This is a genomic window from Corynebacterium sp. HMSC068H04 (genome assembly GCF_001811255.1).
GTDB lineage: Bacteria > Actinomycetota > Actinomycetes > Mycobacteriales > Mycobacteriaceae > Corynebacterium > Corynebacterium hesseae.
Window position 1 is genome coordinate 1 of sequence record NZ_KV804020.1, and the last position, 54,455, is coordinate 54,455.

Genomic DNA, 54,455 nt, shown 5'->3' on the forward strand with positions numbered 1-54,455 from the left:
ACTTCGGACGCAATGGGAAAGCGGCATACGCGCCCTAGACGAAAGAAGAACTCACACGACGTGGCCACCCAGACGGGTGACCAGCCACATTCGACACCCACATCGACAACGAATGGAACCCCAGCTTAGGCATAAGAAAAGGCTGGGCCGGACGCTCCTAAATCCACACGAAATGTCCCTTAAGCCCTTTGATCATATTTCAGAACACTACCGGGTTTGCCCAACCCACGGAGTAGAAAATGAGAAAAGCCGCCCGAAGGCGGCTAAGTTTTGGTGCGCCCGGAGGGATTCGAACCCCCAACCTTCTGATCCGTAGTCAGATGCTCTATCCGTTGAGCTACGGGCGCAGTCCGTTGGTTTGCAGTGCTTGACGCCGGAGCGTGTGCGCTCTGCTGTGCAACGAGGAATAACTATACCCACACGCTAGAAATCTGACAAATCCCGATGTCAATGCATGTTTTCTACCCAAGAAATGGGCATAGCAATTCACCCCGTGTTCACCTTAAGGAGGGACTAGACGAGGGTGGCCACTTCGGCGTCGGAAAACACGGCGTCACGAAAAGCCTGCAGAGTGGACTCGTGGTCGAAGTCGACGCCGATGAGCACGAGCTCGGTGCCGGGCGTAACCCCATTGGCCGCCCACAGGGAGGCCGGCATGATCTGTAAGTTAGGGCCGGCCTGCTGCCAGGCGTGGGCCACGCGCAGATCGGTATCAACCCAGCAATAGCCCTTCGAACGCACCAGTCCGGTGCTGGCACGAAGGGCCTTCAGCAGACGCTCGCGGTTGAAGGGACGGTCAGCGCGGAAGACCACGGAGGAGATGCCATATTCCTCGGTTTCCGGCGTGTGTGGGTTGGCCAGCTCCTCCGCTTAGCCGTGGTAGGTCGCGGCGGTGGCGGTGTCATAGAGGTGGGCGTCAAGAACCAGCGTGGGATCAATAACACCGTTAGTGACAGGCACGACGCGGGCGCGGGGGTTCATGGCACGCACGGTGGCGATGACGCGCTCAGTTTCGGCGGCCTCCACCAGGTCGGTCTTGGTGATGAGGATGAGATCGGCGAACTCGACTTGGTCCACGAGCAAATCGGCAATGGTCCGGTCATCCTCAGGCGTGGCCTCAATGTTCTCGGAGACCAAGCTGCGGCCGCGGCGAAGATTAGTCAGGAATGTAGAGGCGTCCACGAGGGAGACCATGGTGTCGATAGGGGCGACGTCGGCAAGCGTGGTGCCGTCCCCGAACTCCCACTCGAAAGTGGCGGCAACGGGCATGGGCTCAGAAATGCCGGTGGACTCGATGACAATCTGGTCGAAGCGGCCGGAACGAGCCAGCTTGCCGACGGACTCAATCAAGTCCTCGCGCAACGTGCAACAAATGCAGCCGTTGGAGAGTTCAACGAAGCGGTCTTCGCCGCGTTCAAGATGGCCCTCGCCGGCGACGAGGGCGGCATCGATGTTGACTTCGGAGAAGTCATTGACAACAACCGCCAGCTTGCGCCCCTCACGGTTAGCAAGCAGGTGGTTGAGAAGGGTGGTCTTTCCGCTGCCTAAGAATCCGGACAGCACGGTAACGGGTGTAGCCATCCCGTAATGATAACGTTTTTCATTAATTGAGGGCTACAGGACCAACCCAAAGACCGGAACGGCAAGCAGGTAGACGGTGATGGTGATGAGCACGCAGCCAATCAGGTTGAGGCCGATACCGCCCTTGATCATGTCGCCGATCTTGACGTAGCCGGAGCCGTAGGCAATCGCGTTCGGCGGGGTCGCCACCGGCAGCATGAAGGCACAGGTTGCGGCCAGCGCCACCGGGATGGTGAGCAGCAGGACGTTGATGTCGCCATTCTGGGTAAGGCCGATACCCACGGCCACGCCGCCCATAATCGGCAGGAAGGTCGCCGCAGTTGCGGTGTTCGAGGTGATCTCCGTCAGGAAGAGCACGAGCAGGGCCACCGAAGCGATGAGCAGGATGATGGGCAGGCTGCCCAACCCCTTGGCCATCTCACCAATCCACAGAGACAAACCGGACTTGTTGAACATCGAAGACAGGGACAGGCCACCACCGAAGAGCAGGAGCACATCCCACGGCATTTCGCTCGCAGTCTTCCAATCCAGCAGACGCACGCCAGTCTTCGTGTCGGCCGGGATGGTAAACAGCAGCAAACCAGCGGCAATGCCCACGATTGCGTCGTCGTAGTTGGATTCCTTGCTCACAAAGAAGGGAATGATCACCCAGGCCAAGGCGGCACCGAGGAAGATGATGCCCGTCATGACCTGCGGGCCGGTCCATGGGCCAAGCTTTTCAATCTCGGAATCAATGAGCTCGCGGCCGCCTGGAATCTTGTCCATCTCCGGCTTGAACACGGTAATCAGCATGAACCAGGCAATGAACAGGAAGATGAATGCCAGCGGCATGCCCACCATCATCCACTTGCCAAAGCCGAGGACGATGCCGTGAGTTTCCTTCATGTAGCCCATCAGCAGGGTATTCGGCGGGGTGCCGATGAGGGTGCCGAGCGAGCCAATCGACGCCGCGTACGCAATACCCAGCATGAGCGCGGTGGCGAACTTCTTCTGGTTAGCCATGCCACCGACGGCGTCGGCAGTCAGCGAAAGCACGGAAATACCAATCGGCAGCATGACCACTGCGGTAGCGGTGTTGGACACCCACATGGACAAAAAGCCGGTGGCCAGCATGAAGCCGAGGATCAGCTGCTTGGGCGAGGTACCGACGACCTTGACCACGAATAGCGCCATGCGGCGGTGCAAGTTCCAGCGCTGCAGGGCCAGGGCGATGAGGAAGCCGCCCATGAACAAGAAAATGGTGGACGAGGCATAGGGCGCACCAACATCCTTGATGCTGCCCACACCTGCCAGCGGGAAGATGACCAGCGGCAAAAGCGCGGTGGCGGCCAGCGGGATGGCCTCCGTCATCCACCACACACCCATGAGAATGGTCACGGCCGCTACGGCGCGCAGCGCGCTCTGAGTGTATTCCGTGTCATCCTTAGCACCGGGTGATTGCAGCACGGTATCGACGGCGTTGCTCGGGAAAATAAACCACACGAGAGCAGCCAAAACGAGCCCGAGGATAAGGCCAATAGCCATGCGACGCCATTCGCGCGTATCAACGCCGTGGTCGTCTTCGCCCTCCGTGTGCGATGTTGAGACGTGAGTGTGCGGGGTAGTCATCTGCCCCCTCCTTTTCCTGGTTAACCAGCCCCCATTCAGCCGCGAGAGAGTTATTAGGATCGCCGAATGGGCCTACAGCTTCAGGTTATCGAGGTCACAGACCGCCAACAAACACTTTCCGGTTATTACCCCCACTCAGGCCGCAGATTCACCCCTGTTCGCAAAATCTTCTGCAGATTAGCTGCAAAGAATGCTCACCAATGTGTGGGCAGTCTTCACTCAGTTCCCTTCCTCCGCAGATCCCCAGACCTCGATCCCGCAACCTGCCCACCAGGGAGTTTCGGGATCGAGGTCTGGGGGTTTGCGATAGAAACGCGTTACCAGATAGCGACGAAGGCAACCGCCCCGAGAAGCATCGTTCCCAGCGCGACGGCGGCAAGCACCGAAGCTCCGGGCAGGGCGGGTGATTCGGCCCGGGCGAGGATCTCATCGGCGTCGCGAAGCTTGGCGGTAGCCAACCACAACACCACAGCCACCACTACTCCAACAATCACGGCGGCCCATGGCGCAACGGAACGCACGACGAGCAAACCCGCGATGAGGCCGGCTAGACCCGTGCGCTGCCAGGCTAAGCGGGTGCGCTCGGGTTGGAGGCCAGGATCAAAAAGCTCGCTCACGCTAGCAGCTCGCCCACCAGAATCATCAGGCCAATAAGGATCACCACGCCAACAATCAACGCCAACGCCGGGCTTGCCGGGAGCGGACGCGCATGGCGCATCGCGCGCTCGGAGGCACCCCAGTGAAACCACGCCACCGCCGGCAGGACGATGGCCACGATCAGCATGATGACGGAGACGACGCGAGTCAGCGTGGTGTTCAGCGGCAACTCGAAGGTCTCCAGCGCCACGCCACCGGCGATAAAGGCCAAGGACGTGCGGATCCAGGCCAAGAACGTGCGCTCATTAGCCATGCTGAAGCGCGGATCAGGTTCCTCCCCTGTTCCATACACCGAGCCCGGGAAACGTGCCTTCGTCATAGGCGCTACTGTAGCGCCCCGCTCCTAACTCCACAGCGCGAGGCACCCCGAGCGCGCCCCCTAAGACTGCGAGAAGGCCTCCAGATCCGCAGGGCTACCGGCGACGACGATGAGGTCGCGGTGGGTGAGCTCGGTGCCGTCGTCAAGCGGGCGCCACTGCCCCGGCCCCTGACAGCGGGAGATGAGCTGGACGTTGTGCTCTTCCCATACCTGATGGAGGTTGAGAGGGCCCTTGCTTATCGACGCCGGCGGGGTCATCGCCGTCACGCCATAATCGGTGGCGATCTCCGCGAAATCCTCAAAACGCCCGCCCAGCAGGTGTGCCACGCGGCGGCCCGTATCGCGCTCTGGGCGAATCACGTGGTGCACTCCGAGTTGGCGCAGGATGCGGGCATGAGCATCTGAATCTGCCTTGGCCCAGATATCGCTCACCCCGAGCTCCACGAGGTTGGAGGCGGTAAGGATGGAATCCTCCAGATCCGAACCGATGGCCACGACCACTCGCTCTACCTCATCGACGCCGAGCTGGCGAAGCGCCTCAGCGTCCGTGGTATCCGCGGTCACCGCTTCAGTGAGGAACGCGGCGTGCTCGCGCACGTGTTTCTCCTCAGCATCGATGCCGAGGACCTCCACGCCATGCTCCATCAGCTCGCGGGCCAGGGAAGAACCAAACCGACCCATGCCAATGACGACGACCGGCGGGATATTAATGGAAGACTTTTCACGCCGCAGGGCGCTGAACATGTTAGCCAATGAACGGCCTTTCTTCTGGGTAGCGGTAGCGCAGGGTAATGGTCCGGGCGGCCAGTGCCGCCACGAAGGTGGTGGGTCCTACGCGGCCAACGTACATGATGAGACACAGCATGAGCTGCGATGGTGCGGACAAACTTGCGGTAATACCCGTGGACAAACCCACGGTGGCGAAGGCAGACATGACTTCGAATGTGACCTGGTCCGCGGTGAACTCGGGGTCCCAGATGCGCAGCGTCGCCACGCCGAGGGCCACGACCACCATTCCGGCGGCCGTGAGCGCGAGGGCTTGGCGGAAGGTGGACAGCGGCAGACGCCGGTGCCCGATGGAGGTGTCCTCCCGGCCCAAGAATTCCGAGATCATCGCCGCGCCTAGAACGCATGCGGTCGTCACCTTGATGCCACCCGCTGTACCGGCGGAGCCGCCGCCGATGAACATCAAGATGTCCGTCACCATCAGCGTCAACGGGTGCGCCTCACCGTAATCGATGGCGTTAAAACCTGCCGTTCGGGGCGAAGCGCTCATGAAGAAGGCGTTGATCAGTTTCTGGCCCAGCGGCATTCCATGCAGCACACCGGAGCCCTCAGAGAGGAAGAAGATCACGGTGCCACTAAGCAACAAGAACGCGGTGGCGCCCAGCGTCATCCGGGCGGTCATGGACATGCGGTGAATGCGCGGCGTGCCGCCACGCCAGCGCGTTAGCCGTGCGCGGGCCCGTCGCACGAACTCCGCCAGCATGGGATAACCCAAGCCACCGATGATCAGGGCGAAGGCAAGGGGAAGAAGAATCCAGCCATCAGCAGCGAAGGAGATAACGCTGTCTGAATAGGTACTAAACCCTGCGTTATTGAAGGCCGAAATGGCGTGGAATACTCCTTCCCACGCTGCGCGCCCAGGTGCTACACCATGCTCGGTGGCTAGGCGCACGCCGATGAACACAGCGACGATGGCCTCGCAGATCAGGGTCATGACCACGGTAAGCAAGAGCGCGCGGCGAATGCCGCCGGAGGCCACGGCGCGGCCCTCCGCAGCCATGGTCCGGCGGGCTTTGAAGCTGATACGGCCGGTCAACAGCATGCCCGACAGCGACGCCAAACTCATGATGCCCAGCCCTCCCAGCTGGATGAGCGCGATGATGACCGCTTGGCCGAAGGACGTCCAATAGGTCCCGGTGTCCTCCACCACCAGACCCGTCAAAGAGACCGCCGAGGTCGCCGTAAAAAGCGCTGGCAGGAACGGGGTCCACTGCGGAACATTGGCGGAAATCGGCAGCATCAGCAGCAGCGTTCCCACGAGGATGAGCAAGATAAAGCCCACGGCGGTGAGCCGAGCCGGGCCCAGGAAATGACCGCGTTTCACAGCGCTTCACACTACGCTTCGCGCCCTCTTAAATCACCCCCATCCCCTGTGAATTTGCCGGCAATTTTATAGTTATATCTTTTGTAATAACTGCCCGAAAGGTAGTTTCCCATTAGACAATCGAACGACAGATATTAGGAACGAATCGGCCCTTTACCCGGATATGAAAGCGAGGCCACCATGGATCATAAAGCGACCACGCACACGGCGGACGGCGCTGAAGCTGCCAAACCAAGAATCGAATGGCCAACCATCAAGGCTATTCTCGCCGCATCCAGCGGCAACCTTGTGGAATGGTTTGATTTTTATATCTACGCCTTCTTCAGCGTCTATTTTGCAGACCAGTTCTTCAGCGGCACTGGTGAAACCGGTGCGCTCATGAAGTCTGCGGGCGTCTTCTTTGTCGGGTTCCTCATGCGCCCTATCGGCGGTTACGTCTTCGGGCGCATCGCCGACCGCTATGGTCGCAAGCGCTCAATGCTGATCGCCATCATCATGATGTGCGCCGGCTCCCTCCTCTTTGCGGCCTTGCCCACCGCGGCGACCGTTGGCGCCTGGGCTCCAGTGCTGATGCTCATCGTGCGCTGCATCCAGGGACTCTCCGTGGGTGGTGAGTACGGAGCAACGGCCACCTACATGTCTGAGATTGCTTCCTCAGGACGCCGCGGCTTCTACTCCTCCTTCCAATACGTCACGCTCATCGGCGGGCAATTGCTGGCCAGCCTCCTCGCCGTCATCATGACCTCCACGCTGGGAGAAGAAGCAATCACAAATGGGTGGTGGCGCCTGCCTTTCGTAATCGGTGCACTCGCCGCTGTGGTAAGCCTCTGGCTACGAAACGGTCTTGAAGAAACGACGTCGAGCACCGAGCGCAGTGAGGAAGGAGCCGGAACACTTCGCCAACTCATGCAGCACCCGCGCTCGTTCTGGGTCGTCCTTGGTATTACCGCAATCGGCTCACTGACCTTCTACACCTACACCACATACATGCAGAAGTTCCTCATCAATACGGGTGGTTTTGCCAAAGGCGACGTTGCCCGGACGATGACAGTATGCCTCTTCGTCTTTATGATCCTGCAGCCGCTGACAGGCTTGCTTTCTGACAAGATCGGCCGCAAGAACACCATCCTCATTTTCGGTGTGGCATCCACGGTCGGCACCATCCCCGCCTTCATGCTCCTGGAAGCCCAATCCACTCTGATCGGCGCCGGGGCAGTCATCATTCTCATCTTCGTCTTCGAAAGCGGCTACACCTCGATTTCCGGAATTCTCAAGGCCGAGATGTTCCCCACCTACATCCGCGGCCTCGGCGTGGGATTCACCTACGCCGTGGGCAACTCGCTTTTCGGCGGTTCGGCCGAATACGTCGCTCTAGGGCTGAAGAACGCCGGCCACGCCAACGCCTTCCCCATTTATGTCACTGTCATGGCGGCGCTGGGTGTGGTTGCCATGCTCTTCCTACATGACAGTCGCACTCACTCCACAATCGACAACCCCGAAGGCAGCGCCTACGCCAAGAAATAGGCGCTACATCAGCTTGGTCTTGTCCAAGGTCTCCACCCAGCCGTTGGTGAATTTCTCCAACGGCTTGTGGAAGACCACGCCCAGAATCAGCATCGGTACGGCAAAGAGCAAGAGCGCGAACAGGGAGAGCCAGTAATCACCGTGGTAAGTTCCGGCGATGGCCGCGCGGAAGGCACGGATGGTGTAGGTCGCCGGCAGCCACGGGCTAATGTTCTGGAACCAGTCCGGGAGCACCTGCAAGGGGTAGGCGCCGCCCGACGACGATACTTGGACCACCAGCATGAGCACCGCTAGGGCCTTGCCCGCGTTGGCGAAGGACACCACGAAGGTGTAGCAAATCAGCATAAAGATGAGCGAGCTAACCCAGCCCGCCAACAGCATGAGAATCGGGTGCGCGGGCTCAATGCCCACGAAGAAGATGAGGCCCAGAATCAGCATCGTCGACTGCACGAGGCCAACCGCGGCAAACATTCCGAAGCGGCCGAAGAAGCGCTGCATCGGCGAATATGTATCCTTATCCACCACATCCGTGCGCACGCTCACCGCAGTCAGCAGCGCACCAACCCACAGCGCCAGCGCCGTGTACATCGGCGTCATGCCGGCGCCGAAGCTCTTGACCGGGTAGACCGCTTGCCTGTCGACGTCCACCGGCGCCGCAATCGCATGCGCCAAGGCATCCGGATCGGAACCGATGATGTCCGCCAACTTCTTCAAGTCACCGGACGCCGCAGCGGAGTCAATGTCTTTCTTCAGGTCAGCGAACTTGTTTGCCTTGTCCTGCAGGCCAGAGGCGAGCTTCTGTACCGCATCCCGAGCATCCGTCAGCGATGAAGAATCAATGGTGACGGGGGCCTTAGCGGTATCCAGATCCGCGCTCACCTGGCCCAAAGAGTCCTGCAGTGCGCGCAGGGATTCACGCAGACCAGAGGTGGAGATTCCCTCCACTGATTTCTTCGCGTTGTCGATGCTGGAGAGATCCGGCTTCGTGGGTTCGGGAGCGTTAGCGGCTGCTGTAAGGCGCGCGTGGAGAGTGCGCTGCGCGTCGATGGCCTCCTCGATACGGCTGAGCGCCTTTTCCTTATCCCCGGCCGAAATTGGCAAGGCCTCGATGTGTCCGTGCAGGTTCTGGTATTGCGCAATGGTGCCCTCTACCTGACCGGCCAAGGTGTTGAGCGTGGCGACGCGGTCGGCGCGGGAGGTGGAGGCGTCGTCGTAAAGCGCATCAATGCGTTGGCGCACCACGTCATAACTAGCGCTGGTGGCATCAAGCGATTGCTGCAGGGCGTCCGTCGACACATTCAGCGAGGAAGACTGAATCTCCGGCAGCTCCAGGTCCGCCGAGTCCGCGATGCGCTGGGCGCTTTCCATGAGCGGAACCGCAGTATCCACGAGTCCGGCGAGGGAACGCGCGGTACGGGCAGCCATATCCAGCTGGGTCTGCACGCCATCCGCGCGCGCCTGCATCCGATCCAGCACAGCCTTGGTATCGCCCTTGCTTAAGAAGTCGGAGAGTGAGGTGACCAGATCGAAGGACACGTCACCGACCGTCGTGGTGAAGGCTTCGGCAACCTGGGCCGACACACCCTCCGCGCCTTGACCGGTGATCTTCGGCGCCAGCGCGTTCTTCTTCTCATTCATGTAAAAGGACAAATCCGCGGGCTGGGAACCATCCGTGTAGAAGTTCATCATGTCGGTACTGAAATCTTCCGGGAGCACGATGGCTGCGTAATACTCACCGGACTTGGTTCCTTCAATCGCCTCATCGGAGGTAGTCACAACCCAATCCAGCTGCTCATTCGCGCGCAACTCATTGAGCACTTGGTCGCCAACGTTGATGGGCACCGGCAACAGATCGCTCTCATAGCCGGTGTCCTTGCTAGCCACCGCCACCTTGAGCTGGCTGGTGTTATCAAAGGGATCCCAGCTAGCCAACACGTTAAACCACGTGAACAGCATCGGAATGACGACGAGACCCACGAGCATCACAGCGCTCATCACGTTGCGGCATGCGGTGCGGATGTCGTTGAGGAAAAGATCGAGTGTTCCACGCATTAGTTATCCCCCTCCGTAGACTCCGCGCCGATGCTGGACGGATGAATAAGGTCATCTTCATCCAACGTCACGAGCTCCGCGGACTGTTTCAAGCTGATGCGCAGGTACTCCAGGGTGACCGCGGCGACAATAATAAGGAAGCACCACGCCGTCCAAATGCCCAAGAGCAACGGCTTCTGGTCGGGCAAGAGGCCCGAGACAACAATGAGGATGACCACGCCGACAACGCCCGCGATGGCCACCATCTTGAGCCAATAGCCCCAGTTATGAGCGCGACGGTCCAAATCCCTCTTGAGGCCACTGCGGCTATCCAGCGCCTGGATGACGTCCGCGATGCGGTAGCCGGAGCCCACAACCTGCACGTTTTCATAGTCGAAGAGTTCGGTGTCCTTCAGCTCGCGGTTGAAGATGACATTGAAGTGCGCCAACGCCTTGCGCAGTAGAAGGCCGAAGACGAAGAAGAGAATGAACATGAAGGCGAGCACGCCCATCTTCTTGAAGTAATGGTTCCCGTAGAACCCGCCGATGGTTTCGCGCATGGCGTCAATGCCGTACGTGAACGGAAGCAGCGGGTAGATGCTGTGGAAGAAGCTGGGCAGCAGCTCAATCGGGTACAGGCCCGACGCACCTGGAATCTGGATGATGGCAAAGACCACGCAGAGACCGCGGCCGAGGTGCCCCAGGGACGTCGACAACCCATAGATAATGCTCAAGTAGGCCAGCCCCACGAGCACGCCCGTCAGGATAAAGGCAGGCGCATTCACAGTCTGCACGCCGATGAGCAGATCACCCACGGTCACCGTGACGGCCTGGATGATGACCATCAGGGCCATGAGGAGGAAGCGGCCCATGTAGGCCTGGCCCACCGTGATGCGGTGGAATCCTTCCTTATCCACCTCGACGCGGAAAATCACCATGAGGACGAAGGCGCCGATCCACAGCGAGAGGTTGGTAAACAGCGCCGCCATGGCGGAGCCGTAGCTATCCACCGGGTACACGGTTTCGGATTTAAGCTCGATGGGCTCCGCAAAGAATCTACCGATTTCTTCCGCGTCCAGCCCAGTGACATCTTGAACCACCTTGGAGTTCATCGCCGCACGCAGCGAGCCCACATCACCCTGCATAGCGCGCAGGCTGTCCTGGAGGGCCAGAAGGTTGGTATCGAAATCGGACAAGGTGTCCTTCGTGGCGCGCAGCTGCTGGGCCACGCCGTCCAAGAGACCATTGGCCTCCTGCATGGTTCCCTTCTGTGCTTCCAGGGTGGAGCTCAAAGCGCTCGCCGTGGAGCTCAGGCTGCTCATGGCACGGTTGATCTCCGGCACGGCCGTCGTCACGGTATCGCGCAGCGTTTGCGAGGTGGCCTTAGTATCGGCCGCTGCCTGGTTGATGGCCTCCGCACTAGCCTGCACATTGTCCGCTGCGGTTTGGGTATCCTTGCTCAGCGCATTGAGGTTCCCCACCAGCTGGCGGTTGGATTCATTGCCCTCATCGAGGCGCTGGATGGCGTCATCAATTTCCTTGGCTACCTGCGGTGAAAGCGTTGCGGAATCGCGCAGGGCTTTAAGCTGCGCAATCGATTCTGCGCTCGCATCAATGGCGATGTTGGCCCGCTGCGTGGCGTAATCGAAGCGGTCTCCGGCCTGGTTCAGACCCGCGGTGACGTCCGCGATGGATTCCTGCGCTTGGGCGGTTCCGTCTGCCACCGCACTGGCACCGCTAACAAAGGCGCCGGTGGTCTGGTCGGTGAAGTCACCGATGCCTCCTTGAGCCTGCTCGACTAGGAAGGAGACCTCGGCGAGGGCTGTTTGGGCGTCGCCCAGCGCGGTGCTCACATCAGCCACCGTGGACTTGGCTCCCAACGTGGAATCAGCAGCGGCGTCAAGCTTTCCCTGAATGCGCGCGAGGTTCTCGCGGTTGCCGTCAATCTCCTGCGCGGTCTCCCCGAACGCGGAGCTGGTGTTGTTCATCGCGCGCGTGACTTTTCGCTCGAAGTCAGTACCGGTGTCCTTGACGTTCTCCGCCGCGACGGTGGCCACCTGCTCCTTGAAGGCCGCCGTGATCTGCTTGTCCAGACCTTTGGCACCGGTATCCGTGATCTTCACGGCGATGGCGTTGTTCTTCTCGTTGACGCGGTAAACCAGCTGCGGCTGCGTGAACTTCCCGTCGAGCATGCTCACGAGGTTCTCGCTAAAGTCCTCCGGAATCGTCACCGAGGCATACACGTCTCCTTCTAAAAGGGCTTTCTCGGCTTCGTCGCGCTCGAGGAATTGCCAGCCTAGCTGGTCATTCTTTTTGAGTTTCTCAATGACCTCACTGCCGACATCTATCTTCCCCGTCAGCTCATTGTTAGCACCCTTATCCTCGTTGACCACGGCCACCTTGATGTTGTTGGTATGGCCATAAGGGTCACGAAAAGCCGCGATGTTCACCCATGAATACAACGCGGGGGTGATGACGAGCCCGATGAGAATGATCCACGCCCTGGGGACGCGGCCAAGCCTGGCTACATCTCTGATAAAAATCTTCCAACTTTGGCGCACTGAAGGCAGTGTACCCGTTGCACCTCCCTGTCTCTAACCAGCCAAAATACATAAAGTAATTTAAATAATTAACAAATAAACTTTAACATGGTTTGCCGGATCAAACCCCTGGCTTGAACATATGGCGATGAAAACTAGACTTCAAGTAGTTGAACTTTTGGTATGGAGATGCCTATGCGTAAGACCTTAATCAGCCTCACCGGCCCCGCCTTCGTTGCTGCAGTGGCTTACGTCGACCCCGGCAACGTAGCCGCCAACATCAGCGCCGGCTCCCACTACGGCTACCTCCTGGTGTGGGTACTCGTCGTGGCCAACCTCATGGCCATGTTCATCCAGTACCACTCCGCCAAACTGGGCCTAGTCACCCACCGCTCCCTGCCGGAAATCATGGGCGAGCGTCTCTCCCGCCGCGCGCGCCTAGGCATGTGGGCCCAGGCCGAGCTCATCGCCGCGGCCACCGACCTCGCCGAAGTCATCGGCGGCGCCATTGCCCTGCAACTCCTCTTCAACCTCCCCCTGTTCGCGGGCGCGCTCATCATCGGCGCGGTCTCCATCATTCTCCTCATCTTCCAGAAGAAGAACCAGTGGTTCGAGGGGCTTGTCATCGGCCTGCTCCTGGTCATCTGCATCGGCTTCCTTGCCGGCCTCGCCATCGCCCCGCCCGACCCCGCCGACGTGGCCGGCGGCCTCATCCCCCGCCTAGAGGGCAAGGACAGCATCCTGCTGGCCGCCTCCATGTTGGGCGCCACCGTCATGCCGCACGCCATTTACCTACACTCCTCCCTGACCAAGCAGCGCTACCCCGACCTGGAAATCCCCCACGTGCTGGCCGGCACCCGCGCGGACATCGCCGTGGCGCTGTCCATCGCCGGGCTCGTCAACGTGGGCCTGCTGGTCCTGGCGGGCTCGGCCCTCTACGGCGTGGACGGCACAGAGACCATCTCCGGGGCCCACACGGCGATTGCCAGCCACCTCGGCCCGCTGGCCGGCGTTCTCTTCGCCATCGGCCTGCTGGCCAGCGGCCTCGCCTCGACGTCAGTGGGCGCCTACGCCGGCTCCGAAATCATGGACGGCCTGCTTCACATCAAGGTCCCCCTACTAGTCCGCCGCCTGGTCACGCTCATCCCGGCGCTGGTCATCATCGGCTGCGGGGTCGACCCCACTATGGCACTGGTGGTCAGCCAGGCACTTCTTTCCCTGGGCATCCCCTTCGCCATCATCCCGCTTTTCCGCTATGCCGGCTCCCGGGACGTCATGGGTGAGTTCGCCGCGAAACCCTGGTCTATGGCCGTGGGCTGGACGCTTGCCGCGCTGGTCATCGCACTCAATCTCGCCCTCGTGCTCCTGCCGCTGCTCTAGGCCGCCTACAATCAGCAGCCATGATTGAAGTAGCAGCCGTCGTCATCCGCAACCCACAAGGCCACGTGCTTACCGTGCGCAAGAAGTCCTCCACCAAGTACCAACTGCCCGGCGGCAAGCCCGAGGCGGGCGAGGCGCTTGTCGACGCCGCCCTGCGCGAAGTTGCCGAAGAAGTAGGCCTCACCCTCGACGCCGAGAGCCTCAACAAACTCGGCACCTTCGACGCTCCCGCCGCCAACGAACCGGGCGAGGTCGTCGTCGGCACCATCTTCACCTACACCCGCACCGTCACCACCGACGAACCCCACGCCGCCGCCGAAATCGGGGACACCGCCTGGGTCAACCCAACAGCACCCGACCGCGAGCTTGCGCACCTGTTGCGTGACCGCGTCTTCCCCGCGCTGGCTGGGTAGGTACGTTTTCGTAAATTGCATCTCGAAGCCACAGGCCGCATCGCCTGTTTCTACGCATCTGTAGCAGCGCACCTCCGCGCCCATTTTCTCGGCTCATCAACATAAGACAGAGGCAGGTCCGCTGAAATACCCACCCCTACTCAGGCATTTACTTCTTCCCGCTGGGAAGAAACACAAGGACAATGACCAAAACTGCTAGAGCAATCGTGACAGCATACGGCCATTGAACATAAACGGAAAGCGTCATCAGAATAACGCCAATAGTGGCCAAGATTTTTTTCCACATAAATTATTCTCCCTAACCGGTAGATTCTCTTTGACTGCTCTCCAGACAGTTCAGCAACGTCCATATGGCGAAATTCCAAGCACGCTACCCTAAAACCTTCGCCATTTAGTGCAACGATAGTTTTCAAAAACCAACCCGCTGAGGAAGTGCTTTAACTGGAGCGAGAACTGATACTGCCGCAATCAGCACTACCAGAGGCGCACATTTCTTGGGGCAATACATGCCCTTATCCCTTTCGCGAGAAGATGGCCGAGAACTCGGACACCCCCTAGAGTTACATGTGGTAGACAAATTTGGAAGCAAAAAATGGAAACCGTAGACGAACGTATACACTTCCCCAAAAATCCTTGCGAGAGCCCGCAAGAGGGCGTATCTTGCCGCAATTCGCCCTGCTGACATTTAGCCTCCTTTAGGCTTCGGCCTACCTGCTGCTTCTGTCATTGTCGGCACCATCTTCACCTGCACACGCACCGTCACCACCGACGAACCCCATGCCGCCGCCGAAATCGGCGACACCGCCTGGGTCAACCCAGCAGCCCCCGACCGCGAGCTTGCACACCTGCTGCGCGACCGCGTCTTCCCCACGCTGGCCTAGCGCCAACTGTCAACACTTCGGCGTCATTGACCTCGAAACCATCAAGAGCTACCCTTTTGAACATGTTCACTGAACACGTTCACTCATCGCGCTCGGCCGCCAAAGCTGGCACCGTCAGCAAGGTCCTAGCCACCGCCTACGAACTCTTCCTCACTCAGGGCTACGCCACCACCAGCATCCGGACTATCGCATCCGAAGCTGGCGTTAGCGTGGGAACCGTCATGGGAGTCGGCGACAAACAAACGCTGCTCATCCGCACCATTGGCCAACACATTTCAGAACTCCACGATGAGATACGCGGACAATCCGATAGCCTCCTCGATGTCCTCAAACCATTCCTCCAGATGTTCACCGGCCACGAAGAACTCTCCCGTGCGTTCGGCGCGGCACTCATCCAACAAGGAAATCAAGGCGAAGCACTCACCGCGCTCAAAACACTCCTGACCGATGAAATCACCCTGCGCCTTGGCTCCAGACTCAACAGTGACGATGCAGCCGAGTACTCCAACCTGCTATACAACGTCTACCTCGGCTTTCTCATCGGGTGGGCCGCGGGCCTCTACGACACCGAACAACTCACCTCCCAAGCCGCCTCATCCATCGAACGCCTCAACACCGCATTCGGAGTAACCCAATGATCCTAGAATCCTCCCCCGCTTGGCCCTCCCTGCTACTGGCTGCCATCCTGCTTGGCGACGCCGCCCTCTCCCTCAAACCAGTCCCCTTCATCGAAGCCTGCCTCAGCGGCGTCAAACTCCCCAAAGACTGGTGGTGGGCACTCATTGTCATCAAATGCCTCGCAGCCACAGGACTCATCGCCGGCCTCTGGTTCCCCGGCGTAGGTATCGCAGCCATGGTTGGCGTCATCGCATATTTCTGCGCAGCCGCAGCAGCCCATGTCCGCGCCCACTTCCTCGGCAGTGAATTCTGGATCAACTGTTTGGGAATGCTCGCGCTCTCAACCGGCGTGCTCATCCTGACGCTCGCACTGGATTAAGGCACTAGTCAATCTTTCACGACTTCCTGCAGGCAGATGCATCATTGCACCCATTGATTGATGACTAGATGCTTTCTAGCCTAAAGGTATGTGCACCACGATAAACCTCCCTTCCTTCGATTGCGGCGGACCAGCTCTAGTTGATCTCAGCGACAAGGAAGCCGTGTGGGCGGCGCTCGATGATCATTCCTGATGTCAACATTCTCGTTCATGCCTTCCACTCCGCAGCACCACAACATGAACCCGCTCAACAGTGGCTAAGTAGTGCTCTGAATCGGCATGAAACAATTGAGCTCCTGGATGTTGTGGCAACAGGCACCTAAAACTCTGCCATCAGGCTCAATGGTAACTTGGCAAATCCCCTGTAAAGTTTGACGCTTATTTCCACTATCCATATCTGAAAAGGCAGACAACGCAGCACGAAAACTTGGTTCCTCAGAATACTCTCTAATTTTCTCTGGGACTGCAGTAAACGAACGCCAGTCTCCAAGTTCGTTCGTCAACTTCATCACCTCATCAGCCGATAGCTTTCGCTTAAGACCTTCGGAAGGATCTCTGTCGAGCCTCTGTTTATATTGACTAGCTTTTGTTATTTCCACCCATCTCCAGATATTTCAAAATCACGGTCTTATATTCCGGCAAGAGATTTTGCAAACCCGAAATCTCATCCTTTCCAAATAAACCTAGCTTTTCATGCTCGATGCTTTCACTAATATCAATCCCTTCATTCAATGACACGGTGACCCCATATGCGATAATCGCAACCGGATTTTCCACTTTCGGATCTCTTAGAAGAAACGCATCTACTAGGGTATCGGGGAGAGTCTCTAAATTTGCCTCTTCTTTCAACTCGCGCTGAGCTGTCTCGCGAAGCGATAAGTCTCCCCTGTCCGGCCAGCCTCCGAGTAGCTCCCAATCCCCCCTAGGATTAAGCCCCAATAGCACCTTACCGCCGAGGACTGGAATAACCTTCACACTAGCGTGAACAAAAAACCATCCAGTTTGAGAGTCGATCATTTTTCTCCTTAGATCACGTTATTGAATACTTTTGGGGACAAAAAATCTGTAGCTGAGCAAATTCCCGTTACCAATATTACCGAAAGCACGAATGGGTATCCTGCAGAAGAAGCTTGCGCTAAAGCGGCCCTTCCGGTTTTAGAGTGCCTCGCAGCCACAGGACGCAAGTGCTGAACTAGGTGACCAATAATTCTTCGGAACCACCCTGCCCCCATTTCGCCATCAAGCACATTCGCCCGATAATTACTTCTTTTTCATCCCCCACCTCACTACACCGTTCGTTGCTTCGGGAAGTGGCTGCGGGGAATAGCACTCATGAATTTTGGAAAGAGCAAAATATTCGGAGAAAGGGATCTGTTCACAGTGAACTTTACCTTTTGAATCCCACGCGAAAGCGTTCAAGCCATACCAAGCCTTGAATTGTCGCTGCAAGCAATCGAAACCGTTAATTCCAAAGAAACTACACAGCTCGGCAATAGTAAATTCAGCTACAACGCTGTCTTCATGCAGCCTAATTCGAACAAAGCTCTCATCGGGATCGATGTTCGCGTTACTTTCCACATCCCAAATTGGCTCTTTTAGTAACTCCATGACGCTCCCAGCCAGCACAGATTAAGGTCAGCGCCTTCATTCTAAGTTCCCTGCTCACGGGCTGTCGGCATACGAAGGAACTGAAAACGTAAAATCCCGAGCCACCGGTGAAACGATGACTCGGGTTCTGTAGTTTGCGGAGACGAGAGGATTTGAACCTCCGGACCTACGCAAGTAAGTCAACTCCTTAGCAGGGAGCCCCATTCGGCCGCTCTGGCACGTCTCCAGCGATTCGCAATGAATCGTCCATCACTCTACCTGAGCGCTTCCCCTAGGGACAAAATGGGGCTTCCCTATTCTTTCCCTGAAGCGCCGCATGCAGCTTAAGGGCAACGTAGAGAGCCGCGCAGCGCCAGCCATCATCCAGCACGCCGGGCCCGAGAATCTCACGGACGCGGTCGAGGCGATAGTGTAGCGTGGCGCGGTGAATGTAGAGTGCAGCGGCGGTCGCAGAGACGTTGCGGGAATGCTCAAAGTAGGTCAGCAGGGTCTGCCAGTAGGAGTTGCGAGGGTCGTCGAGAAGCACGGCGGCATCCGGGCTCATCTCCACCACCGTTGCTTGGGTCAGCTCCCACCCGCGCAGCAGCCGCCACGCACCGGCCTCCTCCCAGCGCAGCGAATCCTGGCCGCAGAGTTTGGCCACGTCCGCCATGAGTCGCGCCTGCGGGGCCGTCGGTGCCGAACCGCGGGCTACCACCGCGGCGCCGGCGACGAGCGCAGCACTCTGTAGCTCCTCCATGAGGGCCTCGGTGTCCTTGTCATCGCGGCGGCACTCAACGAGTACAAGGGAATCGTGAGAGTCCGCGACCAAGAAAGGACGGCGCACCAGCGGGCGGGCAAGCTCCACAGCCACCGCGCGCTGATCGCCTTCCACCAGCACGCGATGCACGGTCAGCTCACCATCGTTGGGCAGGAGATCGCGCTCCCGGGCACCCGCCAGCGCGGCCGGATCACCGGTGAGCACCTCGCGGGCCAGCTCGCCGAGCTGTTGGGCGCGGGCGGCGAGAGGAGCATCGCGTTCGTCGATAAGCCTGGCTAGCGGAGCCGTTAAAGAACCGAGGCGGACCAAGGGGGCATCGCCCAGCGCGGGCTCATCAATAATCCACAGGTAGCCCACGAGCCGATCCTCATGACGGAGGGGGATGACCACACGGGGCAGCATGTCATAGCCCGGGTTGGCGGGCAGGCGAACCGGCAGAACCGCCTCTTGAATACCGAAACTCAGCATCCACGGGATCGGCTCCGGGGGTGGGGTGCGGTTCAGAATAGAGGCGGCACGGTTCTTATCGATGGCACCAATCTGGGCACTGGCGGCAATCACCGCGATGGCGGGGGTGGTCACCTCGACGGAGCGCTGCAGGATCTGGGCGCATTCGTCGACGATATCCTGGATGCTCGTCAGCTGCGGGGGTGTCACTTTTGACATATGTCAAAGATACTTCCGAATATTGTCTAGTGACAAACAAAACTGTGCTGCGCAATAATCTCCTACAGCTAAATGACCCACGTCACACATATACGTTCATGAAGGGCGTCTACATGACCACAACCAACAATTCCGTCAGGGCACAGGACGTTGTCGCCAGCGATAACACCAGTGCAGACGACGGCCTGCAGCGCGGCATGAAATCGCGCCACCTGCAAATGATCGCCTTCGGCTCATGCATCGGCACGGGCCTCTTCTTGGGCTCCGGTGCCTCCATCCAGGAGGCTGGTCCCGGCGTTATCGCCGCCTACGCCATCGGCGGCTTCATCATCTTCCTCATCATGCGCATGCTCGGTGAGATGGCCGTGGAGCACCCCGTCGCCGGCTCCTTCAGCGCCTACGCCCGCGAGTACATCGGCCCTATTGCCGGCTTTGTCACCGGCTGGAACTGGTGGTTTACCACCATCGTCGTCGGCATGGTGGAGCTCACCGCCGCGGGCACCATCATGGACTTCTGGTTCCCCGGCATCCCGCACTGGCTCACCGCCCTCGTCGCGCTCGTCATCGTCACCGCCATCAACCTGGTGCACGTCGGCGCCTTCGCCGAGGCGGAGTTCTGGCTCTCCCTCATCAAGGTCGTCGCACTCATCCTCATGATCGTCGTCGGCGCGGCCATCGTCTTCGGCCTTACCCCGGAGCCCGCCCTCGGCTTGAGCAATATCACCGAGCACGGCGGCTTCTTCCCCAACGGTGCCGCCGGTGTGCTCTTCTCCCTCGTCGCCGTAATTTTCTCCTTCGGCGGCATCATCTCCATCGGCACCGCCGCGGGCGAGGCGCAGGATCCCGCCAAGAGCCTGCCCAAGGCCATCAACAACGTGATCTGGCGCATTCTCATCTTCTACGTCGGCGGCATCGGCATCATCGTGCTGCTCGCTCCGTGGAACGAACTGGATACCTCCACCTCGCCCTTCGTGCGCGCGCTGAGCACCTTGGGCATTAGTGCCGCGGCCACGGGCCTCAACCTCATCGTGCTCGTTGCCGCCGTCTCCGTGTTCAACACCATGACCTTCTCCGGCGCGCGCATGTTGCGGGATCTTTCCCGCGGCGGCCAAGCCCCGCCCTTCTTCAATTCCGTCAGCGCCAAGGGCGTGCCGGTTCGCGCTCTGCTTTTCAACGCCCTACTCATGGGCTCGGCTGTGCTGCTTAACTTCCTCTTCGAGGGCAAGATCCTGATTGTTCTCCTCGCCATCATTGTTGGCGCGGAGCTCATCTCCTGGTCCGCCATTGCCGTAGCACACCTGAACTTCCGCAAGCGCTGCCCGAACGCCGCCTTCCGCGCACCCCTCTACCCCATCGCCAACTACCTGTGCTTGGCCTTCTTCGCTCTCGTCATCGTTTTGATGTTCATGTTGCCCGACTACCGCACCGGCGCCATTGTCCTACCCTGTTGGATTGTGACCTTGGCCCTCATCTGGCTGGGCAAGAAGCGCCACGACGCCCGAAACAAATAGAAAGGACCCTCTCATGCAGACCACCATTGGTGATTTCATCCTGGACCGCCTCAAGGCCATCGGCATTACTGAAATCATCGGCGTGCCCGGTGACTTCAACCTGAGCTTCCTCGAGCAGATCGAGGCCTCCGAGGGCATCCGCTTCGTCGGCGCCTGCAACGAGCTCAACGCCGCCTATGCCGCCGATGGCTATGCCCGCCAGAAAGGCGTCGGCTGCCTGCTCACCACCTATGGCGTGGGCGAGCTTTCCGCCCTCAACGGCATCGCCGGTGCACGTGCCGAACACGTCCCGCTGGTGTCGCTGGCGGGCGCGCCGCCGCAGTACGCCACGGAGTTCCGCTGGAACCTGCACCACTCGCTTGCCGACGGCGACTTTGCCAACATGCTGGATTCCTTTGCACCCTTCACCGAAGTAGCCACGCGTGTGTCCCCCATGAACGTGGTCGAGGAATTCGACCGCGCCCTGCACACCTGCCTGCGCGAGAAGCGCCCGGTCCACATCCAGATTCCTTCCGATATCACTCACCTGACCATCGAGGTCCCCGACGAGCCTTTCTCCACCGAGCTCGCCCCCTCCGATCCCGAGCGCCTGAACGCCGCTGCGGACTACGTGCTGGAGCACCTCGCGAAGGCCAAGGACCCGATCATCCTCATCGACCAGGACACCAACCGCCACGGTTTCACTGAGAAATTCCGCGCCATCATCGACAAGGCCCAGCTGCCCTACTCCCAGCTCTCCTCCGGCAAGGCCATCTTGTCCGAGCGCCACCCGCTCTTCATCGGCACCTACAACGGCGCGGCGTCGGCCCCGGGTGTGCAGGAGCGCATCGAAAAATCCGATTTCCTGGTCACCACGAACCCGCGCTTCATCGAGGTTAACTCCGGCTCCTTCACCCACAACCTGGCCGATGCCCGCGTCTATAACTTCGGCGACCAGCACCTCAACGCTGACGGCGAGTACTTCGTGGGCATCAATACGCTGGAGCTTCTCGACGTCCTCCTCGACCGCATCCCGGAAGCCGGGGCATCGACAAGCGCGGCTTTCGAGCCCGAGCCCTTCGAGCCGAACCCGGATGCCCCGCTGACCCAGGAGCGCATCTGGCCGCAGATGCTCGGCTTCATCCAGGAAGATGACGTGGTCATCGCCGAGGCTGGCACCTCCAATATCGGTCTGGGCCAGCAGCGCATGCCCGAGGGCGTGCAGTACATCAACTCCACCATCTGGGGTTCCATCGGCTTTACCCTGCCGTGCGTCCTCGGCTCGCAACTGGCTAACCCGGAGCGCCGCCACGTCCTCTTCATCGGTGATGGTTCCTTCCAGCTCACCGCACAGGAGCTGTCCACCATCCTGCGCCAGGACCTCAAGCCCATCATCGTGCTGGTCAACAACGATGGCTACACCATCGAGCGCTACATCCTGGGCATGGAGCGCGAGTACAACGAGATCCAGATGTGGGATTACACGGCACTGCCGAAGGTGTTCATGAAGGACACCACGATGGAGTCCTACGTGGCCTCGACCGAGGGCGAATTGGCCAAGGCCCTGGAGGATATCGCCGCCCACCCGGAGCGCGGCGCCTTCCTCGAGGTGCGCCTCGACGCTTTCGATGCGCCGAAGGGACTTCAGGCCTTCGGCCCGCAAACTGCAGATTTCGACTTCGGTCCCCGCGGCCCCCGCAACGCCTAAGGTGGAGAACATGATTCGACCAGACCTTTCCTCCCTACCCGTCTACGTCCCCGGCAAGAATGCCGAGCACGCCTTGAAGCTCTCCTCCAACGAGGCAACCCAGGAGCCGCTGCCCGGCGCGCTGAAGGCCATGGAGACTGCCGTCGCGCACGTCAACCGCTACCCGGATATGGGCGCGGTGGAAATCCGCAAGGTACTCGCCGAAAACCTTGGCGTTAGCCCTGAGCAGGTCACCACCGGCGCGGGTTCCTCCGCCATCTGCCAGCAGCTGGTGCAGATCACCTCGGTGCCCGGTGATGAAATTGTCTTCCCGTGGCGCTCCTTTGAGGCTTATCCCATCTTCGCGCAGGTCGTGGGCGCCACCCCGGTCAAGGTTCCGCTCACCGCGGATCACCGCGTGGACTTGGAGGCCATGGCGGCTGCCATCACGGATAAGACCCGCCTGATCTTCGTGTGCAACCCGAATAACCCCACCGGTTCCATCATCACCAAGGAAGAGTTCGACGCCTTCTTGGCCAAGGTTCCGAAGGACGTCATCGTGGCACTCGATGAGGCCTACATCGAGTACAACCGCAACGAGGCCGTCCCGCTGGCCACGGACTATGTCCACACCCACGACAACGTCATTGGCCTGCGCACCTTCTCCAAGGCTTATGGCCTGGCCGGCATCCGTTTGGGCTATGCCTTCGGCAACGCCGAGATCATCGAGGCACTGAGCAAGGTGGCCATCCCCTTCTCCGTGAACTCGGTGGCGCAGGTTGGTGCAGCGGCCTCGCTGGCCGCGCAGAAGGAGCTGCGTGAGCGCACCGATGAGACCGTTAAGCAGCGCGACCGCCTGGTGGAGCACTTCGCGGACTTTGGCGTTCCGGAGTCCCAGGCCAACCACATCTGGTTCGCCGCCGACAGCATTGCGAAGCTGGGCTCCCCGCAGGAGGTCGCCGCACAGCTCGCGGAGAATGACGTCCTCGTCCGCGCCTTCCCCGAGGGCGTGCGCGTCACCGTCACTACGGCGGAGGAGACCGAGACGCTGCTCAAGGCCTGGGACGCGGCCTTCGGTGCAGAGGGCTAGTTTCCGCGTTAGAGTGCAGTTGTGAAGACATTTATCAATTTTGCACTCAACGTCATTGCCGTCGCGGTGGCCTTCTGGGCCGTGGTAGCGATTGTCCCCGGAATCGACATCGTTCCTGCGACCACCCAGAATTTCCTGCTCATCGCGGCGGTCTTCATCATCGTCAACGAGGTCGTCACCCCGGTGCTTCGCTTCTTCGGCGCACCGCTGACCTGCCTAACACTGGGCCTCTTCGCGCTCGTCATCAACGGCGCGGTCCTCCTCCTCGTCAGCGCGCTCATGGACTCGCTCGTCATCGACGGTTGGGGTGCCGCCATCATCGGCGCGATTGTGCTTGCGCTTGTCTCCGGCGTGGTGAACTTCTTCACCAGCCCGTTGCGAACTCGACACTAACCGCCAGAAAAAGGCGGGAGGACGTCGACGCGGGAGGCGTCGGCAAGCACGGCGTCTTCCTTTGCGCTCGCGCCATCCACCAGGAAGGTGCAGCGCTCCAGCACCTCCGCAAAGCTCATGCCGGCCTCGGTGCTACCGGTATGCCGAGCACGCAACACGTCCAGCAACTCCCCCAGCGTCGCCGCCTGCGCCGTGTCCTGCGCGCGCCCCGCGGCGGCGCGGGCTGCGGCAAAGTAGTGTATATCAACCATGGCTGCCACTATGCCAGCCTCCGTGACAGGAAGGAACCTGATGCGCACCTATGAGGAACACCTTGCCGCCGTTCGCGCGGTCCTTCCACAACCCCGCGCGGTCTCCACACCCCTGAGCAGCGCCTTCGGCCGCCGCGCCGCCGCCACGTACCGCGCGGAACACAACCTTCCACCTTTTGATAATTCGCAGATGGATGGCTATGCGCTTCCGACTACACACGGCGGCACCTTTACCGTCGGCCGCACCATCGCGGCGGGTGATCCCCCGGGCTCACTCCCGCAAGGCACCGCCCTGCCCATCATGACCGGCGCGAAAATCCCCGAGGGCACCGTCACCATCGTCCCCGTCGAGCACTGCGAGCCCCCGCACTTCCCCGAGGAGGGCGCCACCGTCACCGTGCCGGCATCCCCTGAGCAGTTCATCCGCCGTGCCGGCTCCGATGTCACGGCAGGCACGCCCCTCATCAATGAGCACGCGCTTCTCGACGCCCCCTCCATCGCCACCCTCGCCTCCCAGGGCCTCACCGAGGTCCTCACGTACGCGCCCGCCCGCATCCTCATCTGCACCGGTGGTGCGGAAATCGGTGGCGCGGGCGAGGCCACCATCCCCGATTCCAATGCGCCCATGCTCGCAGCCTTGGCCGCGCAATATGGCATCGAGGTGGCCGGCTTCGTGCGCACGAATGACGATCCTTCTGCCCTGCGCGCGGACCTCGCCGAAGCAGTCATCACCCACCGCCCCGATGTCATCGTCACCTCCGGCGGCATCTCCCACGGAAAGTTTGAGGTAATCCGCCAGATCTTCGAAGAGGACGGCTGGTTCGGTCACGTGGCGCAGCAGCCCGGCGGCCCGCAGGGCCTGTCGCGTTTGGGCGAGGTGCCCGTTGTCTGCTTCCCCGGCAACCCCATCTCCACTCTGGTAAGTTTCCGCCTCTACTTGGCGCCCGTTATCGGCCGCGCTCCCGCCCCATTTAGAGCACACCTTACTGAGCCCGCCGAAGGCCTCAACAACCGCGAACAGTTCCGCCGTGGCACCCTAGCTATCTCCGACGGCACCGCCCAAGCCTCCTTTCTCGGCGGCACCAGCTCCCACCTGATGTCCCAGGCCATCGGTGCTACTGCCCTTATCCGTATCCCGGCTAATACGCAGCTTTCAGCCGGCGACCTCGTGGAGGTGTTCCCGCTCTCATGACCCGACGCGCACTCGTTATCGTTGCCTCGACCCGCGCCGCCGCCGGCGAGTACGAGGACCGCTCCGGCCCTATCTTGGTGAACTTCCTCCGTGAGCAGGGCTTCGATGCCCCGCAGCCCCTCGTCGTCGCGGACGCCGATATCGACTCCGCCCTCGCTACTGCCTTCGCCGATGCCCCCTCCGTCATCCTCACCTCGGGCGGCACCGGCATCACGCCGGATGACCGCACCGTCGAAGCACTCACCCCACATCTTGACCGCGAACTGCCCGGCCTGGCCCACGCCTTCTTCGCGCACTCGGCGGCCATCCCCACCGCGGCACTCTCCCGCACGGTTGCCGGAGTCACCGGGTCCACTTTCGCCATGGCCCTGCCCGGCTCCACGGGTGCGGCCAAGGACGGCTGCGCCGTCCTCGAACCAGTTCTTCACCACATCATCAACCAGCTGGAAGGCATCAATGAGCACTAACTACGGTCTCCTCGGCGCACACATCAGCACCGAGCCCATCACGGCCCCGGACATCGCCACCGCGGAAACGGGTGCTGTCGTTGTATTCGACGGCATCGTGCGCAACCACGACTCCGGCCGCGGCGTCAAACTCCTCACCTACACCGCGCATCCCAGCGCCCAGCAGGAAATAGAACGCGTCGCCGGCGAAGTCGCCGCCGCCTTCCCCGCCGTGCGCCTCTGGTGCGCACACCGGACTGGAAAACTAGAAATCGGCGAGTCCGCCTTCATCGTCGCCACCGCCTCCGCACACCGCAAGGACGCCTTCGAAGCGGCCTCTACCTGCGCCGACCGCGTCAAGGCGGAAGTCCCCATCTGGAAGGAACAGCTGCACACCGATGACACCACCACGTGGGTAGGCCTGGAATGAGTTCACGCTACGCACGCCAGGAAGCCCTGTGGGGAACCTCTACACAGGAACGACTTCGCGCTTCCGCCGTCGCCGTCATCGGCGCCGGCGGCCTGGGATCGCCTGCCCTTCTCTATCTCGCAGGCGCAGGCGTGGGACGCATCCTGCTTTTCGACGACGACACCGTCTCCCTCTCCAACCTGCACCGCCAAGTCATCCACAGCACAGCAACCGTAGGCCAGCCCAAGACCGAATCCGCCGCTTCGGCCTTGAACGCCCTCAACCCGGAGTGCACCGTCGAGGAGTTCTCGCGCCTGACACCCGATACCGCCTTGGAGCAACTGCGCGGCGCTGACCTCATCATCGACGGAACCGATAACTTCTACTCCCGCCACCTAGCCTCCTGGGCCGCCCATGAACTGGGCATTCCGCACGTATGGGCCTCGCTTCTGGGCTACGACGCGCAGCTCACCGTCTTCCACTCCGGCCACGGCCCGGTCTACGAAGACCTCTTCCCCACCGACCCGCAGGTGCCCTCCTGTTCGCAGGCCGGTGTGATGGGACCGGTCGTCGGCGTCGCCGGCTCCGCCCTAGCCGTCGAAGCGCTCAAGCTCCTCACGGGCATCGGCACCCCGCTCATCGGCACGCTGGGCTACTACGATTCCCTCGCCGGGACCTGGGAATACATCCCCGTGCGCGCGAACGGCGCCACCCCGGCGCGCCCCGACAACCCCACCGACATCCGCGACATCCCAGAGGACGCCACGCTTATCGACGTCCGCACCGCCCCCGAGCGCGCCGCCTCCCTCATCCCCGGCTCGCAGCATCTCCCGCTCGATGAGATCCTCGCCGGCCACAACCCGCCACTAGACCCCGCCGACCTCGCCGTCCTCTACTGCGCCAGCGGCCTGCGCTCCGCCCAGGCCGTCGAGACCCTGCGCGCCCGCGGTTTCAGCAACGTCTACTCGCTGCGCGGCGGCATCGACGCCTGGCAAGAGCACATCTCCGAACTCTCGGCCGAAGCCGACGCCGAGGCGAGCTAGAGACCATTTCTCTCGATGACCTAGAGGCCGAACGTGGCGTGGAGAATTAACTTCACGCCGCGCGGTGCGAAAGCCTTCCGAAAGCTAGCCAGGCCAATGCAGAAGAGAGTCAGCAGGTTTCTTCGCGAAGTCTACGATTAATCAGCCAACGGGTCGGTTCCGCCGAGCTTCATCTCGAAACGCTCGTAGTCCTCTAGGTTCGCAAAGTGCCGCGAGTAAAGATCGCAATCGCGGTCTACATAACCATAGAGGGCTGGCGCGACATCCACGATGTGCCGTACCTTCACATCCTCTCCATCGGCCTGCTCGTTCGCCATCGCTTCAACGCGCTCTCGGGCCTTCTCTTCCGACTCCGCATACACAATATAAAAGTCCTCGCGGAAGAAGCTTTGGGCAGATGAACTGGACTTCTTAGCAAGCTCCATCACGACAATTCCAACATAAGGTTCCATTGCCGGCTACTGTCCTTTCCGGTTCTTGGTCAGCTTGGGCTCGACTCTACCTGCTCACCCAGACCACGTAGCGTGGAAAGAATCAGCCGGTCGCCCTTTAAGCTCATTACCAATGAAGACCCATTCCGCACCCACGGCTTCAGCAACGTCTACTCGCTGCGCGGCGGCATCGACGCCTGGCAAGATCACAACGACACATAGCCCGCACTCTTGCTCAGTCTCCTCTGCTCACATGGCATCTTGTAAAAGGCATCAACCAGAAGGCGTTTTCAGAGCCAAAAACGCCTTCTGGTTGATGCCTTTTGCCAGACGCCTTTCGCAGAGGTCCTCGGCCGGTCGCCTTGTAAACTCACTGGCATGAGAAGCCGCCAGTATTACGTCGCTACCGCTGTGGTGTGTGCTCTCACGCTGGTGTACATGCTGCTGCGCTGGGATTCGGTGCCTGATCCCATCCCGGTCCACTTCGATGGCTCGGGCAACCCGGACCGCTTCGAGCCCAAATCTTTCCTCAACGCAACGGTCCTGGTGTGGATCGGCGTTGTGTTCGCCATTGCGCTGCCGCTGTGCGTGCCGCCGATCTCGCTGGCTCGAAAAACAATGGATGTTCCGGCAGAGTCAACTCTTCCGTTCTCCGAGGCCACGGCACAGCGCGCGGAGCTGCTCACTGGAAAGACCTCCACGTTCATTGCCCAGACAGTCCTCACCATGACGGCCTGCGTGTGCCTCACTGCGGTCTGCACCGTCATTCCGGATATCCCCTTCTCGGGCTTTCTCCTCGTGGCCGCGTGGATAGCCTTCACCGTGTTCATCATGATTCAGGGCGTCCGGTTAACGCTGACATCTGCGAAGGCTGTGAAAGCCATACCAACCGACGATGATGAAAAGGTTCGCAACGAAGCACTTCGTTTTGCCGGTGGCATGGGCGTCTACAACGAGCCCACAGACCCCATGTGCATGGCAGTCTTCCCCACGAATCCATCGAAGCTGCAGATCAACACCGCGCACGAACCGGGCCGGCGCTACCTGTGGCGCATGGGCATCGCCCTCACTGCATCCATAGCATTCTGCGTGCTCATCGACGTACTCTAGGCATATGGAGCACCTGTTTGAGCGCGCACACTCGATTCTTTCTGATGCCCCCCCACGTCGAGGTGTTCACCGGCGCGGGCATGAGCGCGGATAGCGGCATCGCCACGTACCGCGATGCGCAGACGGGTATCTGGGAGAATGTGGATCCGGTGGCGATGGCGTCGATAAGCGCATGGCGTAATGAGCCTAAGCCCATGTTCGCCTGGTACCTGTGGCGCGCACAGCTGGCGCAGCGGGCCGAGCCCAACGCCGGGCACCGCGCAATTGCTGCCGCACGCGGCATGACGGTGACCACGCAAAACATCGATAACCTGCACGAGCGCGCCGGAAGCCAAGACGTGGTTCACCTGCATGGCTCCTTGTTCGCATTCCGCTGCACCGACTGCGATACGCCGTATGACGAGGACATTGCACTGCCGAACGAACCGGTCGAGAGCATCACTCCACCCGAGTGCCCCGTGTGCGGCGGGCTCGTGCGCCCGGGCGTGGTGTGGTTCGGCGAGGCCCTGCCCGACGACGAATGGGCCGAGGCCGAGCGCCGCATGTCCACCGCGGACGCGCTGCTCATCGTTGGAACCTCCGGCGTGGTCTACCCCGCCGCCGGCCTGCCACAGATTGCCCATGCGCGCGGCATCCCCATCGTGGAAGTCACCCCACAGCCCACGGACCTCTCGCCGCTTGCCAGCGTGGTGGTCACCGCCACCGCAGCGGAGGCGCTGCCTCGCATCCTGGCGGGGCGGATCGGATAAACAGCAACCCGATATCCCGCGGCCCTTGCCCACCGAAATGTACAAGATGTACATTTGCAGTATGAAAACGATGTCAGTGGCATCCAGCCAATTCCGCCAATCCCAAAGCCAAATTCTTGAAGAGGCACAGCACACACCCGTCGCCATCACTAGTCGTGGAAGCCGGATTCGCGCTTTTGTCGTCTCTCCTTCATTTTTCGCCCGCGCAGTCGAAGCACTGGAAGATCGTGAAGATGTTCAGGCCGCTGAACTTGCCCGAGGAGAGTCCGTAGAGATTTCACACGAAGACCTTAAAAAAGAACTGGGCCTCACCTAATCGCCTTCTATGGCTAACTCCACTTATCGCATCACCTATAAGGCATCCGCAGCCAAGGAGCTACGCAAGCTCGACAGGCCGACACAGAGGCGACTACTTGCTGCAATCGAAGACTTGGCCGTTACCCCTCGCCCGGATGGAGTAAAGAAGTTAAAAGCCTCGGACGACCTGTATAGAATTCGAGTCGGACACTATCGCGTGGTTTACGAGATCTTAGACGGAAAGCTCGTGGTGCTCGTGCTACGCGTTGCTCACCGACGAGATGTTTACCGGAAATAGGCAAAATTCCTCTCAGATAAACAAAACCGGTTCCACCCTGCCAGAAGGTGAATACTCCACTTCGATCAGAAGATAGTTCTTACACATCTAGATCGATGTCGTGCTCCTTAGCCTTTCCGTCCAGCACTTGCTCGTAAGACTCCAATAGCCGGCGAGCATTGACTGGGGAGCCGAAAAGATAATCAGTCTCTACCCACGCCGAATAGTTATCCTCTGACATCACGAAACCGCCTTCCTTACCACAACCATTATTCCCCCGAGAGGAGATGAATCCATGCTCTACCTTGTTCCAGGGGCCTTAGCGGGAATCACCTTTTACGCCATTCTCACAGCAGTGAGCTGGGCCATCGGGAAAGCCTGGCCACAACGACGTCTAAGCACACATAGCCGGTTGACCATCCACTGCCTTGCCGCAGTTGCATTTTCGATTTTTCTCGCCGTCGCTGGCGGCGGAGGAAACTGGGCCACCCACCTGCAAATTAGCGGATTCCTACTGGCAGGATGCGTTCTGAGCTTCGTTACAGCCGCGCAGGACAAGAAGCAGAGCCTGAACAAATGACCCCCAGAAACAGTTGGCGGAGGCGGCGGGATTTGAACCCGCGGTGAGTTTCCCCACGCTGGTTTTCAAGACCAGTGCATTCGGCCGCTCTGCCACGCCTCCTCGTCACGCGTCAGCATGCACCGCGCGCAACACGTTCAGAGTACTAGACTCCGCGGCGGGAGAAGAATTCGCCTCATCACGTTGTGCAAAGCGCCCAACACAACCTACGGAAAACCATTGCCGCACGCACCTTGCTCTGGTTTACTCGGGCCCATGCAGACAGTCGATTCCCTCATCATCGGCGGTGGTGCGGCCGGCCTTCAGGCAGCGCTGGTCATGGTCCGCGCCCGCCGCAGTGTCCTCGTAGTTGATTCCGCCACTCCCCGCAACCGCTTCGCCCACGAAATCCACGGTGTCATCGCCCTCGAGGGCACACCACCCCTTGAATTCCAGGAGCGCGGCAAAGAGCAGCTGCGCAGCTACGGCGCGCAGATCCTAAACACCACCATAGATTCCGTCACCGATAATGACCGCACGCTCACCGCCACGTTGAGCAACGGAGAGACCGTCGCTGCCCGCTCCATCATCGTCGCCAGCGGCGTGGACGATGTGCATCCTGACATCCCGGGCCTCGAAGAAAACTGGGGAGATACAGTCCTCCACTGCCCTTATTGCCACGGGTTCGAGGTAGCAGACAAGGAGCTCGGCGTGCTCTGCATCGGCGAGTTCTCCCTGCACCATGCGGCACTCCTGCGCCAGTGGTCCAAGGACATCACCTTCTTCACCAACGGCATGGAGCTCACCGAGGAGCAGCGCGCGGACCTGACTCGACGGGGCATTGCGCTTGTCGACGGCCCCGTCACCGCCTTCCAAGATGGAAAGGTCCTGGTTGGGAGCACACCCCATGCCGTCGATGCGCTGTTCTACATGCCTGTTCCTCACCCGCACGATGAGTTCCTCGCTGACCTCAACCTCGAACGCCACAGCCCGCCGGCTGCGATGGGCGGAAGCCTCATCAAGGTGGGCCCAGCCGGTGCCACCAGCCACCCGCGCATCTGGGCCGTGGGCAACGTGGTTAACCCGCCAGCACAGGTGGCGGTAGCGATGGGCGAGGCCAACGCCGCAGCCATCGCGGTCAACGCGTTTCTCGTCGAGGATGATTGGACTTAAGTACGGTGGTGTGGCATGAAAGCCATCATTCAGACCAATCTGGAAGACCCACACTCGCTGGAGTTGGGGGAAACCGATAAGCCACAGCTCCAAGACGGCGAAGTCCTCGTTAAAGTCAAAGCCGCCGGCGTAAACCGCGCCGACCTGCTCCAGACCCGCGGGCACTACCCACCGCCGCCGGGCGCTTCGGAGATTATTGGTCTCGAAGTCGCAGGCGAAGTCGTCGACGCAGGCGACACCGACATCGAGGTTGGATCCAAGGTCGGCGCACTGCTGGCCGGCGGCGGCTACGCCGAGTACGTGGCCGTACCCAAGGGCCAGCTGCTACCCATCCCCAGCGGCTATTCCTTTGCCGAGGCCGCATCCGTCATCGAGGTGGCCTGCACCGTGTGGTCGAACATCGCGATGGAGGCGAAACTAAACAAGGGCCAGACCATCCTCATCCACGGCGGCGCGGGCGGCATAGGTACCTTCGCCATCCAGGTGGCGAAACAACTGGGCGCCACCGTCGCGGTGACGGCAGGATCCGCAGAAAAGCTCGAGACGTGTAAGGGGCTCGGCGCGGATATCCTCATCAACTACAACGAGCAGGACTTCGCCGAGGAACTGAAAAACCAGTGCGATGTCATCCTCGACATCATGGGTGCGAAGTACCTCAAGAAGAACCTCATCGCGCTAGCTAAGGGCGGCCACATGGTCACCATTGGCATGCAGGGCGGAACAAAGGCCGAGCTCAACATGGGCATCCTCCTCAACAAGCGCCTGACGCTGCAGGGCACCACGCTGCGCTCCCGCTCGCTGGAGGGCAAGGCCGCCATCGTTGCGGATACCGTTAAGAACGTCTGGCCTTGGCTGGAGGACGGCAGCGTCAAGCACCACCTGCATCGCACGTTTGCGCTTGCCGACGCCTCCGAAGCCCACCAAGCCCTCGACTCCGGCGAGGTCACGGGCAAGCTGGTCCTCGAGGTCTAAGCCAGGGACGCGACCACGCGGGTCAAGTGCTCAACGTCGTGGTACGTGCTAAACGGACTCAACGAGACCGTGACGGCACCGCCGACCTCTTCCACGCCCATCTCCGTGAGCAGCGGGGTGTGCGGGGCGATGGTAGTAACCAAGCCATTGTCGAAGAGCCGGCGGTGGATCACATCCGCCGGAACATCGCGCACGGCGAAGGTGAGGCGTGGGAGGCGATCATCGGAGGCGTCGGCAGCCGCCTCACCCGTCACGCCCAGGATGTGAACGGCCGGCAGCGTGCCCAACAAGCTATAGAGATCCCCCGTGAGATCCTCCATGTAACCCGCGAGGGCTTCCATCGAACGCGTCAGGCGCACGCGGCGCGAACCGCGCTCCCCGCCGGCGAGTTCCGCTAGATGATCCACCAAGGGTCCAACGCCGCCCGCCAAGCCCGCGGAGACCGGGCCAACGACAATCTCATCGAGGCGGCGGAACATCGCGGTATCGCGGAAGACCAGCGCCGCCATCTGCGGGCCACCCAGCGCGCCCACATCCACACCAAGAATGTCTGCCCCAATCGCATCAAAGTCGAGGAGACGGTAGGGGGCGATCGATGAGACGTCGACAAGCGCCCATGCGCGCGAACGCTCATGGACCGCATCAACTATGTCCGAGGCCGACGTGACCGTGCCCAGCAGCTCGTGCGCGGCGGAAAAAGCGACGAATCGCGTCGAGCCATCAACCAGATCGGCGTACTGGAAGGCTGGGAGCTCGCCCGTACCCAAATCCGGCTGCGCCCACCGAATATCAGCGCCCACGTGCTCAAACGCGCGTGTCATCTCCGGCGAATCAAAGCGGGAGAGCACCACCGAAGACTGGCGGCGCAGCAGCGGGCGCAGTGCAACGCCCAAGGACTGGTAAAGCACCGGCAAGGACGGGCCCAGAATGACTCGTTCCGCCGTGGCACCCGTGAGATCCGCCACCGCCCGGCGCGCGGAGGCATACATGTCAGCCGCGTTAAGCTCCCCCGGATCGTTGTGCGCCGAGTGCGCACCTACGGCGTCCTCCAGCGGCTTCACCGTGGCGGACATGCGGAAAGAACGGGCAACGCCAGAGGCCACGCGCTCCGCAATCTGCGGCGCGGCATGCGCGTTCAGGTAGGTCCAACCATCGGACAGACCAGTGTAAAGACCTCGCACGCTGGCGACGTCATACTGTTCCGTCATGCTTCAACCCTTCCTTCCGATGCGGATGAACGCCCCCTACTCTATACGCCCCACCTGAATCTTTCCTAACCCTCGGTTTTCCCAGCTCGCCCGTGTTTTCCCAGGTTACGGGCGTGTGTGTAGGTGTTTGTGGGACGTGCGCGCTAGGGTGAAGGGCGTGCAAGACAAGAAAAACCTGCGTGACGACGTCGCCCGCATGACCTCCGCGCCTGCACCCGGCGAGGAGCCGGCCTCGCGTTCCATGACCATGTCGGCGGCCTTCGCCGATCTCCTGCAAGGCGCTCGCCAGCGCGAGCTGTGGTTCAAGCTGGGCATCCAAGACATTAAACAGCGCTACCGCCGCTCGGTGCTGGGTCCGTTCTGGATCACCATCGCAACCGGTGTCATGGCCGCGGCGCTTGGCCTGCTGTACTCCATGCTCTTCCAGATCCCCGTGGCGGAGTTCCTGCCCCACGTGACCGTGGGCCTGATTATGTGGAACTTCATTTCGGGCGCCATCAAAGAAGGCTCGACGGTCTTCATCGACAACGAGGGCCTAATCAAACAGCTGCCCGCGCCACTGTCGGTGCACGTCTACCGCTTGGTCTGGCGGCAAACCCTTTTCTTGGGTCACAACCTCATCATCTGGCTGCTGCTCATTCTTATCTTCCCGCGCCACTTGGGCTGGGAGTTCTTCCTGTTCATCCCTGCGCTAGGACTCTTCCTGGTTAACGGGGTGTGGGTTGCCATGTTCTTCGGCATCATCGCCACCCGCTTCCGTGACGTTGCCCCGCTGCTGGAGGCTCTAACCCAGCTGCTCTTCTACGTCACGCCGATCGTGTGGATGACCAACACCCTGAAGGATCAGGGTGGTGCCGTGGCCAGCCGCGCACGCATCGCTGAGATCAACCCGCTGTATCACTACATGGAGATCATCCGCGCCCCCATGATTGGCGAGCCCGTCGCCGGTTATCACTGGCTCATCGTCATCGCCTGCACCGTCGCCGGCCTGCTCATCGCCGGCCTGGCCATGCGCCAGTGGCGCTTCCGCGTCTCCTACTGGGTCTAGAAAGGATCGTCCATGGTTTCCATTGATACGTATAACGCTTGCGTGGACTTTCCCATCTTTGATGCCAAGTCCCGCTCTCTCAAGAAGGCGATGCTCTCCACGGCCGGTGGCTCCATTGGCAAGAATGACCAGAACGTGGTCATGGTGGAAGCGCTCAAGGACATCAACCTCCACCTGCGTGAGGGCGATCGCGTCGGCCTCGTTGGCCACAACGGCGCGGGCAAAACAACCTTGCTGCGCCTGCTCTCCGGTATCTACGAGCCCACCCGCGGCGCCGCCAACGTGCGCGGGCGCGTGGCTCCCGTCTTTGACCTCGGCGTGGGCATGGACCCGGAGGTTTCCGGCTACGACAACATCATCATTCGCGGCCTCTTCTTGGGCCAGACCATCAAGCAGATGAAGGCCAAGATGGATGAGATTGCGGAATTCTCTGAGCTGGGTGATTACCTCTCCATGCCGTTGCGCACCTATTCCACCGGTATGCGCGTGCGCCTAGCACTGGGCGTGGTGACCTCCATTGAGCCGGAGATCCTGCTTCTCGACGAAGGCATCGGCGCCGTCGACGCCGCCTTCATGGCCAAGGCCCGCGTCCGTCTTCAGGACCTGGTGAAGCGCTCCGGCATCCTGGTCTTTGCCTCCCACTCCAACGACTTCCTGGCGCAGCTGTGTGATACCGCCCTGTGGATCGACCACGGCCAGATTCGCTCGGTGGGCGAGGTCTCCGAGGTCGTCGGCGAGTACGAAGGCCCTGAGGTGGGCCAGTACGTGCGGGATTTGCGCAAGCGCTTCGACAACGAGGAGAACGCCTAGCCACGGCCTTTGTTGTCACTGCCATACTGCGCATCAATCATCCACGTTCCGCGCTGCCGGAAGGCCGGGATGGTACCCCGCGCCGCCTTATTGGCTGCCGCGGAACCAGAAACGCCATTAGCCTTTGCCCATTCCGATAGGCGAATCACCTTCGGCGCGGTCATGAGCGTTATGCGCTTGTGTAGGGACTCGATGAGTTGCCGCGCGATGAGCGTGCTCAGCGCAGAGAAGTCCCCACTAACTGGGTAGCCACGGTACACAGGGTAATAGTGGCGCTCTTTTCCCTTGTTCGGAATGATGATGGGCGGTGCCCCTAGCTCCAAGAGCTGTTGATTGATAATGACGCGCCCGATGCGCCCATTGCCGTCTGAAAAAGGATGAATGGTTTCAAATTCCGCATGAAACCGCGCGATTCGGTCAACAAAGAAACTAGTGTCCTCGTAGTATTCGGCAATGGCTGTGTCCACCAGCCTGTCCACGTATTCAGGGTTGGCTCCCATATGAGCGCCCACGCGAACCCACTCCCCCCTTCGACGAAAGCGCCCCGCCCAGTCGTCATTGATGCCGCGAAGCAACATGCCATGCAGTCGCAGAATGAGGTTTGCATCGAGCTTACCGACGCCCCGAATAAGTTCCTCAGTCACGTCCGCCAGGTTTTTAGCCTCAAAAACTTCCCGCAAATCATGCGGCCCAGCAGTAAACCCTGACAGGATGTTCTCGGTGTCTTCCAAGGTCAGCGTGGAATTCTCAATGGCGTTCGAGTTATACACTGACTCCGCCACTTCTGCGCGTGCAATCTCCGCGACGGCCTCGGGGGCGTCCTCCCGCAACGCCGCATACTGATCAAGAAGAGCGTCAATTTTTGAGATGGTCCGCGCGTTAAGCATGCCAATATTGTACAAGTATCCGTGAAAACGAGTCGATACTCTCCTATTTTCACGAATGATTCGTCATACTGCGAAGTTTGCTCCCAAAAGCTCGCGCAGTTCCTCACTCATCCCGGCCACAATCACTTCCGGCCCCGGCTGGTAATCTTCTTTGCTCAGCACGGCCTTATTGCCTTCGATGGTGTACCCCAGCTTGCGTGATACAGCCTGGGACGCCTCATTGCCCGGCTCCCATTCGGAGCGCAACGTGCGCGCACCCAAGTAATCAAAACAAAAGACCGCAGCGGCGTGGCGAACCTGCGTACCTATCCCGCGGCCCTGAAGGCGGTGGTAGATCCACGAGCCAGTTTCGACCTCATGGTTATCGGGAAAACTCTTCGCCCGCAGATCCACAGAACCAATGACTTCACCATCAAGGTGCACACCGAAGTCCAGCGACCATTCTTCCGGGGACATCTGCGCACGGTGCGCCCACCGGAAACTCGGATCAGGCTTCTGCTTCAACCACGGAAACGTGTAATCCGGTAGCGGCTCACCAAAAATCTCGGCGGCAGTGACACCATGAATCGCAGCGATGTCGTTATCACGCAGCACCCGCAGGGTCAGGTCACCCACGTGGATGGAAACTCGAAAGGGAGCCCACATTTCTTCAACGCTTCGTACGGTCATAAGGTCACTCTACTGTGTGCGGAACTCGTCAATGGGCCCATGCGCTGGAAGAATGCATACCCCTGTATGGGTGAATCACGATAGATACTTTTTCTATTTGCTCTTTTTCTTAGTTCCTTTCAAGCTAAAATTGTCGCGAGCCTGAATCACAGGCACCGTTCTCTCTTAACTCTAAGGAGCCCTATCATGAAGCGTTTCGCTGCTGGCGTTGTTGCCGCCGCTACCGCACTGTCCCTGTCCACTGGTGTTGCCTCTGCTGCAACTAACTCCGATGACGTCCAGGTAGCCACGGGAGTTCTTGACCTTCTCGGCGCCGCTGCTGCCAATGGTGTTTCTGATCCGCATGAGGGTTCCTCAGACATCAGCTCTAAGGCTCAAGGTGGAGAATGGTCGACCAACTCCTCCAAGGACTGGTTCAAATTCTACGGCTCTTCCTACGACAACGATCTCAAGCAGGGCTACGCTGCTGGCACCACCGCTGACATCCTCTGGGGCGTTGGCATCGCCGCTGCCGTCCTCGGCGCTGCTTACACTGCAGTTCAGAACGGCCTCATCCCGGGCGTTTCCCTTCCGTTCTAATCTGAACGCATCAAGCTTTTAGCTTTGAAGTTCTAGCTCCAGTCCTTTGAGGGCTGGAGCTTTTCCATATCGCATACTTTTTAGCCTTCACTTCTTTATCATTTTCTTTACTTTCGCTACCTCTACCTTTCTTCCAAGGAGTACCTCCATGAAGCGTTTCACCGCCGCTGCCGTTGCCGCCGCCACTGCACTGTCCCTGTCCATCGCCCCGGCTACTGCTGCTGAGAAGGGTTCTTCTGAGGTCTCCGAGGCTGAGGTCTTTGGCTACATCCTGAAGCAAGGGGCTAAGGAACTCGTCGGCGGTGACGGCTTCGCCTCCTCCGTGGATTACGGCATTGAGAAGGGCGCTGAAGCTATCAGCAGCAAAGGCAGCAGCGAGGGCAGCAGCACTCCTGAGGAAATCAAAGAAGGACTTGAGACTGCCGGCTCCGCCAAGGACGTGGCCATGTCTTCCCTGAAGAATGACACCGCCAAGGAATACCCGGTGGGCACCACCGCTGAGATCCTCGTTGGCACCTCCATCGCCGCGATTGTGCTGGGCCTCATTGCTGGTGTTGTCAATGCTGTGAACTCCGGTCTCATCAAGATTCCGGGCTTCAACGCCTAAACCTCGGCCACCTCCATGTCACGCACCTGAGCGCCACATGCGGGTGGCACAATAGAACCCATGACTGCCACCCTGTCCCAGGCCGGAACAACGGCCGCTGTGATCGTCACCCACCAGCGCGTGGAGCTGCTACGCGCCTCCCTTGAGCAGGTGGTGAACCAGACGCACCCGGTGCAATGGGTCATCGTGGTGGATAACGGTGCGGAAGCAGCAGTGAAGGAGCTCCTCCACGAACTGGCCGGTGAGCGCGGCGTCTACGTGCCTTCCGAGACCAACCTTGGCGGCGCAGGCGGCTTCGCGCTGGGCTTCCTTACGGCATTGGCCCTCGGGGCAGATGCGGTGTGGTGCGCGGATGATGACGGACGCCCCGCCGACCACCACGTGCTAGAGGAGCTCTACCGGGTTGCGGAAAACAACGCACTCCACGAAGTCTCCCCCGCCGTGTGCAACATCAACGAGCCCGCCAAGCTGGCCTTCCCTCTGCGCCAGGGCCTGGTGTGGCGGCGCTACATGAACGAGCTGGAGGGTGACTTCCTCCCCGGCATTGCCTCCCTCTTCAACGGCGCGCTCATCTCCGCAGAAGCCATGGAGATCATCGGTGTTCCGGACTACCGCCTGTTCATCCGCGGCGATGAGGTGGAGTATCACCGCCGCCTGGTCAACTCGGGCCTAAACTTCGGCACCGCGCTGACCACGAGCTACCTGCACCCGGATGGCTCCGATGAGTTCAAGCCCATCCTCGGCGGCAAAATGCACACGCAATACCCGGAAGGCGAGTTCAAGCGCTTCTTTACCTACCGTAACCGCGGCTACCTTCTGTGGCAGCGCGGCATGCGCAAGCTGCTGCCGCAAGAATTCGCGCGGTTTGGCTGGTTCTTCATCGTGCAGCAGCATGACGTGAAGGGCTTTATGGAGTGGCTGCGCCTGCACAACCGCGGACGCAAGGAAGACTTCCGCCGGCCCTAAACCTCAAAGGACTTTCGCGTGCTGCGGAAGATCACCCACCGCTGCACAAAGAAGTTGATAAGCGTTGCCGTGCCCTGGGCAATCACGAAAGCGACCGCCAGCGCCCAGGACGAAGGCCAGTCCAGCGTGTGATCAAAGAAGGGGAAAGCCCAGCGATACAGCACAATGTTGATCGCATAGGTCATGGCGTAGGTGGCAAACACGGCAGCAAAGCGGCGCTTCGATGCCCGCGCGTTGAAGGTCCACCGCCGGTTCAATAAATAAGCCACGAAGGTGCCGGCGGCAAAGCCTACGGTCCGCGAGGCCACATCGCCGAATACCCCTAAGCCAATTTGAAAGAGCCAGGTCAGGGAGACGTCGATAAGCGCGGCAATGGCTCCCGTGATCGCGAACTTCGCGCCCTGCGCCTGCAGGGAATTCGACCGTGAGAGGCGTTCGGCGCGACCGGGCATGGCTACTTTCCTTTGAAGATGAAGGCGCGCTGAATGGCGAAGTTGGTCACCGTGGCAACGCCTTGTGCGATGACGAAGGCGATGGTGTCCTTGACCGCGCCTTCAAAGCCCAAGCTGATCAGCGGGGCGTTGAGCACCCAATACAGGAAATTCTGTACTGCAAAGGTGGACAGGTACAGCAAGCCCACGGCACCGGCGGTGCGGCCGGAAACCTGGGCACCAAAAGTCCACCGGGCATTGGCCACATAGGCGGCGATGGTGCCGAAGACCCAGCCAATCGCCTTCGCCAGGGAGCGATGCAGACCCAAATAAGTAAGGAAGAGGGTCAGGCCATAATCAATCGCGGCGGTGAAAACACCGACGGACACGAAGCGCACGAGTTGGGTCTTCATGCTAGAGGTAGGTTCAGTCACGGCGAAATACTCTACCCGCGGATAAGGGCGCGGTAAATGTCCAGGCGGTCCACGGGCGCGACGGCATCTTCGCCATAGGCGCCGAGGGATGACAAAACCTTAAGCGACGCCGAGCACAGCTCCCGAATCGCCGAACCACGTAATTCCTCACCGTCATCATCGACCCAACCCAGCGCCGCCATGGCGGTCTCTACGACGGAATCAGTCAACTCGCGCCCGCCCATGCAGGACAGTGCCAGAGCCATGGACCAGAAAGCATCCTTGCCCTCATTCGTCACCTCGCGCGGCAAGGTGCGCAGCTGGCGGAACGCCTGAGCATCAATGCTTACCTCACGCTTCAGATCCAGTGCTTGGAGGAGCGGAACGAAGTCGTAGAGACGGGTTCTCTCAATCAGCGCGCGGACGGGACTAATAACAAGATCCAACACCTCATCGATGGTTTCCTGGCCCGTGAGCTCCGCATTCACGGCGGTGAGATCAAAGGGGGTCTGGAAAGAACCGGAACCGCCCACGCACAGGGCCTCCGGCGTCCCGCTATCGCGCGGGTAGGTCTCCACCACAACGATTTCGAAGTCCCACAGCCCCCAGGCGTAATCAACCTGCTCGCCTTCGCGGCTCAAGAATTCGCGCACGGTGTGGCTCGGATCGATGCGCTGGCCGCGGGCATCTGTGTGCTCAAAGAAGTGCCACGGTGAATCCTCTTGCGGCAGCCCGAAGCAGATTTCAAGAATGTGGTGGAGCTCTTCCAACGTGAGCGCGTCAGAGAAACCGATCTGGCGGTGAACCTCTGCTTCTGCGCGAACATTGGATACCTGGCACAGGAGGGTTTCACCACGATTGGCGCGGACCTGCGCCAAATCTGTGACCTGTGAGCTCATGTGCCCCACCATACGCATTTTTAGTTACGCGCGGTGAGCTCGCGTGCTTCAAGCTCGCTAAGGATGAGGACGATGGCAGCACTAATTCCGCCCCATACCGTCCAGGGTTTTGCCGCCCCACGGCGGCGAATAAACCGGACCACGCTTTGCTCAGTCTTCACGGTGATCCATCCACCCAGCACAAGAATGGCGAAAGCAACTGGGATGGCCCACACGGGAACGTCGGGGGTCTCCGGCTCCGGGCGGTCCTCATGGCTCTCTGCATTAGTGATAGCCACGAGCGCGCCGAATCCGAGGAAGGACAGCACATAGGCGAAAACGAGCGCAGTCTTATTCTTGATCCAGTCAGGGAACGCGGTCATGATGCCCACGGCCGCAGCCTGGGTGATGCGTCCGGCAAGGGTGTCATCCAGCGCATAATTGTCTTGCTTGGGAGAAGTCATACCGCCCCACTTTAGGCGGGCGGTAGGCTACCGTGCATGTACTCCTCCAAAAAAGAGCACCTCACCCCGGCCCAGCGAGCAGCGCAAGATGAGCGCGCCGAGGAAGACAAGCGCCACGGCCACTATCTGGCCACCGAACACACCTCGCTGCCGCTCAATGGTTTCATGACGCGGCTCATCGCCGAGGAACTCCCCATCCTCGATTCCGTCTCAAGGGCAAGAGTCTACGAGATCCTCCGTGAGTATGACGGCCCGGAGATTACCTCCCAGGAAGAGCTGCCGGAAGAGATCCGCGAGATCATGGATCTGTACTAATTCCGAACTAAAACCACATGACCGGACAGTACAAATGTTCCGTTTACTTGGCTTTTGTACCTAATCTCACGTTTTCACTCACGCCACAGGCACTGTCACCTAGGTAGGGTAGAGAACCGACCCATCACATCGAATCAAAGAGTAAGAGATGGAACTGCATACTACTGAGAAGTCCCTCCACGGTTGGGGCCGCACGGCGGCGACAACCGCCCACGTTTTGTCTACCCCAGACGTCGACGTCATCAAGACGGCCGTCGCCCAGGTGGCTGAGGACAACGCTGATAAGCCCGCCCACCTGCGCCGTGGCGTCATCGCCCGCGGTATGGGCCGTTCCTACGGTGACCCCGCGCAAAACGCCGGTGGCCTCGTCATCGACATGCAACCCCTCAACAAGATCCACTCCATCGATCCGGAGTCGGGCATTGTCGACGTCGACGGTGGCGTCACCCTTGACCAGCTCATGAAGGCCGCTCTGCCCTACGGCCTGTGGGTTCCTGTCCTGCCGGGTACCCGCCAGGTCACCATCGGCGGCGCTATCGGCCCGGACATCCACGGCAAGAACCACCACTCCGCCGGTTCCTTTGGTAACCACGTCACCTCCATGGAGCTGCTCGTCGCCGATGGCCGCGTCCTACATCTGAGCCCAGAGGGCTCAGATGAGGATCCAGAAGGAGATCTTTTCTGGGCCACCGTCGGCGGCATGGGCCTGACCGGCATCATCCTGCGCGCGCAGATCAAGATGACCAAGACGGAAACCGCCTACTTCATCGCGGATACCGACCGCACCGATAACCTCGATGAGACCGTGGCCTTCCACTCCGATGGCTCGGAGCACAACTACACGTACTCCTCCGCGTGGTTCGACGTTATCTCCCCGGAGCCGAAGCTGGGCCGCTCCACCATTTCGCGCGGCTCTTTGGCCACCTTGGAGCAGCTCGAGGAGTTCGCCCCGAAGCTGGCGAAGGACCCACTGAAGTTCAATGCTCCGCAGCTGATGACGGTTCCGGATATCTTCCCGAACTTCACCATGAACAAGCTCTCCCTCATGGCTATCGGTGAGGCTTACTACCTCATGGGCTCCCCGGCGCGTAACCAGGTCAAGAACCTCACGCAGTTCTACCAGCCGCTGGATCTCATCGGCGAGTGGAACCGTGGCTACGGTTCCAACGGCTTCCTGCAGTACCAGTTCGTGGTGCCGACCGACGCCGTCGAGCCCTTCAAGGAGATCATCCGGGACATGCAGCGCTCCGGCCACTACTCCGCGCTCAACGTGTTCAAGCTCTTCGGCCCCGGAAACAAGGCCCCGCTGTCCTACCCGATGCCAGGCTGGAATGTCTGCGTGGACTTCCCCATCAAGCCGGGCCTGGGCGCCTTCCTCGACGATCTGGATAAGCGCGTCATGGAATTCGGCGGCCGCCTCTACCTGGCCAAGGAGTCCCGCACCTCGGCGGAGAACTTCCACAAGATGTACCCGGGCCTCGAGGGCTGGCTCAAGACCCGCAACGACATCGACCCGACCGGCGTCTTCGCCTCCGATATGTCCCGCCGCCTCGAGCTGCACTAGAAAGGAATCACCTCATGCTGAATGCAGTAGGCCAAGCACAACACATCCTCCTTCTCGGCGGCACCTCCGAAATCGGCTTGGGCATCGTCGAAGAATTCCTCGAGCGCGGCCCGGCCAAGGTCACCCTCGCGGCACGCGCCAACTCCCCGCGTATCGCGGATGCCCGCGCGACCATCGAGTCCCGCGGCGGCGACGTCGAGGTCATCGACTTTGACGCGACTGACTTCGAGGGCCACGGGGACGTCGTCAAGCGCGCCTTTGAGCGCGGCGACGTCGACGTTGCCATCATCGCCTTCGGCACCCTCGGTGACCAGGAAGAACTGTGGCAGGACCAGGCCAAGGCCGTCGCCTCCGCCCAGACCAACTACACCGCACCGGTCTCCCTCGGCGTCTTGCTCGGCCAGAAGTTCAAGGAGCAGGGCCACGGCACCATCGTGGCGATCTCCTCCGTCGCCGGCATGCGCGTGCGCCGCTCCAACTTTGTCTACGGCGCCTCCAAGGCCGGCGTGGACGGCTTCTTCATCAACCTCGGTGAGGCCCTGCGCGGCTCCGGCGCCAACGTGCTCGTGGTCCGCCCGGGCCAGGTCCGCACCAAGATGTCGGCGGAAGCCGGCGAAGCGCCACTGACCGTCAACGTCTCCGACGTGGCCAAGGCCACCGTCAAGGCGGTCCTGGACGGCAAGCAGTCCATCTTCGTGCACCCGCTGTTTGAGTACGTGTCCTTGGGATTCAAGTTCATCCCGCAGGCGATCTTCCGGAAGCTGCCTTTCTAAAGTTCCGCTATGTCCACGGCGTGTGGGAAACTACTTACATGACTGAGTCTCCCACCATGTCGTCTCCCGCCGTGTCCCCCACCATGGAATATGACGTCGACCGCCTATCGCGTCGCGCCACCCTCGTGGGTATCGCCGCCGCCGCTCTAGGTGGCGGCCTTGTCACGCTTCTTGGCTTCTTTGCCTTCAAAACGGTCTCCCTCCCGGCGTTCAGTACGTCGATGGTGACCCGTGCGTTGAGCACGGCGGGAACTGCGCTCACCGTTCTGCTGGTGGGCGCTCTGTGCGCGTGGTGGGTGATTGGCGCTTCGCCGCGCCCCCGTTGGCGGACGTGGCTCACCACCGCTGTGTGCTACATGTCGCCCGCGCTGCTCACGCTGACCAGCATCGGCCTGCCTCTTGCGGCCTCCCGCCTGTGGCTCGACGGTGTCCAAGTCGACCAGGTATTCCGCACCCAATTCCTCACCCGCGCCACAGAAGCCAGCTCCTATGCGGACATGAACTACGAGGGCCTGCCCACCTTCTACCCGCTGGGCTGGTTCTGGTTGGGCGGCCGGCTGGCCAACATCCTCAACATGCCCGGCTGGGAGGTCTACCAACCCTGGAGCCTCATCTCCCTGGCTGTGGCCGGGTGCATCCTGGTTCCGCTGTGGCAGCGGCTTGCCGGTTCCCTACCTGTGGCCACCGCCATTGCCTTGACCACCACAGCGGTGACCCTGACCATCGGCGCTGAAGAACCGTATTCCGCGGTCATCGCAATGGGCGTACCAGCGGTAGCTGTCCTGTGTTCACACGCCTTCTACGGCTCCTCGTGGTTCTCCGCCGCCGCAATCGCCATCTACCTCGGAATCTCCGCCTGCTTCTACACGCTGTACACGGGAGCCGTGGCGCTTACCATCGTCAGCCTCATTGCACTCGTCACGTGCGTGGGCGACCGTACGTGGACTCCCCTCGTGCGCCTCGCCGCCATCGCGGCCGGATCCCTGGCCATCGCCGCGATTGCTTGGGCACCGTATCTGCACGCCGTCCTGCACACCACCGCCCCGCTAGAATCCACCGCGCAGCACTACCTGCCGGAGGAGGGCACCCAAATCCCGGCGCCCTTCCTCTCTTTGTCCGTCATCGGCGCCCTCAGCCTTATTGGCCTGATCTACCTCATCTTGCGCGTCGATGAGCCCGAAATCCGAGCTATGGGCACCGCGCTCGTCGGTACCTACCTGTGGACTTTAGCTTCCATGGTCATGACTCTTGCCGGCAGCACGCTGCTGGGCTTCCGCCTGGAGCTGATGGTCGCGGTGCTCTTCGCCACGGCGGGCATTCTCGCGCTGGCCGACGTCCGCCTCATGGGCCTGCCCACCCTCTACCCGGCGGGCATTACTGAGACCACCAGCAAGCGCGTGACCCTGGTCTTTGCCATCATCATGGGGCTGGGCGGTATTTACTATGCGCAGCAGATCCCCGCGACGAACGTGACCGCCTTGGATCACGCTTATACCGATACCGACGGCTACGGGGAGCGCGCGGACCGCTACACCAGCGATTCTTCCGCTAATTACGGAAAGATCCGTGAGTTCATCGACGCCCAGGGCTACGCGGCCGACGACACCGTCGTCCTCACGGACGAAAAGCTCTTCATGGCCTATAACCCCTACTACGGGTTTAACGCCTTCACCAGCAACTATGCCAACCCGTTGGGAGAGTTCAGCACCCGTAACCTGCAGATTGAAGAGTGGGCTTCCAATTCCTGGGACCAGACTCCGAAGGAATTCTCGCATTCCCTCGAGTCTTCACCGTGGCGCGGCCCAGACGTGCTCATCTTCCGCGGTGATATCGAAGAACCCGGGGATGGCTACAAGACGCACTTGGCAGAAGACATTTACCCCAATCAGCCCAACGTGCGCTACCGCGCGGTGTTCTTCAACCCGGAGGTCTTTGAAGAAGGCTGGACCACTAAACAAATTGGCCCCTTCGTCGTCGCGGCCAGATCTTAATAAGCCATGGCGGTGACGTAGACTGATCGCCGTGTCAGATCGGAATACCTCTTCACTGCGAGCACCGCAGTCTCTGCGGCTCACCGCCATCATCGCTGGATTCATCGGTTTCCTGTGCTTTGTGGCCACGCCGCTGCTGCCGGTGAACCAAACCCAATCTTCCTTCGATTGGCCCCAGCAGGAGTCCCTGCAGTCCATCAACGCCCCGCTCATCTCGGTGGCGCCGGAGGAGATCGATGCAGAGATCCCTCTGAAGGCCGTCGATAAGCTGCGCGATGGCCAGGACCTGCTTTACGGCACCGTGCCCCCAGAGTCCAAGAAGGCCTCCAACCGCGGCATGTTTGTCCGCGCCGGCGAGGATGGTCTCTCGGTGACCAGCCTCGATGAGGTCATTTTCTCTCTCACGGCCGAGCAGGTGGCGAAGCTGCCTGAGGACTCCACGCTCCGCATCCAATCCACCGGTGACGGCACCACCGTCTCCTTGGGCAAGCACAAAGAGACCTCCGAGGAGGATCTCCGCCCTCAGGTCACCGGCGTCTACACCGAAATCGACGACACTCCGGAGAACCTCGCCGAGCTTGGCGACGACCTCCGCATCCACGTGGAGATCAACTCCCGCTTCACCTCCTCCCCGACACCGCTCAAGCTCATCGCCATGTGGCTGGGCCTGGCCATGGTGGTCATCAGCCTGGTCTGCCTGTGGCGAATCGACCGCCTCGATGGCAAACGCCTCGGCTTCATGCCCGAAACCTGGAAGCAGATCCGCCCGCTCGATGGCGTCGTGGCGGCTGTTCTCGGCTGGTGGTACATCTTCGGTGCTAATACCTCCGACGATGGCTTCATCCTCACCATGGGACGCGTTTCCGATCACGCGACCTATATGGCGAACTACTACCGCTGGTACGGCGTCCCCGAGGCCCCGTTCGGCGCGCCGTACTACGACCTCGTGGCATGGCTGGCGCAATTCTCCAGCGCGTCTATCATCGTGCGCCTGCCTGCGCTTATCTCAGCGCTCATCATCTGGTTTATCTTGTCGCGCGAGATGCTTCCGCGCTTCGGCGCTCGCGTCAACGAGCGCCGCCTGGCGCACTGGACCGCCGCGTTCATGTTCCTGGCTTTCTGGCTGCCCTATAACAACGGCATCCGCCCCGAGCCCATCGTGGCCCTCGGCGTCATGCTGACGTGGGCCTCTTTCGAGCGCGCCATCTCCACCCAGCGCCTCCTTCCGGCGGCGGTGGGCACCATCATCGCCACCATCACCCTGGCCGCTGGCCCCACCGGCCTCACCGCGGTGGGCATCTTCCTGGTCTGCCTGCCCGCCCTGTTCCGCATCATGGGCAAGCGCGCTCCCCAGATCGGCTGGACAGCTCTCATCGCCCCGTTCCTTGCCTGCGGCACCGCTGTCATGGTCGCTGCCTTCGGGGACCAAACGCTGGCGTCGGTCCTCGAATCCACTCGCGTGCGTTCCACGGTCGGCCCGTCCCTGCCGTGGTACTCGGAGTTCGTGCGCTACTCCACGCTCTTCGAGCCCTCCGTGGACGGCTCCCTGACGCGCCGTTTTGCCATGTTCACCATGCTCTTCTGCTTGGCGCTCATCATCTATGCCTTCATCAAGGACCACCGCGTCGTCGGTGCGGAGGCAGATCCCACCAAGCGCCTGCTGGCCATCATGGCGCTCTCGGCCTTCTTCCTCATGTTCACGCCGACGAAGTGGACGCACCACTTCGGCATTTACGCCGGTGTCGCCGGTGTCATCGCCGCGCTCGGCTCGGTGGTCCTTTCCCAGATTGCCATGCGCTCCCCGCGTGCCCGGACCTTCTCCATCGCCGCGGTGATCTTCCTCCTGGCCATCTCCCTGGGCGGCTGGAACGCCTGGTGGTACGTGTCCTCCTTCGGCATCCCGTGGTGGGACCGCACCGTGCAGTTCAAGGGCATCGAGGCCAACACCGTGGTGCTGGCCATCGCCATGGTGGTCCTGGCGATTGGCCTCTACCAGTCCCTGGTTCACAGCTATCGCAAGAACAAGGCCGAAGCCGCCGGCACCCTCGAGGAATTCGAGGCCGCCAATGCCGCCAAGGTCTCGCGCTGGGCGGGTGTCATGTCCGCACCGATTGCGGCGGCCTGCATTATCATCGTGGCCTTCTCGTGTGCCTCCTTTGCCAAGGGCTACGTGGCCCAGGCGGATTCCTACTCCGTGGGCAAGGGCAACCTGGCTTCCCTGCGCGGCGATACCTGCTCGCTGGCGGATTCCACCATGGTGGAGACCAACACCAATGAATCCTTCCTCACGCCAGTCGAGGGCGAATTCCAGGACTCGCTCGTTGACAAGAAGGAGGACAACTTCGGTTTCGGCCCCAATATGATCAAGGAAGATATTGAGCCGGAGAACCTCAACTCGGCGTCGGTAGGCGCTATTGCCAACACCACCAGTGATGACTCCGCTGCGTCTAACGAGCAAACCGAGACCGAAACTGAAGAAAAAGCAACCGAAGTCACCGACTCCTCCGCCGGCGGCGTGCGCGGAACCCTGGGTGTCAACGGCTCCGAGATGCACCTGCCGTTCAACCTGGATTACCGGAAGGTCCCGGTCATGGGCTCCTACGATGAATCGCAGCGCTCGACCGCCACCATCACCACCCAGTGGTATAACTTGCCGGAACCTGGCGAAAACACCCCCGTCCTCTCGGTCGCTGCCGCCGGCAAGATTTACCACCACGACGTCAACGGAGTGGAGCAGGAGGGCACCGAGCTCACCTTGGAGTACGGAACGCTCAAGGACGGCAAGGTCACCAACAAGGGTGAGGCCGAGCTTTCCGACGTCGGCGCGACCCCCAAATGGCGCAACCTCCGCATTGCTCTAGACGAGCTCCCGGAGGAGGCCAACGTTGTGCGCCTCGTCGCGGTAGACGATTCCACCGATGGAGACGATTGGATGGCGTTTACCCCGCCGCGCGTCCCGGAGCTTGCCACCATCAACTCCCAGTTCGATTCCTCTACCCCGGCACTCCTCGACTGGTCCGTCGCCCTGCAGTTCCCCTGCCAGCGCACCTTCGACCACTACGCCGGCGTGACCGAGATCCCGCAGTTCCGCATTCTTCCCGACGCCGCCGCACAAACCTCCCTCACGGACTTCCAGTCCTTCTCCGGTGGTGGTGCGCTGGCAACCGCGGAGGCAGTGAACTACTCCTATGAGATCCCGAGCTACCTCAACAACGATTGGGCGCGCGACTGGGGCTCCATTGAAAAGTATGAGCTGCGCACCAACTCCCGCGGCGAGGCCCCGCTCGAGGCGGACATCGACCAAGAAATTATCCAGCGCTCCGGTCTGTGGAAGAACTCCGAGATGAAAATTCGCCCGGAGGGCGAGCAGTAGGGATTAAAGAAACTCGGCCGAATCTTTAATGCGCTGCCGCGCCACGGCCGGGGTGGAAATACGGTGCATAGACACGTACTCCGCGGTCTGTGCACCGGGAATCTCCACGCGCTCAGCAATCTCGTCCTGCGCCGCGGTCTGGACCAAGATGTCGGAATACAGCTCCGGCAGCTTCTCAACATCGAGGACGTAGTCACCGCGGATCTCCTCCGGGAGCTTGGTCAGCGCGCCGAAGTCGGGGAAGGTGAGGAGGAGGGCGTCGGCAGGCACCAGCGCTGCGAGCGCCCCACCGGAGGAATATCCCCACACCGTCACGCGGTTGGCCCCATGGTCGCGCGCATAGTCGACGGCCGCCTGAACCGACTGAACCATTTCCGCCACGGTGTGCTCCGGCGCCAACGGGTAATCGATATCAATGATCGTCGTGCCCGACAACTGCGCTGCGGCAGCAACTTCGGGCCGCCATTGCATTTCTAGCGCCTTGCCGTCACCGCGCCACCAGCCGCCGGAGTGCAGCGACACCGCCCAGCGACCATTCGGCTCAGACGGCCTAAAAATCGCTCCAACCTCAGAGTCTTCAACGCTCACGCCTTCCGTAAAAACGGTGCCGGGCAGCGAGTGATCCACCGCAGATCCCAGCACCATCATGGAGGCCTGCACGATACGGTCCGGCAGCAGCGCGCAGTAGCGGTCCGCCTCCGGCGAACCTCCACCGGCCCACGGCGGGCGGAAATCCGGCAGCGGGTAGTGCACCTCCATGTAGGAGGAGAGCTGCTCGAGCTGTTGTTCTGGACTTAGCTGGCGATCCTGGCCGCCGATATTCCACTCACTCATGGCCCCCAAGGGTACTACCAGATGGTGACGCGCTCCTCTGGGACAAGACCACCCTCGACATCAAAAGCCTCGTAGAATTCGTCGATGTTCTCGGCGATGATGTTGCAGCGGAACTCCGCCGGCGAGTGCGGGTCAATGGCCAGGTACTGCGTGGCCATCTCCGGACGAATAGCAGTGCGCCACACGCGCGCCCACGCCAGGAAGAAGCGCTGCAGACCGGTGTACTCGTGCTCTGCCAATTCCGGCTCAGCACCCTCGGCCTCAAACGGCGCTACCTGGCCGTTGATGTCCAGGCCCTTGTCGGCGCAGTAATTCTTGTAGGCCACCACAGCAATCCCCAGTCCACCCAGGTCACCGATGTTCTCCCCCAGGGTGAAGCTGCCGTTGACGCCCGCGGAATCGGTGCCCTCCAGCACCTTCGGCACCTGGCCCTGGAACTGGTCCACCAGCTTCGCGGTCAACTTCTCGAAGGCCGCGCGGTCCTCATCCGTCCACCAGGAGTTGAGGTTGCCCTGGCCGTCATACTGCGAGCCCTGATCATCAAAGCCATGCCCAATCTCGTGGCCAATCACCGCGCCGATGGCACCGAAGTTCTCCGCCGCGTCCGCGTCCGGGTTGTAGAACGGCGGGCGCAGAATCGCCGCCGGGAAGGTGATGTCATTGACTACTGGGTTGTAGAAGGCATTGACCGTCTGCGGGGTTGCGAACCACTCGTCGCGGTCGGCCGGCTTACCAATCTTGGCCAGCTCATAATCGTGGCTCCACGCGCTGCCTGCCCGCACATTGGCCACTAGGTCCGCACCCTTGGGTGAAAACTCCAGGTCGGAGTAGTCACGCCAAGTATCTGGATAACCGATCTTGGCCTTGAACTGCGAGAGCTTCTCCAGCGCGCGCTCACGAGTGGCCGGGGTCATCCACTCCAGCTGCGAAATCCTCTCGCGGTATGCGGAGGTAAGGTACCCCACCAGCTCATCCATCTCGGCCTTCGAGGACGGCGGGAAGTGCTTGTCCACGAAGACCTTGCCAATCTCCTGGCCCACCATGTTCTCTGCCAGGCCCACGGCGCGCTTCCAGCGGTCACGCTGCTCGGTAGCGCCAGAAAGCTTGGTTCCGTAGAACTCGAAATTCTTCCTACCGATCTCCTCAGTAAGGTACGGCGCGCGCGACAGCAGAATGTGCCACGTGGCCCACAGCTGCCAATCCGCCATGCGGCCGGCGGTAAACAGCCCCTCCAGGTGCTCAAAATACGATGGCATCATGGCCACCGCGCGGTGCTCCGGCAGTCCCCCACCGTTCAGGATGGCGCGGGTGATGCTGGGCAGCTTGGCGACGTCCACCGGGTTATACGTCTTCACCGCATCACGGGAGGCCACCACATCCCAATGCCCTGCAGCAATTTCCTTTTCCAGATTCACGATGCGGGTAGCTGCAACCTCCGCCCCCAAGCCGAAGAGGCGAGCCGGATCCAGGAATCCAAGCATCGCTGCGACGTGCTTCTCGTAGGCCTCAAGCGTCTCCGCGTGGGCTTCCTCGCGGTAATAAGCCTCATCCGGCAAACCCAAGCCAGACTGAACAATATAGGCCACTGCCTCCTCGGAACCGGAGTCCTTTTCTACCCAGAAGGTAACCGGGGCGCCGACGCCCTCGCGCTCCAGCACGCCCAGGTTGTGCGCCAGCTCTTCCGGGTCCGCCGCCACCAGCTTGTCCAAATCTTCAGCCAAAGGCGCCGTTCCCGCAGCGTTCACTCCCTCAACGTCCATGTGGGAGGAATACACGATCCCCGGACGGCCTTCGTCTTCCTTAACGATGTCATGGACGAGTTCCTCGGCTTCGTCGCGAAGCGCGTGAAAAGTCCCGTCAACACCGCGGTCATCGGGAATAACGTGGGACTCAATCCAGGGGCCATTAACAAACTGATACAGATCCTTCATGCACTTCACTCTATGTCAGATGTACCCATTAGTGTGGTGTGCATGACTTCTTATCGTTTCCCGCCAGCGAAGATGACGGGGCCGTTTTTCGCTGTGCTTGGGGTGACCCTCCTCGTGCTCGGCATGCCCGCCGTCCTCAGCCTGGCGCTGCCGGACCACGATCCTGAAACCGAGCCTGTCGTCCTCGATGATCCTGAGTGGCGTCAGCCTATCGACGGCGTCGCATGCAGCGTGAACTACGATTCCGTGGCCAACCAGGCGTGGGATTGCGGCGATACCTTGGTCGAGGCCTACCTCACCTCTGATGTCGACGATGACGAGCTGGCCCTGCGCCGAGCTGTGCGCGCCACGACCTTCGGGTCGATGCCGAAAGAAGAAGTAGAAAACCAAGACGGCATCCTCATACTGCGAACGTATACATACATCCCGGTCGTTGCCTTTAGCGTGGCCAAGGACGATCTCAACTACGAGCTCGTCTTTTCAGACGGAAACCCAGAAGAAATCGCCGATCAGTTTATGGAGGCCTTCAAGTGAGCAAGATCTTCCGCGTGGCGCTGTGGGTCATCATTGGCATCTGCCTCCCCGCAGCTCTGATCAATCTGTTTGGTGCTTTCCTCGTTGCCCCGCTGCCGGGCCTAATAAGCCTGCTGATCGGCTTTGCTTTCTTGGCGCTGGGGCTGTATCTATGGCGCTTGAGCCCAATGTGGGCATCACCTGCCAAGGGATGGGCCACAGCCAGCGTGCTGTGGGGAGCCGGCACCGCGGTGTCTTTGGCGCTCCTATCAGCACTTCCGTTCAGCTCCCTCACCAAAGGAGTGGGCTGGGAGGAATCCATGATGTCATGGTCCGGAGCTTATCCGGAGGAGTTCGCCAAGGCGCTGGGCGTGGTTTTTGTGTTACTCAGTTTCCGCCAGCTCAACCGCCCTTGGCATGGTTTCATCGTCGGCGCGCTTGTAGGCTGGGGTTTCGAGGTCTTTGAGAACGTCCTCTACGCCTCTCTCGGCGCCGTCATGCACCCGACGTCTGATTGGATTGGCATGCTACAGATGTGGGGGCTCCGCCTTGTGGCGGGCCCAGGCCTACACATGTCACTGACGGCCATCGCAGGCTTTGGCATCGGCTGGGCCATTTACGCCGCCCACAAAACGTGGTGGTGGCGCCTCGGAGTGGGCGTGGGCGCGCTTTTTGTTTCCTTCTGTCTCCACTTCGCGTGGAACTACATGTGGGATGAAACGTGGCAGCTGGTCACGCAGTACATCGTGGTCGCGCTCATCCTCTACCCCATCGTCATCACCCTGGGGCTTCGCGCCCACCGCCTAGCCAAGGCGGACGATACCTACTCGCACTCGCCCGGCTCAGCCAGCCTGCGCTGAATTAGTCAAACTGCCCCTGCAGGACAGCCACGGCGTCAAGCGGAGTTACGTGATAGGAAATGGGGTTCTGGTTTGCGCCGGCCATGAGGGCGTGGGCGCAGGAGTGGCCCGCTCCCATCATGTGGCCGAGCTCGTGAGCGATGGTTCCCTGAAGCGCCTCTGGGTACTGAGCGGTGGCCGCCTTGATGAAGAGCATCCCGTGGTCCGGGTAGGCCGTACCCTGGACGTAGCCATTCGGCTCCGGCTTATAGATGATGGCGATGGTGTCATCATCGGCCTCGGACGGCGCTACTTCCTTCAGAGAAGCCTTACCGTCGAGAGCATCGTTCCACTCAGCTACGGCGGCATCGAGCTGTTCGCGGTACGGGAAGTCATCCGCCACCTTGTACTTAAGCACGCCGCTCTTGAAGTAGGAAGGAACGGAATCAGCATCGTGCAGAATCGACGGATCCGGAACCGGCTTTCCTTCGTTTGCCAACTTGGTGATGGAGGCGCATGTAGCAGGGGAAATGAGCGAACGAGTTTGGTCGCTCTTCGCCGAAGCTGACGGGGCAACGGTCAAAGCCACAACAGCAATGGCCGTAATGGACAGGGCCTTACGCATAGGGAAATACCTTTCGGGTTAGTAGTCGCTTATTTGGTAGCCGAGAATATATTAATTTCTCAGTTTCCGCAAAGGTAAAACTTAGCTAAACCC

Annotated in this window: 56 protein-coding genes, 3 tRNA genes and 2 pseudogenes; 34 read left to right on the forward strand and 27 right to left on the reverse strand. The window is 60.7% G+C overall.

The window, feature by feature from the left end:
* Window positions 1-161, forward strand: a pseudogene (locus HMPREF2792_RS12890) (IS256 family transposase); the annotation flags it as partial.
* Window positions 162-271: 110 nt separating this feature from the next.
* On the opposite strand, the gene HMPREF2792_RS10265 reads toward HMPREF2792_RS12890, so the two are convergent.
* From HMPREF2792_RS10265 to HMPREF2792_RS10295, 7 genes and pseudogenes are all read right to left on the reverse strand, one after another.
* A tRNA-Arg gene (locus HMPREF2792_RS10265) sits at window positions 272-347 on the reverse strand.
* 166 nt (window positions 348-513) lie between these two features.
* Window positions 514-1,581, reverse strand: a pseudogene (locus HMPREF2792_RS10270) (GTP-binding protein).
* A 33-nt stretch (window positions 1,582-1,614) separates the two neighbouring features.
* Window positions 1,615-3,189: an SLC13 family permease gene (locus tag HMPREF2792_RS10275; protein ID WP_070533391.1), complete on the reverse strand. Its 1,575-nt coding sequence runs from the start codon at window positions 3,187-3,189 to the stop codon at window positions 1,615-1,617.
* A 317-nt stretch (window positions 3,190-3,506) separates the two neighbouring features.
* Complete coding sequence (locus HMPREF2792_RS10280; protein WP_070533392.1) at window positions 3,507-3,806, reverse strand: DUF202 domain-containing protein; 300 nt, start codon at window positions 3,804-3,806, stop codon at window positions 3,507-3,509.
* Complete coding sequence (locus HMPREF2792_RS10285) at window positions 3,803-4,165, reverse strand: YidH family protein (RefSeq protein WP_070533393.1); 363 nt, start codon at window positions 4,163-4,165, stop codon at window positions 3,803-3,805. Before HMPREF2792_RS10285 ends, HMPREF2792_RS10280 begins: the two co-directional genes overlap by 4 nt.
* 60 nt (window positions 4,166-4,225) lie before the next feature.
* A complete protein-coding gene (locus tag HMPREF2792_RS10290; RefSeq protein WP_049157754.1) occupies window positions 4,226-4,909 on the reverse strand; it encodes a potassium channel family protein in 684 nt (227 codons plus the stop codon).
* A 1-nt stretch (window position 4,910) separates the two neighbouring features.
* Window positions 4,911-6,275 carry a TrkH family potassium uptake protein gene (locus HMPREF2792_RS10295; RefSeq protein WP_070533395.1) on the reverse strand — a complete coding sequence of 455 codons (1,365 nt, stop codon included), beginning with the start codon at window positions 6,273-6,275 and terminating at the stop codon, window positions 4,911-4,913.
* 180 nt (window positions 6,276-6,455) lie between these two features.
* Here HMPREF2792_RS10295 and HMPREF2792_RS10300 point away from each other — a divergent pair, with 180 nt between their 5' ends.
* The gene (locus HMPREF2792_RS10300; RefSeq protein ID WP_070533396.1) at window positions 6,456-7,799 is read left to right on the forward strand and encodes an MFS transporter; all 1,344 of its coding nucleotides are present in this window, start codon (window positions 6,456-6,458) and stop codon (window positions 7,797-7,799) included.
* A gap of 3 nt (window positions 7,800-7,802) precedes the next feature.
* On the opposite strand, the gene HMPREF2792_RS10305 is transcribed toward HMPREF2792_RS10300, so the two are convergent.
* On the reverse strand, window positions 7,803-9,851 hold the full coding sequence (locus HMPREF2792_RS10305; protein ID WP_070533398.1) for a YhgE/Pip domain-containing protein: 2,049 nt from the start codon (window positions 9,849-9,851) through the stop codon (window positions 7,803-7,805).
* Entirely contained in the window at window positions 9,851-12,391 is a 2,541-nt protein-coding gene (locus tag HMPREF2792_RS10310; RefSeq protein ID WP_070533400.1) for a YhgE/Pip domain-containing protein, read from the reverse strand. The genes HMPREF2792_RS10305 and HMPREF2792_RS10310 overlap by 1 nt, the downstream gene beginning before the upstream one ends.
* A 174-nt stretch (window positions 12,392-12,565) precedes the next feature.
* Between HMPREF2792_RS10310 and HMPREF2792_RS10315 the strand changes: the two genes are divergently transcribed.
* From HMPREF2792_RS10315 to HMPREF2792_RS10330, 4 genes are all read left to right on the forward strand, one after another.
* A complete protein-coding gene (locus HMPREF2792_RS10315) occupies window positions 12,566-13,750 on the forward strand; it encodes an Nramp family divalent metal transporter (RefSeq protein WP_011272788.1) in 1,185 nt (394 codons plus the stop codon).
* A gap of 20 nt (window positions 13,751-13,770) precedes the next feature.
* A complete protein-coding gene (locus tag HMPREF2792_RS10320; protein ID WP_070524603.1) occupies window positions 13,771-14,163 on the forward strand; it encodes an NUDIX hydrolase in 393 nt (130 codons plus the stop codon).
* 943 nt (window positions 14,164-15,106) lie between these two features.
* Entirely contained in the window at window positions 15,107-15,682 is a 576-nt protein-coding gene (locus tag HMPREF2792_RS10325; RefSeq protein WP_070533402.1) for a TetR/AcrR family transcriptional regulator, read from the forward strand.
* Window positions 15,679-16,041, forward strand: a complete 363-nt coding sequence (locus HMPREF2792_RS10330; RefSeq protein ID WP_070533404.1) for a DoxX family protein — start codon at window positions 15,679-15,681, stop codon at window positions 16,039-16,041. The genes HMPREF2792_RS10325 and HMPREF2792_RS10330 overlap by 4 nt, the downstream gene beginning before the upstream one ends.
* A gap of 579 nt (window positions 16,042-16,620) precedes the next feature.
* Here the strand turns inward: HMPREF2792_RS10330 and HMPREF2792_RS10335 are convergent.
* The 4 genes from HMPREF2792_RS10335 to HMPREF2792_RS10350 form a co-directional block, all read right to left on the reverse strand.
* Complete coding sequence (locus tag HMPREF2792_RS10335) at window positions 16,621-17,058, reverse strand: NUDIX domain-containing protein (RefSeq protein ID WP_010188359.1); 438 nt, start codon at window positions 17,056-17,058, stop codon at window positions 16,621-16,623.
* Between the two features lie 243 nt (window positions 17,059-17,301).
* The gene (locus HMPREF2792_RS10340; protein WP_143335909.1) at window positions 17,302-17,649 is read right to left on the reverse strand and encodes a hypothetical protein; all 348 of its coding nucleotides are present in this window, start codon (window positions 17,647-17,649) and stop codon (window positions 17,302-17,304) included.
* Between the two features lie 137 nt (window positions 17,650-17,786).
* Window positions 17,787-17,875: transfer RNA gene (locus HMPREF2792_RS10345), tRNA-Ser, on the reverse strand.
* 45 nt (window positions 17,876-17,920) lie between these two features.
* On the reverse strand, window positions 17,921-19,075 hold the full coding sequence (locus HMPREF2792_RS10350; protein ID WP_070533406.1) for a PucR family transcriptional regulator: 1,155 nt from the start codon (window positions 19,073-19,075) through the stop codon (window positions 17,921-17,923).
* Between the two features lie 113 nt (window positions 19,076-19,188).
* Between HMPREF2792_RS10350 and HMPREF2792_RS10355 the strand changes: the two genes are divergently transcribed.
* From HMPREF2792_RS10355 to HMPREF2792_RS10370, 4 genes are read left to right on the forward strand one after another with little or no spacing between them, the layout of a single operon-like run.
* Window positions 19,189-20,586, forward strand: coding sequence for an amino acid permease (locus tag HMPREF2792_RS10355; protein WP_230310821.1), 1,398 nt, complete (start codon window positions 19,189-19,191; stop codon window positions 20,584-20,586).
* 13 nt (window positions 20,587-20,599) lie between these two features.
* A complete protein-coding gene (locus HMPREF2792_RS10360) occupies window positions 20,600-22,273 on the forward strand; it encodes an alpha-keto acid decarboxylase family protein (RefSeq protein ID WP_070533408.1) in 1,674 nt (557 codons plus the stop codon).
* Between the two features lie 10 nt (window positions 22,274-22,283).
* Window positions 22,284-23,342 carry a histidinol-phosphate transaminase gene (gene hisC, locus HMPREF2792_RS10365; RefSeq protein WP_070533410.1) on the forward strand — a complete coding sequence of 353 codons (1,059 nt, stop codon included), beginning with the start codon at window positions 22,284-22,286 and terminating at the stop codon, window positions 23,340-23,342.
* Between the two features lie 21 nt (window positions 23,343-23,363).
* Window positions 23,364-23,735: a phage holin family protein gene (locus HMPREF2792_RS10370; protein WP_070533413.1), complete on the forward strand. Its 372-nt coding sequence runs from the start codon at window positions 23,364-23,366 to the stop codon at window positions 23,733-23,735.
* Here the strand turns inward: HMPREF2792_RS10370 and HMPREF2792_RS10375 are convergent.
* A complete protein-coding gene (locus tag HMPREF2792_RS10375) occupies window positions 23,732-23,986 on the reverse strand; it encodes a MoaD/ThiS family protein (protein ID WP_070533522.1) in 255 nt (84 codons plus the stop codon). The two genes, HMPREF2792_RS10370 and HMPREF2792_RS10375, sit on opposite strands and share 4 nt — an antisense overlap.
* 40 nt (window positions 23,987-24,026) lie before the next feature.
* Here HMPREF2792_RS10375 and HMPREF2792_RS10380 point away from each other — a divergent pair, with 40 nt between their 5' ends.
* The 4 genes from HMPREF2792_RS10380 to HMPREF2792_RS10395 are packed head-to-tail and all read left to right on the forward strand — an operon-like array spanning window position 24,027 to window position 27,076.
* Window positions 24,027-25,178 (forward strand): molybdopterin molybdotransferase MoeA, encoded by a 1,152-nt coding sequence (locus HMPREF2792_RS10380; protein WP_070533415.1) that lies wholly within the window; start codon window positions 24,027-24,029, stop codon window positions 25,176-25,178.
* Window positions 25,175-25,645, forward strand: coding sequence for a MogA/MoaB family molybdenum cofactor biosynthesis protein (locus HMPREF2792_RS10385; RefSeq protein WP_070533417.1), 471 nt, complete (start codon window positions 25,175-25,177; stop codon window positions 25,643-25,645). Before HMPREF2792_RS10380 ends, HMPREF2792_RS10385 begins: the two co-directional genes overlap by 4 nt.
* On the forward strand, window positions 25,635-26,054 hold the full coding sequence (locus HMPREF2792_RS10390) for a molybdenum cofactor biosynthesis protein MoaE (RefSeq protein ID WP_070533419.1): 420 nt from the start codon (window positions 25,635-25,637) through the stop codon (window positions 26,052-26,054). Before HMPREF2792_RS10385 ends, HMPREF2792_RS10390 begins: the two co-directional genes overlap by 11 nt.
* Complete coding sequence (locus HMPREF2792_RS10395) at window positions 26,051-27,076, forward strand: ThiF family adenylyltransferase (RefSeq protein ID WP_070533421.1); 1,026 nt, start codon at window positions 26,051-26,053, stop codon at window positions 27,074-27,076. The genes HMPREF2792_RS10390 and HMPREF2792_RS10395 overlap by 4 nt, the downstream gene beginning before the upstream one ends.
* A 137-nt stretch (window positions 27,077-27,213) precedes the next feature.
* Here the strand turns inward: HMPREF2792_RS10395 and HMPREF2792_RS10400 are convergent, their stop codons facing one another.
* Window positions 27,214-27,528: a DUF4288 domain-containing protein gene (locus HMPREF2792_RS10400; RefSeq protein WP_010188343.1), complete on the reverse strand. Its 315-nt coding sequence runs from the start codon at window positions 27,526-27,528 to the stop codon at window positions 27,214-27,216.
* A 72-nt stretch (window positions 27,529-27,600) separates the two neighbouring features.
* On the opposite strand from HMPREF2792_RS10400, the gene HMPREF2792_RS13385 reads away from it, so the two are divergent.
* The 5 genes from HMPREF2792_RS13385 (at window position 27,601) to HMPREF2792_RS10420 (ending at window position 29,961) form a co-directional block, all read left to right on the forward strand.
* Window positions 27,601-27,729 (forward strand): rhodanese-like domain-containing protein, encoded by a 129-nt coding sequence (locus HMPREF2792_RS13385; protein ID WP_255366238.1) that lies wholly within the window; start codon window positions 27,601-27,603, stop codon window positions 27,727-27,729.
* 156 nt (window positions 27,730-27,885) lie between these two features.
* Window positions 27,886-28,617, forward strand: a complete 732-nt coding sequence (locus HMPREF2792_RS10405) for a DUF1648 domain-containing protein (protein WP_070533423.1) — start codon at window positions 27,886-27,888, stop codon at window positions 28,615-28,617.
* A gap of 44 nt (window positions 28,618-28,661) precedes the next feature.
* Window positions 28,662-29,366, forward strand: a complete 705-nt coding sequence (locus HMPREF2792_RS10410; protein WP_070533425.1) for an NAD-dependent deacylase — start codon at window positions 28,662-28,664, stop codon at window positions 29,364-29,366.
* A gap of 61 nt (window positions 29,367-29,427) precedes the next feature.
* On the forward strand, window positions 29,428-29,682 hold the full coding sequence (locus HMPREF2792_RS10415; RefSeq protein WP_369821997.1) for a type II toxin-antitoxin system Phd/YefM family antitoxin: 255 nt from the start codon (window positions 29,428-29,430) through the stop codon (window positions 29,680-29,682).
* 9 nt (window positions 29,683-29,691) lie between these two features.
* Complete coding sequence (locus tag HMPREF2792_RS10420) at window positions 29,692-29,961, forward strand: type II toxin-antitoxin system RelE family toxin (protein ID WP_070533429.1); 270 nt, start codon at window positions 29,692-29,694, stop codon at window positions 29,959-29,961.
* A gap of 79 nt (window positions 29,962-30,040) precedes the next feature.
* Here the strand turns inward: HMPREF2792_RS10420 and HMPREF2792_RS13195 are convergent, their stop codons facing one another.
* Complete coding sequence (locus tag HMPREF2792_RS13195) at window positions 30,041-30,181, reverse strand: type II toxin-antitoxin system Phd/YefM family antitoxin (protein ID WP_010188335.1); 141 nt, start codon at window positions 30,179-30,181, stop codon at window positions 30,041-30,043.
* Window positions 30,182-30,235: 54 nt separating this feature from the next.
* Between HMPREF2792_RS13195 and HMPREF2792_RS10425 the strand changes: the two genes are divergently transcribed.
* Window positions 30,236-30,520 (forward strand): hypothetical protein, encoded by a 285-nt coding sequence (locus tag HMPREF2792_RS10425; RefSeq protein WP_070533431.1) that lies wholly within the window; start codon window positions 30,236-30,238, stop codon window positions 30,518-30,520.
* A gap of 14 nt (window positions 30,521-30,534) precedes the next feature.
* Here HMPREF2792_RS10425 and HMPREF2792_RS10430 read toward each other — a convergent pair.
* Window positions 30,535-30,622: transfer RNA gene (locus HMPREF2792_RS10430), tRNA-Ser, on the reverse strand.
* A 153-nt stretch (window positions 30,623-30,775) separates the two neighbouring features.
* Here HMPREF2792_RS10430 and HMPREF2792_RS10435 point away from each other — a divergent pair.
* The gene (locus HMPREF2792_RS10435; RefSeq protein WP_070533433.1) at window positions 30,776-31,672 is read left to right on the forward strand and encodes an NAD(P)/FAD-dependent oxidoreductase; all 897 of its coding nucleotides are present in this window, start codon (window positions 30,776-30,778) and stop codon (window positions 31,670-31,672) included.
* Window positions 31,673-31,687: 15 nt separating this feature from the next.
* Window positions 31,688-32,644: an NAD(P)H-quinone oxidoreductase gene (locus HMPREF2792_RS10440; RefSeq protein WP_070533435.1), complete on the forward strand. Its 957-nt coding sequence runs from the start codon at window positions 31,688-31,690 to the stop codon at window positions 32,642-32,644.
* Here HMPREF2792_RS10440 and HMPREF2792_RS10445 read toward each other — a convergent pair.
* Window positions 32,641-33,852 (reverse strand): aminotransferase class V-fold PLP-dependent enzyme, encoded by a 1,212-nt coding sequence (locus HMPREF2792_RS10445; RefSeq protein WP_070533437.1) that lies wholly within the window; start codon window positions 33,850-33,852, stop codon window positions 32,641-32,643. The two genes, HMPREF2792_RS10440 and HMPREF2792_RS10445, sit on opposite strands and share 4 nt — an antisense overlap.
* 196 nt (window positions 33,853-34,048) lie before the next feature.
* Here HMPREF2792_RS10445 and HMPREF2792_RS10450 point away from each other — a divergent pair, with 196 nt between their 5' ends.
* Entirely contained in the window at window positions 34,049-34,900 is an 852-nt protein-coding gene (locus tag HMPREF2792_RS10450) for a galactan export ABC transporter permease subunit Wzm/RfbD (protein WP_070533525.1), read from the forward strand.
* Between the two features lie 12 nt (window positions 34,901-34,912).
* On the forward strand, window positions 34,913-35,710 hold the full coding sequence (locus HMPREF2792_RS10455; protein ID WP_070520246.1) for a galactan export ABC transporter ATP-binding subunit Wzt/RfbE: 798 nt from the start codon (window positions 34,913-34,915) through the stop codon (window positions 35,708-35,710).
* Here HMPREF2792_RS10455 and HMPREF2792_RS10460 read toward each other — a convergent pair.
* Together HMPREF2792_RS10460 and HMPREF2792_RS10465 are read right to left on the reverse strand one after the other, a co-directional pair.
* Window positions 35,707-36,597 (reverse strand): Fic family protein, encoded by an 891-nt coding sequence (locus HMPREF2792_RS10460; protein WP_158011599.1) that lies wholly within the window; start codon window positions 36,595-36,597, stop codon window positions 35,707-35,709. The two genes, HMPREF2792_RS10455 and HMPREF2792_RS10460, sit on opposite strands and share 4 nt — an antisense overlap.
* 63 nt (window positions 36,598-36,660) lie before the next feature.
* The gene (locus HMPREF2792_RS10465) at window positions 36,661-37,266 is read right to left on the reverse strand and encodes a GNAT family N-acetyltransferase (protein ID WP_070533439.1); all 606 of its coding nucleotides are present in this window, start codon (window positions 37,264-37,266) and stop codon (window positions 36,661-36,663) included.
* 186 nt (window positions 37,267-37,452) lie between these two features.
* On the opposite strand from HMPREF2792_RS10465, the gene HMPREF2792_RS10470 reads away from it, so the two are divergent.
* From HMPREF2792_RS10470 to HMPREF2792_RS10480, 3 genes are all read left to right on the forward strand, one after another.
* A complete protein-coding gene (locus tag HMPREF2792_RS10470) occupies window positions 37,453-37,845 on the forward strand; it encodes a hypothetical protein (RefSeq protein WP_070533441.1) in 393 nt (130 codons plus the stop codon).
* Window positions 37,846-37,993: 148 nt separating this feature from the next.
* A complete protein-coding gene (locus HMPREF2792_RS10475; RefSeq protein ID WP_070533443.1) occupies window positions 37,994-38,452 on the forward strand; it encodes a hypothetical protein in 459 nt (152 codons plus the stop codon).
* Between the two features lie 60 nt (window positions 38,453-38,512).
* Complete coding sequence (locus HMPREF2792_RS10480) at window positions 38,513-39,418, forward strand: galactofuranosyltransferase GlfT1 (RefSeq protein WP_070533445.1); 906 nt, start codon at window positions 38,513-38,515, stop codon at window positions 39,416-39,418.
* Here the strand turns inward: HMPREF2792_RS10480 and HMPREF2792_RS10485 are convergent.
* The 4 genes from HMPREF2792_RS10485 to HMPREF2792_RS10500 are packed head-to-tail and all read right to left on the reverse strand — an operon-like array spanning window position 39,415 to window position 41,604.
* Window positions 39,415-39,870: a GtrA family protein gene (locus tag HMPREF2792_RS10485; RefSeq protein WP_070520257.1), complete on the reverse strand. Its 456-nt coding sequence runs from the start codon at window positions 39,868-39,870 to the stop codon at window positions 39,415-39,417. The genes HMPREF2792_RS10480 and HMPREF2792_RS10485 overlap by 4 nt on opposite strands.
* A gap of 2 nt (window positions 39,871-39,872) precedes the next feature.
* Entirely contained in the window at window positions 39,873-40,262 is a 390-nt protein-coding gene (locus HMPREF2792_RS10490) for a GtrA family protein (RefSeq protein ID WP_070520260.1), read from the reverse strand.
* 32 nt (window positions 40,263-40,294) lie between these two features.
* Window positions 40,295-41,161 (reverse strand): plasmid pRiA4b ORF-3 family protein, encoded by an 867-nt coding sequence (locus HMPREF2792_RS10495; RefSeq protein ID WP_070533529.1) that lies wholly within the window; start codon window positions 41,159-41,161, stop codon window positions 40,295-40,297.
* Window positions 41,162-41,181: 20 nt separating this feature from the next.
* Window positions 41,182-41,604, reverse strand: coding sequence for a hypothetical protein (locus HMPREF2792_RS10500; RefSeq protein WP_070520265.1), 423 nt, complete (start codon window positions 41,602-41,604; stop codon window positions 41,182-41,184).
* Between the two features lie 36 nt (window positions 41,605-41,640).
* Here HMPREF2792_RS10500 and HMPREF2792_RS10505 point away from each other — a divergent pair, with 36 nt between their 5' ends.
* The 5 genes from HMPREF2792_RS10505 (at window position 41,641) to HMPREF2792_RS10525 (ending at window position 49,620) form a co-directional block, all read left to right on the forward strand.
* Window positions 41,641-41,919 carry a hypothetical protein gene (locus HMPREF2792_RS10505; protein WP_070520269.1) on the forward strand — a complete coding sequence of 93 codons (279 nt, stop codon included), beginning with the start codon at window positions 41,641-41,643 and terminating at the stop codon, window positions 41,917-41,919.
* Window positions 41,920-42,067: 148 nt separating this feature from the next.
* Window positions 42,068-43,483 (forward strand): decaprenylphosphoryl-beta-D-ribose oxidase, encoded by a 1,416-nt coding sequence (locus tag HMPREF2792_RS10510; protein WP_070533447.1) that lies wholly within the window; start codon window positions 42,068-42,070, stop codon window positions 43,481-43,483.
* A gap of 14 nt (window positions 43,484-43,497) precedes the next feature.
* Window positions 43,498-44,256 (forward strand): decaprenylphospho-beta-D-erythro-pentofuranosid-2-ulose 2-reductase, encoded by a 759-nt coding sequence (locus HMPREF2792_RS10515; protein WP_070533449.1) that lies wholly within the window; start codon window positions 43,498-43,500, stop codon window positions 44,254-44,256.
* A 38-nt stretch (window positions 44,257-44,294) separates the two neighbouring features.
* Window positions 44,295-46,247 (forward strand): galactan 5-O-arabinofuranosyltransferase, encoded by a 1,953-nt coding sequence (locus tag HMPREF2792_RS10520; protein ID WP_070533451.1) that lies wholly within the window; start codon window positions 44,295-44,297, stop codon window positions 46,245-46,247.
* Between the two features lie 31 nt (window positions 46,248-46,278).
* Window positions 46,279-49,620, forward strand: coding sequence for an arabinosyltransferase domain-containing protein (locus HMPREF2792_RS10525; protein ID WP_070533453.1), 3,342 nt, complete (start codon window positions 46,279-46,281; stop codon window positions 49,618-49,620).
* Between the two features lie 3 nt (window positions 49,621-49,623).
* On the opposite strand, the gene HMPREF2792_RS10530 is transcribed toward HMPREF2792_RS10525, so the two are convergent.
* Both HMPREF2792_RS10530 and HMPREF2792_RS10535 read right to left on the reverse strand, forming a co-directional pair.
* Window positions 49,624-50,454 (reverse strand): alpha/beta hydrolase, encoded by an 831-nt coding sequence (locus HMPREF2792_RS10530; protein ID WP_070533455.1) that lies wholly within the window; start codon window positions 50,452-50,454, stop codon window positions 49,624-49,626.
* 14 nt (window positions 50,455-50,468) lie between these two features.
* A complete protein-coding gene (locus tag HMPREF2792_RS10535) occupies window positions 50,469-52,385 on the reverse strand; it encodes a M13 family metallopeptidase (protein ID WP_070533457.1) in 1,917 nt (638 codons plus the stop codon).
* Between the two features lie 42 nt (window positions 52,386-52,427).
* On the opposite strand from HMPREF2792_RS10535, the gene HMPREF2792_RS10540 reads away from it, so the two are divergent.
* Both HMPREF2792_RS10540 and HMPREF2792_RS10545 read left to right on the forward strand, forming a co-directional pair.
* On the forward strand, window positions 52,428-52,919 hold the full coding sequence (locus tag HMPREF2792_RS10540) for a hypothetical protein (protein WP_070533458.1): 492 nt from the start codon (window positions 52,428-52,430) through the stop codon (window positions 52,917-52,919).
* A complete protein-coding gene (locus tag HMPREF2792_RS10545) occupies window positions 52,916-53,758 on the forward strand; it encodes a PrsW family intramembrane metalloprotease (protein ID WP_070533460.1) in 843 nt (280 codons plus the stop codon). Before HMPREF2792_RS10540 ends, HMPREF2792_RS10545 begins: the two co-directional genes overlap by 4 nt.
* A gap of 1 nt (window position 53,759) precedes the next feature.
* Here the strand turns inward: HMPREF2792_RS10545 and HMPREF2792_RS10550 are convergent, their stop codons facing one another.
* Entirely contained in the window at window positions 53,760-54,362 is a 603-nt protein-coding gene (locus tag HMPREF2792_RS10550) for a zinc metalloprotease (RefSeq protein WP_070533462.1), read from the reverse strand.
* Window positions 54,363-54,455: the final 93 nt, after the last annotated feature.

What these genes read in the sequence shown, in the direction of transcription:
- HMPREF2792_RS10400 (WP_010188343.1), bottom strand. Translation starts at nt 27,528, where the DNA reads ATGGAACCTTATGTTGGAATTGTCGTGATGGAGCTTGCTAAGAAGTCC.
- HMPREF2792_RS10300 (WP_070533396.1), top strand. Translation starts at nt 6,456, where the DNA reads ATGGATCATAAAGCGACCACGCACACGGCGGACGGCGCTGAAGCTGCC.
- HMPREF2792_RS10425 (WP_070533431.1), top strand. Translation starts at nt 30,236, where the DNA reads ATGCTCTACCTTGTTCCAGGGGCCTTAGCGGGAATCACCTTTTACGCC.
- HMPREF2792_RS10360 (WP_070533408.1), top strand. Translation starts at nt 20,600, where the DNA reads ATGCAGACCACCATTGGTGATTTCATCCTGGACCGCCTCAAGGCCATC.
- HMPREF2792_RS10535 (WP_070533457.1), bottom strand. Translation starts at nt 52,385, where the DNA reads ATGAAGGATCTGTATCAGTTTGTTAATGGCCCCTGGATTGAGTCCCAC.
- HMPREF2792_RS10475 (WP_070533443.1), top strand. Translation starts at nt 37,994, where the DNA reads ATGAAGCGTTTCACCGCCGCTGCCGTTGCCGCCGCCACTGCACTGTCC.
- HMPREF2792_RS10515 (WP_070533449.1), top strand. Translation starts at nt 43,498, where the DNA reads ATGCTGAATGCAGTAGGCCAAGCACAACACATCCTCCTTCTCGGCGGC.
- HMPREF2792_RS10485 (WP_070520257.1), bottom strand. Translation starts at nt 39,870, where the DNA reads ATGCCCGGTCGCGCCGAACGCCTCTCACGGTCGAATTCCCTGCAGGCG.
- HMPREF2792_RS10460 (WP_158011599.1), bottom strand. Translation starts at nt 36,597, where the DNA reads ATGCTTAACGCGCGGACCATCTCAAAAATTGACGCTCTTCTTGATCAG.
- HMPREF2792_RS10405 (WP_070533423.1), top strand. Translation starts at nt 27,886, where the DNA reads ATGAGAAGCCGCCAGTATTACGTCGCTACCGCTGTGGTGTGTGCTCTC.
- HMPREF2792_RS10290 (WP_049157754.1), bottom strand. Translation starts at nt 4,909, where the DNA reads ATGTTCAGCGCCCTGCGGCGTGAAAAGTCTTCCATTAATATCCCGCCG.
- HMPREF2792_RS10315 (WP_011272788.1), top strand. Translation starts at nt 12,566, where the DNA reads ATGCGTAAGACCTTAATCAGCCTCACCGGCCCCGCCTTCGTTGCTGCA.
- HMPREF2792_RS10530 (WP_070533455.1), bottom strand. Translation starts at nt 50,454, where the DNA reads ATGAGTGAGTGGAATATCGGCGGCCAGGATCGCCAGCTAAGTCCAGAA.
- HMPREF2792_RS10330 (WP_070533404.1), top strand. Translation starts at nt 15,679, where the DNA reads ATGATCCTAGAATCCTCCCCCGCTTGGCCCTCCCTGCTACTGGCTGCC.
- HMPREF2792_RS10385 (WP_070533417.1), top strand. Translation starts at nt 25,175, where the DNA reads ATGACCCGACGCGCACTCGTTATCGTTGCCTCGACCCGCGCCGCCGCC.
- HMPREF2792_RS10390 (WP_070533419.1), top strand. Translation starts at nt 25,635, where the DNA reads ATGAGCACTAACTACGGTCTCCTCGGCGCACACATCAGCACCGAGCCC.
- HMPREF2792_RS10465 (WP_070533439.1), bottom strand. Translation starts at nt 37,266, where the DNA reads ATGACCGTACGAAGCGTTGAAGAAATGTGGGCTCCCTTTCGAGTTTCC.
- HMPREF2792_RS10470 (WP_070533441.1), top strand. Translation starts at nt 37,453, where the DNA reads ATGAAGCGTTTCGCTGCTGGCGTTGTTGCCGCCGCTACCGCACTGTCC.
- HMPREF2792_RS10500 (WP_070520265.1), bottom strand. Translation starts at nt 41,604, where the DNA reads ATGACTTCTCCCAAGCAAGACAATTATGCGCTGGATGACACCCTTGCC.
- hisC (WP_070533410.1), top strand. Translation starts at nt 22,284, where the DNA reads ATGATTCGACCAGACCTTTCCTCCCTACCCGTCTACGTCCCCGGCAAG.
- HMPREF2792_RS10445 (WP_070533437.1), bottom strand. Translation starts at nt 33,852, where the DNA reads ATGACGGAACAGTATGACGTCGCCAGCGTGCGAGGTCTTTACACTGGT.
- HMPREF2792_RS10325 (WP_070533402.1), top strand. Translation starts at nt 15,107, where the DNA reads ATGTTCACTGAACACGTTCACTCATCGCGCTCGGCCGCCAAAGCTGGC.
- HMPREF2792_RS10455 (WP_070520246.1), top strand. Translation starts at nt 34,913, where the DNA reads ATGGTTTCCATTGATACGTATAACGCTTGCGTGGACTTTCCCATCTTT.
- HMPREF2792_RS10380 (WP_070533415.1), top strand. Translation starts at nt 24,027, where the DNA reads ATGCGCACCTATGAGGAACACCTTGCCGCCGTTCGCGCGGTCCTTCCA.
- HMPREF2792_RS10540 (WP_070533458.1), top strand. Translation starts at nt 52,428, where the DNA reads ATGACTTCTTATCGTTTCCCGCCAGCGAAGATGACGGGGCCGTTTTTC.
- HMPREF2792_RS10395 (WP_070533421.1), top strand. Translation starts at nt 26,051, where the DNA reads ATGAGTTCACGCTACGCACGCCAGGAAGCCCTGTGGGGAACCTCTACA.
- HMPREF2792_RS10505 (WP_070520269.1), top strand. Translation starts at nt 41,641, where the DNA reads ATGTACTCCTCCAAAAAAGAGCACCTCACCCCGGCCCAGCGAGCAGCG.
- HMPREF2792_RS10410 (WP_070533425.1), top strand. Translation starts at nt 28,662, where the DNA reads ATGCCCCCCCACGTCGAGGTGTTCACCGGCGCGGGCATGAGCGCGGAT.
- HMPREF2792_RS10340 (WP_143335909.1), bottom strand. Translation starts at nt 17,649, where the DNA reads ATGGAGTTACTAAAAGAGCCAATTTGGGATGTGGAAAGTAACGCGAAC.
- HMPREF2792_RS10285 (WP_070533393.1), bottom strand. Translation starts at nt 4,165, where the DNA reads ATGACGAAGGCACGTTTCCCGGGCTCGGTGTATGGAACAGGGGAGGAA.
- HMPREF2792_RS10275 (WP_070533391.1), bottom strand. Translation starts at nt 3,189, where the DNA reads ATGACTACCCCGCACACTCACGTCTCAACATCGCACACGGAGGGCGAA.
- HMPREF2792_RS10550 (WP_070533462.1), bottom strand. Translation starts at nt 54,362, where the DNA reads ATGCGTAAGGCCCTGTCCATTACGGCCATTGCTGTTGTGGCTTTGACC.
- HMPREF2792_RS10480 (WP_070533445.1), top strand. Translation starts at nt 38,513, where the DNA reads ATGACTGCCACCCTGTCCCAGGCCGGAACAACGGCCGCTGTGATCGTC.
- HMPREF2792_RS10415 (WP_369821997.1), top strand. Translation starts at nt 29,428, where the DNA reads ATGAAAACGATGTCAGTGGCATCCAGCCAATTCCGCCAATCCCAAAGC.
- HMPREF2792_RS10320 (WP_070524603.1), top strand. Translation starts at nt 13,771, where the DNA reads ATGATTGAAGTAGCAGCCGTCGTCATCCGCAACCCACAAGGCCACGTG.
- HMPREF2792_RS10435 (WP_070533433.1), top strand. Translation starts at nt 30,776, where the DNA reads ATGCAGACAGTCGATTCCCTCATCATCGGCGGTGGTGCGGCCGGCCTT.
- HMPREF2792_RS10510 (WP_070533447.1), top strand. Translation starts at nt 42,068, where the DNA reads ATGGAACTGCATACTACTGAGAAGTCCCTCCACGGTTGGGGCCGCACG.
- HMPREF2792_RS10305 (WP_070533398.1), bottom strand. Translation starts at nt 9,851, where the DNA reads ATGCGTGGAACACTCGATCTTTTCCTCAACGACATCCGCACCGCATGC.
- HMPREF2792_RS10355 (WP_230310821.1), top strand. Translation starts at nt 19,189, where the DNA reads ATGACCACAACCAACAATTCCGTCAGGGCACAGGACGTTGTCGCCAGC.
- HMPREF2792_RS10520 (WP_070533451.1), top strand. Translation starts at nt 44,295, where the DNA reads ATGACTGAGTCTCCCACCATGTCGTCTCCCGCCGTGTCCCCCACCATG.
- HMPREF2792_RS10495 (WP_070533529.1), bottom strand. Translation starts at nt 41,161, where the DNA reads ATGAGCTCACAGGTCACAGATTTGGCGCAGGTCCGCGCCAATCGTGGT.
- HMPREF2792_RS13195 (WP_010188335.1), bottom strand. Translation starts at nt 30,181, where the DNA reads ATGTCAGAGGATAACTATTCGGCGTGGGTAGAGACTGATTATCTTTTC.
- HMPREF2792_RS10375 (WP_070533522.1), bottom strand. Translation starts at nt 23,986, where the DNA reads ATGGTTGATATACACTACTTTGCCGCAGCCCGCGCCGCCGCGGGGCGC.
- HMPREF2792_RS10440 (WP_070533435.1), top strand. Translation starts at nt 31,688, where the DNA reads ATGAAAGCCATCATTCAGACCAATCTGGAAGACCCACACTCGCTGGAG.
- HMPREF2792_RS10490 (WP_070520260.1), bottom strand. Translation starts at nt 40,262, where the DNA reads ATGAAGACCCAACTCGTGCGCTTCGTGTCCGTCGGTGTTTTCACCGCC.
- HMPREF2792_RS10350 (WP_070533406.1), bottom strand. Translation starts at nt 19,075, where the DNA reads ATGTCAAAAGTGACACCCCCGCAGCTGACGAGCATCCAGGATATCGTC.
- HMPREF2792_RS10335 (WP_010188359.1), bottom strand. Translation starts at nt 17,058, where the DNA reads ATGATCGACTCTCAAACTGGATGGTTTTTTGTTCACGCTAGTGTGAAG.
- HMPREF2792_RS10450 (WP_070533525.1), top strand. Translation starts at nt 34,049, where the DNA reads ATGACCTCCGCGCCTGCACCCGGCGAGGAGCCGGCCTCGCGTTCCATG.
- HMPREF2792_RS10420 (WP_070533429.1), top strand. Translation starts at nt 29,692, where the DNA reads ATGGCTAACTCCACTTATCGCATCACCTATAAGGCATCCGCAGCCAAG.